We start from the raw sequence: 57,671 nt of genomic DNA on the forward strand, positions 1-57,671 counted from the left end.
TCGGCATGTTCATCCTCGGATGGCTGGCCGAGCGTTGCCGTCGAGGCCTGTACGACGCCGCAAACCACAACGGCTTTGAATGTGGCGTGCTGTATTGGCACATGGTCGATCTGGTCTGGGTGGTGCTGTTTCCGCTGGTCTACGTGCTCAATTGACGGGAGGATATATGTCCGCGTCCAGGTTATTGCTCCTCTGCTGGGCCGCGTTGGCCACGTTAAGCCTGTGTACGGTGGCGCTGGCACAGGTCGGCGCGTCGGGGTGGTTGTCGATGGCCATCCTGCTGGTAGCGGTCGGCAAGGCCTGGCTGATCACTGACGGCTTCATGGAGCTGCGCCACGCCCCGCGCCTGTGGCGTCGGTTGATGCTGAGCTGGGCGCTGGTGTTGGCGGCCGTTGTCGGGCTGACGCTCGTATTGTTCCGCTGAAGGAGCCTACTGATGTGCATGGGTATCCGCACTCGGTAAAAGTGTGGGAGGGGGCTTGCCCCCGATGGCGGCCCCAAGGCCAACCAGGATGTTGGATCAGACCGAGTACATATCCGTTGCTGCGGTAACGGCCACTTAGGGTTACGCCCTTACGGCGTGTCACTTTTGTAAAGGCACAAAAGTAACCAAAAGGCCTTCGCCCCAACACTCGGCACCTCGCTTAGGCTCGGTGTGCCCGAACGCAGGCTTGAAGCCGTGGGTAACCCGGCAGGACGCCGGGTTAGCCGCCCCGCGCCATGGATGGCGCGTGGCGGCGGCCCACGGATTCAAGCCTGCGTTCGGCCAGCGTGTTTGACGGGGCGCCTGAGATCAAGATCAAAAGCGACTCGCTACGCATCGTAGATACGTTGGCGGCGCTTCTGCTTTTCTGTGGGAGCGGGCTTGCCCGCGAAAAACTGGAGGGCGCCGCGTTCATCCTGATTTCCTGCGTCATCGTTAACGACCATCGCGGGCAAGCCCGCTCCCACAGGAGGTACGGGCACGCCTCGACGATCAGGTCGGCTCTAAGGCCGCCTCGCTGTGCTTTTGATTTTGATCTTAGGCGCCCCGTTAAACCACGCTGGCCGGAATTCGACAGGGATTTGGGGGGTAAACCGGCAGGGATGCCGGTTTAGCCGCCCCGCGCCATGGATGGCGCGTGGCGGCGGCCCCCCAAAACCATGGCGGATTACGGGCACACCGAGCCTGGGCGAGGTGCCGAGTGGTGGGGCATGAGCGTTTTGGTTACTTTTGCGCTTTTCAAAAGTGACCCGCTGTAAAGGCGGAACCCTAAGTGGCCGTTACCGCAGGAATGGATATGTACTCGGTCTGATCCAACATCCTGGTGGGCTGCCAGGCCGCCATCGGGAGCAAGCCCCCTCCCACAGGGTCCTGCGGTGTGTAGATACCCTACGGGTTGTCATTAATACCCGACCAAAACCATCTGGCTTTCTTGATCGCCATCAAGCAGGTTTCAAGCCCTCGCTTCCTATCATGGACGGGCCAAGCAACGAGGAAGCGACCATGTCAGAGACCTTCACAAAAGGCATGGCCAGGAATATCTATTTCGGAGGAAGCATCTTCTTCTTCCTGATATTCCTGGCCTTGACCTATCACACGGAACAAACCTTTCCCAAGCGCAGCAATGAAGCGCAATTAACTCAATCAGTGATACGCGGCAAAACAGTCTGGGAGCAGAACAACTGCATCGGCTGCCACACATTGCTGGGGGAGGGTGCCTACTTTGCGCCTGAGCTGGGCAACGTGTTCCAGCGCCGGGGCGGGGAGGACGGCTTCAAACCCTTCCTGCAGGCCTGGATGAAAATGCAGCCGCTGGGCGTACCGGGCCGACGAGCGATGCCCCAGTTCAAGTTGAGTGACCAGGAAGTGGATGACATCGCCGAGTTCCTCAAATGGAGCTCGAAAATCAATACCAACGGCTGGCCGCCCAACAAGGAGGGCTGAGAGATGAGCATGGCAAATCCGCATCTGAAATTCGCCTCACAAGCCGTGGCCAAACCTTACTTCGTGTTCGCCCTGATCCTGTTTCTCGGTCAGGTGCTGTTCGGTTTGATCATGGGCCTGCAATACGTGATCGGGGATTTTCTGTTCCCGATCATTCCCTTCAACGTGGCGCGAATGGTCCACACCAACCTGCTCATCGTCTGGTTGCTGTTCGGCTTCATGGGCGCCGCTTACTACCTGATTCCGGAAGAGGCCGATCGTGAGTTGCACAGCCCCAGGCTGGCGATCATTCTGTTTTGGGTGTTTGCCGCTGCCGGTGTGCTGACGATCCTCGGCTACCTGCTGGTGCCCTACGCGGGCTTGGCGAGGTTGACCCACAATGAGCTGCTGCCGACCATGGGCCGGGAATTTCTGGAGCAACCGACCATCACCAAGATGGGGATTGTGCTGGTGTGCCTGGGCTTTCTCTACAACATTGGCATGACCCTGCTCAAAGGGCGCAAGACCACGGTGAGCATGGTCATGATGACCGGGTTGATCGGGCTCGCGGTGTTCTTCCTGTTCTCCTTCTACAACCCCGGCAACCTGGCCCGCGACAAGTTCTATTGGTGGTGGGTGGTGCATCTTTGGGTGGAAGGCGTGTGGGAATTGATCATGGGCGCGATGCTGGCTTTCGTGCTGATCAAGATCACCGGTGTAGACCGGGAGGTCGTAGAGAAATGGCTGTATGTGATTATCGCCATGGCGCTGATTACCGGGATCATCGGTACTGGGCATCACTTTTTCTGGATTGGCGCGTCCGAGGTCTGGTTGTGGGTCGGATCAATCTTCTCTGCGATGGAGCCGCTGCCCTTCCTGGCGATGGTGATATTCGCCTTCAGCACGGTGAAGAACCGCCGTCGACAACACCCCAACCGCGCCGCGACGCTGTGGGCGAAGGGCACCACGGTGACGGCCTTCTTCGGCGCGGGCGTCTGGGGCTTTCTACACACCCTGGCCCCGGTCAACTTCTATACCCACGGTTCGCAACTGACCGCGGCTCACGGCCACCTGGCTTTCTACGGCGCCTACGCGATGATCGTGATGACCTTGATCAGCTACGCCATGCCGCGTCTGCGCGGGCTCGGTGAAGCCGCTGACGAACGCTCGCAGACCCTGGAGATCTGGGGCTTCTGGATGATGACCCTGTCGATGGTGATGATCACGCTGTTCTTGACCGCTGCCGGTGTCGTGCAGGTCTACCTGCAACGTTGGCAGCCCGACGGGATCGCATTGCCGTTCATGGCCACGGTCGAACATTTGCAGGTCATGTTCTGGGCGCGCCTGGGCGCAGGGGTCGGTTTCTTCGCGGGGCTGCTCTGCTATTTGTTCAGCTTCAAGCAGCGGGGGCGCGCAGCCTTGCGTGCACCAGCGGCGGTGGTGCCTTCATGAATCGGCATAACGGCTAGAAAAGGTCGGCCCGGCTGATCCAGCGGGCCGTTTGTTTGCTTTCCAACAAGGGCAAGTACCATGGCCTTTACCGTCGAACTGGAAGAGTGGGTAGGCAGCGTCTGGCATCGCTTCATCACCCGGCGCGCCAGCCCGGATTTTCCCGAAGCCCGGGTTGCACTGATCAGCCAGCAACGCCCGCTGGCGCTGTTGTTTCGTGCCATGGGCGGTGCCAATGGCATGGGCGTGGAAGCGGCCAGTGACCGCGACCTGTTACTGCGGCGCAATGTGCTGCAGCAGATCGCCGGCACCTGCAAACAAGTGCCGTTGGCCTGGTGCGACGAAAGTACCCTGCGGCTGCCGGCGAGCCTCGCGGTCTTCCCTCAAGTCGCGCTGAACGAGGAACTCTATCGTTGGCTCGCATTGCTGGCCGCGCAGGCCGGACCGATGCGGCATTGGGGGCGGGACAACCAGCGCTGGACGCAACAGCTGTTGCGGCGTTATCCAGCGCTGCGCCCGCGCTACCAGCGACTGGTCGAAGCCCACCTGCGATTGCGCCCGGATCCGGCTTCATTGAGCCGTGCTGAAGCGGCGCTGGAGCGCGCGTTATGTCAGGCATTGCGCCAGCCGGGCAGTGTTGAGGATTTTCCGCGCAGCGAGCGTGCGGTATGGCCGCTGCCGCTGTGGCTGTACCCGCCGCAACAGCTGGCCAGTCCGCTGACGGCCGATCTGGGCGATGAATCCGAAGACACCTTGGCGACAACGCCCGACGAGCAGAAAGGCGGGCGCAAACGCGCCAAACGTATCGATGACAATCCGCGAGACGGTGGACTGTTGGTGGTGCGCCTGGAGAACCTGTTCAGTTGGACCGAGCACGTGGACCTGGACCGCTGGTCGGACGACAGCGAAGACCCGGATGCTGCCAGGGTCGCCGACGATCTGGACGAGCTGACCCTGTCGCGCACGCGACTGCGCAAGGGCGGTGGCTTGAAGCTGCACCTGGATTTGCCGCCCGCGGATGTCGACGATATCCCCTTGGGCGAGGGCATCAAGTTGCCCGAGTGGGACTATCGCAAGCAGCGGATGCAGGACGCTTTCGTCAATCTGCAAATGATGGTGCCCCGTGACAGTCAAGTGCAGCCGCTGCCGCCACGGTTGAAGGGGTCGGCGCAGCGTCTGCGGCGTCAATTCGAGCATTTGCGCACTGATCGTCAGTGGCTGCGCCAGCAAACCCAGGGCTCGGAGCTGGACATGCAGGCCTGGCTGGATTTTCACGTTGAGCGCGAGCATGGCCAGTGCGCCGAGCGCGGTCTGTTCATGGAGCAACGCCAGACGCGCCGTGACCTGGCGTGCCTGTTGCTGGCGGATGTCTCGATGTCCACCGACGCGCACCTGAACGATGAGCATCGGGTCATCGATGTCATCCGTGACACGCTGTTGCTGTTTGGCGAAACCCTGTCGGGGCTGGGGGATGATTTCGCCCTGTACGGGTTTTCCTCGCTGCGCCGTCAGCACGTGCGTATGCAGGCACTCAAGACCTTCGCCCAGCGTTATGACGACCACACCCGGGGCCGTATTCAAGGGCTCAAGCCTGGGTATTACACGCGCATGGGCGCGGCTATTCGCCAGGCCACGTGCCTGTTGGGCAGCAGCAAGCGGCGCAGCAAGCTATTGCTGCTGCTGACCGATGGCAAACCCAATGACCTGGATCTGTACGAGGGACGCTACGGTGTCGAAGACACCCGCGAGGCGGTGCTCCAGGCCCGGCGTCAAGGGCTGACGCCGTTCTGTATCACTATTGATCGCGAGGCCGGGGATTATCTGCCCTACATGTTCGGTGCCAATGGCTACACCTTGATCCGTCAACCTGAGCAATTACCCCTGCGCTTGCCGCAACTGTATCGCCAACTGACCCGGCTTTGAGTCCAGGTCTGAATCTGCGGCCTCAATTGATGCTGCGCGGCAACACGAAAAACATCGTAATGCAAAAGATCGTCAGGCCAACGCAGAACCATTTGAACCGGCGCAAACGACCTGCCTCGACGCGTTCGGCCATCACCGGCAAGGGCATGCCGCATTGCAGGCATTCAGATTGCCTGGACGGGTTGGTAGTGTGGCAATACAGGCAGACGGGCAGGGTGCTCATTCGAACTGTTCCAGGCGCAGACGATCAAGAATGGCGATCTGGCGGCCGTCCTGGGTGATGATTTTTTCATCGATCAGGCGGCGAATGATCCGTGAAAAGGTTTCCGGCTGGATCGACAGATGCCCGGCGATCAATTGCTTGGCCATCGGCAGCTCGAATTGGCTGTTGACCGGCCGCAGGCGCACCAGTTGCGTCAGCAAATAACGCACGACCCGGTGGGTGGCATTTTTCAGCGACAGGGTTTCGATTTCATTGACCCGCTGGTGCAAGCGAACGCAGAGCTTGCCGAGTAACGCAAAGGTCAGCCGGCTGTTGCTCTGAAGCAGGCGCATGTAGGTGGCGTTGGACAACCGGTAGAGTTGAGTGGGGCAGACCGCCTCGGCCGAGGCCACGTAATTGGGGGTATCCATCAACATCATCGCCTCGGCGCAGGTTTGTCGATCGCCGATGACTTCAAACACTTTTTCCTGCCCATCGGGCGTCAGTCGGTAGATTTTCACTGCCCCGGCAATCACGAAATAGAACGAATCGGCGGGCTCGTCTTGCCGGAACAAGGGTTCGCCTTTGTCGATGCTCAGCAAGTGGCTGGTACTCATCAATTCATCCAGCTGTTCTTCGTTCAACGGCTCGAACAAATGATGACTGCGCAAAATCTGGTGGTGAACGCGATGAAGCACCATGGGAATTCGTCCTGAAGGTAAAGAAAAGGGGCGGCCAACGAGTCAGACGAGGCCCAGGGAAAGGCCACTGGCCAGGGCCAGGACTGAGGCCAGCAGCACAAACCAGGTCAGGGGTTGGATGACTTTTTTCATGACGACTCCCGCGGATCGAGGCTTTCATTGAGTACCCGATGCTTGAGCAAGACGCGGGCCATGCCTGGAGGCCTTGATTCATGGGGATGGGAAGGCTCGAGGGTAAAAATAACCCTGGCCGACAGGGTCTAAATGACCGTATCGGGGTTGTTTTCACCCTGGTCCGTTCACCGTTGCAGCCGCGCGGGCCCGCACCGGCAATAAGTCGCCGCAGGGCACGGCCCTTGCACTCTTGATCTGCGACAACGGCGACTGATCGCCTATACCCGATGATGCATCCGGATTTACCTCGGCACTCGCGACTAAGTGTCAGGTCGCCAACACGTTAGAGGAGTGGCGTTATGCAAGTGCTTGAGCGGCGTAAAGCGATGGCGATCCCGCCGCTGTTACGGCTGGCCTTCCGGCCATTTTTCCTTGCCGGCTGCCTGTTTGCGGTGTTGGCCATTGCGCTGTGGCTGGCAGCCTTCGGCGGTTCGATTTCCCACTGGACTCCCGCAGGCGGTTGGCTGGGCTGGCATCGGCATGAACTGCTGTTCGGCTTCGGGCTGGCGATCATCGCAGGTTTTTTGCTGACGGCGGTGCAGACCTGGACCAGTCGCCCCGGGCTCAGCGGCAAGCCGCTGGCTGCCCTGGCGCTGTTGTGGCTGTGCGCACGGGCGGCGTGGTTGCTCAATGCGCCATGGTCGCTGCTCATGGTGCTGGAATTGGCGTTCCCACTGGCGGTCGCATTTTTCATGGGGTTGAGCCTGTGGAAGGTACGACAGAAACGTAACTATCCGATTGTGATGGTGTTGCTGCTGTTAGCCGTGGCCGATGGGTTGGCGCTTTATGGCGTACGCGAAGGCCATGAAGGCTGGCAGCGCCAAGGCGTACTGGCCGGCATCTGGCTGGTGGCAGCGATGATGGGGTTGGTCGGCGGGCGGGTCATTCCGTTTTTCACCCAGCGTGGTCTCGGTCGGGTCGAGGGAGTTGCTCCCTGGCCGTGGCTGGACGGGGTGTTGTTGATCGGTGCGCCGCTGGTTGCGTTGCTGTATGCAGCGGGGCCGGCCCTCATCCCTAATGCCTGGGTGGGGCTGCTGTTCGCGGTGTTGGCGGCGGGGCATCTGGTGCGCCTGGTTCGCTGGCATGATCGGGCACTTTGGCGCGTGCCGTTGTTGTGGTCGCTGCACCTGGCCTATGGCTGGTTGGCAGTGGCGTGCCTGGGTATGGCGCTGTGGCATTTCGGCGTGCCGGTCAACCCGAGCCTGGCGGTGCATTGCCTGACAATCGGTGCCATGGGGGGGTTGGTGCTGGCGATGATTGCACGGGTCAGCCTGGGGCATACCGGTCGGCCACTTGAGCCGCCCTCGGGCATGACCCTGGCGTTTATCTTGCTCAATCTGGCGTGTCTCAGCCGGGTTGTGTTGATTGTGTTCCTGCCCTTGCCGGCGCTGTGGCTGGCCGGCCTGTGCTGGGCGCTGGCGTTTGCGTTGTACGCCTGGCGTTACGGGCCGATGCTGCTGCGCACTCGGGTTGACGGTCATCCGGGTTGAGCCGGCGAATCAATGGAGGTGGACAGTGATATACCCCTTTTTACTGGTGACCCACTTGCTTGCGGCAATCGCCTTCATTGGTACGTTGTTTTTCGAAGTGGTGATCTGGCATCACGCCCGCCAGCAGTTGCCGGATGCGCCACAGTCGACGGCCGATCAGGCCATTGCCCTGCGCTCGCGCAAGGTCCTGCATGGCGTGGTGGTGCTGTTGTATGGCGCCGGCATCAGTTTGGCGTGGCAGTACCGGGGCGCCTTGAGCCAGCCGCTGGCCAGCAGTCTTGGCACGTTGCTGAGCCTGAAGATCCTGTTGGCCCTGAGCATCATCGGGCATTATTTGCTGTTGGCCTATTGGCTGAAAAACGCTCGGCTGAGCGCTCAGCGGGCAAGCTGGATTCGCCGCAGCATCCTCGGGCACATGGTATCGATCGTGATCCTTGCCAAGGCCATGTTTTATTGGCATGGCTGATCGATAAAAGTGCCCGGCAGACGAAACCCGCGGCAACCGGTGGGCTGGCGCGGGTGGGTTGTAAGCGGCGATCGATCAGTGTCTGGGGTTCAGGGCGTTTACGAACAGCACATTGTTTTCCAGGTGGATGTGGTGCATCAGGTCGTCGCGAAACTCCAGCAGCCCGCGATACAAGGCACGCCAGGTGTTACAGGCATCCGCTGGCGGGGTGATGTTGTTGGTCAGGGCCAGCAGTGCCTCCAGCGCCTGGCCATGCTGGTCATGTTCGAAACGCAGCACCTGGATCGGCGGGGCGGCCTGGAGGCCGATGCCCTGTTGCAGCATCGGGAAGAGCACTTGTTCTTCCTTGAGCATGTGGCCTTCGAGTTCTTGTTGAATGTCGGTCAGCAGGTCGGCCAAGCCGTTGGGACAACTGCTGCGTGCGCCGTGGACCTGCTCGACCCGACGGGCCAGGCGGATCAGTTCGGGCAGTTGCTCGCGGTGGCGAGCGTGGTAACGCGTAAGGAGGTGAGCGATCAACACAGGCAACGGCTCGTTGCGCCAGTCAATTTGGGTTTCACCGGCGTCTTGCAGACTGTGCAGGGCTTCGGCAATCAGTGTCGGGTCGAGGTCCTTGCCCAGTGCCGCTTCACGCAGGCTTTTATGACCACCACAACAGAAGTCCAGCTTGAAGGTGTGAAAGATCCGGGTGGCACCGGGAATGTCGCAGGCCAGTTGGCCGAGGCTTTGTTCCAGCAGGGTCTGGCTCATCAGGGTTCCTTGATTGGATTTCAACGGTTCCCCAGCCTTGTTGCATCCGGCATGCCATATTTAACTGATTGATAAATAACGATTAATTATTAGGTGTGGTGATAGTTACCCTGACGCTCTAGGGTGAATGCCACCATAGAGGGTGATGATTACCATGCTGCGAGAAAGCCTGGCCGCCGACTTGATCGTCGAGTTGCCCAATGCCGTACGGTTCCAGCGCCTGGTCCAGACCCTGCGCGAATATTTCAACAGCGGTGCCGTGGGCTTGCTGCGCCTGGATGAAGACAGCCTCAGGCCTGTCGCGACAGTGGGGTTGGTCCACGAAGCGTTGGGGCGCCGATTTGTCATCGCTCAGCATCCTCGACTGGCTGCGATCATGGCGTCGCGCGAGCCGACGTGGTTCGAGCCTGACAGCCGCCTGCCGGACCCCTACGACGGCTTGCTCGACAATCACGTGGGTGAACCCTTGCCGGTGCATGACTGCATGGGTGTGAGCCTTTACGTGGAGGGACGCATCTGGGGCGCCATTACCCTCGATGCGTTGCATGCCGGCACCTTCGACAGCCAGGCGCGGGAGGAACTCAAGCGTTGCACCTTGCAGATCGAAGCCGCCGTGCGCGTCACCCGCCTCGAACAGGAAAACCGCAGCTTGCGTTTGTCCCGCAGCGGCCTTCAAGACGTGCGCTTGCCCGCCGATGAAGGCGAAATCCTCGGCCAGAGCGAGGCGTTGCACCAGTTGCTCAATGAGCTGGATGTACTGGCCGATTCCGACCTGCCGGTGTTGCTGTTGGGCGAGACCGGTGTCGGCAAAGAGTTGTTCGCCCGGCGCCTGCATCGTTTGTCGGGGCGCAGCCACAAGCCGCTGATACAGGTCAACTGCGCCGCCTTGCCGGAATCCTTGGCAGAAAGCGAGTTGTTCGGGCACGTCAAGGGCGCCTTTTCCGGCGCCACCAGTGACCGCGCCGGACGTTTCGATGCGGCCAATGGCGGCACACTGTTTCTTGATGAAGTCGGTGAGTTGCCGCCAAGCGTGCAGGCCAAGCTGTTGCGCACATTGCAAAACGGCGAGATCCAGCGGCTGGGGGCGGACAAGCCGTTGCACGTAGATGTACGGATCATCGCCGCGACCAACCGGCACCTGCCCGACAGCATCCGCGATGGCCTGTTCAGGGCTGACCTGTATCACCGGCTCTCGGTGTACCCGGTGCCGATTCCGCCTCTGCGCGAGCGCGGTAACGATGTGCTGATGCTCGCCGGGCATTTCCTCGAACTCAATCGGGCACGGCTCGGCTTGCGCGGTTTGCGCTTGTCGCCCGCGGCCGAGCGGGCCTTGCTGGCCTATTCCTGGCCGGGCAATGTGCGCGAACTGGAACATGTGATCAGTCGCGCCGCGTTGAAGCAACTCAGCCGCGGCACCAGTCGCGCGCTGATCATGACGCTGGAGGCGCAAATCCTCGATCTTGACAGTGCAATGGGGGCGTCGGGAATGCTCGTCGAGCGGCCGTTGGAGCTGATGTCTGATGCGCCATTCCAGGCCCTGGGCGCTGCGGTGGATGACTGCCAGCGAGAAAAAATCCTTCAGGCCCTGAGTCTTTCGGCCCAGAACTGGGCCGGCGCCGCCCGGCTGCTGGAGATCGACCCCAGCAACCTGCACAAACTGGCCCGGCGTCTGGGGTTGAAATAAGCCGTGGCGGCGCCGCCTGTTGATGGCGATCAAGGTGAGGCCAGCCAGTGGCTTGCACACTGGGCCAAACCCCACGGAGATCACCGTTATGCCACTTTCCCTGGCCCAGATGCGCCGTAACTACACCCTCAACGGTCTGCTGGATGAGGCAGCGCCGGACGATCCACTGGCCATGTTCCGCCAATGGCTGCAGCAAGCGCGTGACACCGAATGCGCGCCTGTCGAAGCCAACAGCATGATGTTGGCAACGGTCGATGGTGACGGGCAACCGCACTGCCGGGTCCTGCTGCTCAAGGGCTTGAGCGACGATGGCTTCACGTTTTTCGGCAATTACCAGAGCGACAAAGGCCTGCAACTGGCCGCTAACCCGAATGCCGCCATGACGTTTTTCTGGCCAGGCCTGGAGCGTCAGGTGCGCATTGAAGGTCAGGTATCCAGGCTCGATTCGCAAATCTCGGACGCGTACTTCGACTCCCGCTCAGTGGCCAGCCGCCTGGGCGCCTGGGCTTCACCACAAAGCCAGCCGCTGGCCAGCCGGGCAGCGCTGGACCTGCGTTTGGCCGAAACCATCAAGCGTTTCGTTGGCCAGGCCGTGCCGCGACCGCAGCACTGGGGTGGTTACTGCCTGCGCCCGGCACGCCTGGAGTTCTGGCAGGGGCGTGCCGATCGCCTGCATGACCGACTCGACTACCGTCTACAGAACGGCGAATGGTGTCGCCGCCGCCTGGCGCCTTGAGTCTGTATTCGCCCTGTGGAGGTACCTCGTTGGAGGAATAGGCCGGGCGGCGATTCCGGTTCAGGCTTGGCCAAACCCTCATCTACGGGAAGGCTTTTATATGGCCCATTTGGCGCAACGCACCTTTGTTCCCCTGCACATCGCCGTGCTGACCATCAGCGATACGCGCACCTTTGACACCGATACTTCGGGGCAGACCCTGGCAGGCCTGCTGCAGACCGCCGGCCATGTGCTGATCGACCGGGCGCTGGTCAAGGACGACATTTATCAGATTCGCGCCATTGTTTCCCGGTGGATCGCCGACCCCCAGGTGCAAGTGGTATTGATGACCGGCGGCACCGGTTTCACCGCGCGCGACAACACGCCGCAAGCGGTGCTGCCATTGCTCGACAAACAGGTTGAAGGCTTTGGCGAACTGTTCCGCCAGGTCTCCCTGGCGGAAGTCGGCATGTCCAGCTTGCAGTCGCGGGCCCTGGCTGGAATGAGCAATGGGGTCTTGGTGTGTTGCGTCCCGGGTTCGCCAGGGGCATGCCGGACAGCCTGGAACATGATCCTGCTGGAACAGCTGGACAGCCGCACCGGCCCCTGCAATTTCGCCCCGCATTTGAAACTGCAGCCGCAACAAGGCAATGAAGCCTGCGAGACGCGCTCATGACCGGTGGAGTGTGCGACCTCGGTCAGCTGATGCCGGTGGACGAGGCCATCCAGCGTTTGTTGGATCAGGCCCCGACACCCCCGTTGGCGCAAATGATCGGCCTGGATCAAGCCTTGGGACGAGTGCTGGCAACCGACATTCATTCCCTGGTGAACCTGCCGGCCTGGGACAACAGCGCCATGGACGGCTATGCGCTCCGGGCAGCCGACCTGCCATCCCAGGGCGGTTACCTGCCCATTGGTGGGCGAATTGCTGCCGGGGATCAAGCCGGCTTGCCGTTGCTCGCCCAGCAGGCGGTGCAGATTTTTACCGGCGCGCCATTGCCTGCGGGCGCCGATACAGTGGTGCCGCAAGAGTGCTGCCGGATCGACGGCGAGCGCGTCTGGTTCCCGTCCGTCAGTGCGGGCGATCACGTGCGCAAGGAGGGTGAAGAGGTTCGCCGTGGGGACCTGTTGCTCAAGGCCGGCAAGCGCCTGCGTGCACAAGAATTGGGCTTGCTGGCTGGCGCAGGCGTGGCGCGGGTCGCGGTTCATCGACCGTTGCAAGTGTGCTTGCTCAGCAGCGGCAATGAGCTGCGCGAACCGGGCGATGCCTTGGCGCGGGGGCAGATCTACAACAGCAACCGCTATTGCCTGTCTGCGTTGCTGCGCGGCTGGGGCGTCGAGGTGCACGACTATGGCGTCATGGCAGATGAGTTGGCGGCCAGCCGCGATGCCTTGAGCCTGGCGTCGTCGGAGTGCGATTTGCTGCTCAGCTCCGGTGGTGTCTCGGTCGGCGAGGAGGACCATCTCAAACGGGCGATCGAGGAACTGGGTAGCCTGGATTTCTGGCGGCTGGCCATTCAGCCGGGTAAACCCCTGGCCTTTGGTGAAGTCGCCGGCAAACCCTGGATCGGCATGCCGGGCAATCCTTCGGCGGCACTGATTACCGCGTTGGTGGTCGTGCGGCCGTTCCTGCTCCGGGCGCAGGGCGTCACGGACGTGATGCCTGTGCCATTGGCCGTACCAGCCGGGTTCGACTGGTTGCAACGCAACAAACGCCGTCAGTACCTGCGGGCCAGGCTGACGCCTAGTGCCGACGGCCAATTGAGCGTGGCGCTGCACCCTCAGCAAAGCTCGGCGATGTTGACGGCTGCGTGCTGGGCCGACGGGTTGGCCGTGATCGAGTGCGAGCAGCAAGTGCTCAAGCGCGACACCGTGATGTTCCTGTCCTTCGCCGACCTGATGCATTGATCGCAATTGATTGTCGTCAAGGCCATGGCTGCTGGTCTGGCTAGACTGGCAGCGCCTTTCTGATCGGTGCACTACCGATCCCGGGCGAGCGTCAAGACGCGTTTTTCATGAGGATTACCCATGCAACTGGTTTGTCCGGCAGGGAATCTGCCTGCGCTTAAGGCGGCGGTGCGCGAAGGCGCGGATGCCGTCTATGTCGGTTTTCGCGATGACACCAACGCCCGGCATTTTGCGGGCCTGAATATGGATGACAAGCAGTTCGACGCTGCGGTCGCCCACATCCGCCAGCATCAACGCAAACTCTACGTCGCGGTGAATACCTATCCGCAACCCAAGGGCTGGGAACGCTGGCAGCGGGCAGTCGACCGGGCTGCCGATTTCGGCGTGGACGCGCTGATCGCCGCCGATCCCGGGGTGCTCAACTATGCCAGCCAGCGGCACCCGCAACTGGCGTTGCACCTGTCGGTCCAGGGCTCGGCCACCCACGCTGCGGCGCTGCAGTTTTACGCCCAGCGCTATGGTATCCGGCGTGCGGTGCTGCCACGGGTGCTGTCGTTGGCGCAGGTGCGCCAGGTCGCCGCCACCAGCCCGGTGCCGATCGAAGTGTTTGGCTTTGGCAGCTTGTGCATCATGGCCGAGGGGCGTTGCCACCTGTCCTCCTACATCACCGGCGAGTCGCCGAACCTGTGCGGTGTCTGTTCGCCGGCCAAGGCTGTGCGCTGGAGCGAAGACGCCCAAGGCTTGAGTGCGCGGCTCAGCGAAGTACTGATTGATCGTTATACCCCTGACGAGCCGGCCGGTTACCCAACGTTGTGCAAGGGCCGCTTCCTGGTCGACGGCAAACGCTTTCATGCACTGGAAGAGCCCACCAGCCTCGACACCCTCGACCTGCTCCCTGAGCTGAGCGCCATCGGCGTCGAGGCGGTAAAAATCGAAGGCCGCCAACGCAGCCCGGCCTATGTCGAGCAAGTCACCCGCGTCTGGCGGGCGGCACTCGATGCCCATCGCGGCTCACCGGGCAGTTTCCAGGTCAAGGCGCAATGGCGCCAGGTGCTGGCTGGTTTGTCCGAAGGCAGCCAGACCACCCTGGGTGCTTATCATCGATCGTGGCAATGAGGGACGAAACATGCAGCTCAGCCTTGGACCGGTCCTGTTTTATTGGGACAAAGAGCAACTCAGCAACTTTTACGCCGAGATGTCGGCCTTGCCCCTGGACGTGATTTATCTGGGGGAAACCGTGTGTTCGAAACGTCGGGCTTTTTCACTGGATCAATGGCTGGGGCTGGGGCGCGAGTTGCAGGCCTGCAGCCAGGCGCAATTGGTGATCTCCAGCCTGACGCTGATCGAAGCCGCGTCCGAACTTTCCAGCCTGCGGCGGCTCTGCGACAACGGTCAGTTGCTGGTGGAAGCCAATGACATGGGCGCGGTGCAGTTTCTGGCTGAACGCAAGTTGCCGTTCGTGGGCGGCCCGGCGCTCAACCTGTACAACGGGCATGCGCTGGCGCAATTGCTCGACTGCGGCATGACCCGTTGGGTACCGCCGGTGGAATGTTCGGCGGCGTTGATCGGCGATGTGATCGAGCAGGTTCGCGAGCTCGGCCGTGACGTGCCGCAAGTGGAGATCTTCGCCTATGGGCATTTGCCGTTGGCCTATTCCGCCCGCTGTTTTACCGCCCGCGCGGAAAATCGGCCGAAGGACGACTGCCAGTTCTGTTGCATCAACTACCCCGATGGTCTGGCGCTGGCCAGCCAGGAAGGGCAGCCGTTGTTCACCCTTAACGGCATTCAAACGATGTCGGCGCAGGTGACCAATCTGCTGGCCGATTATTCCGGGTTGGTGGCCTGCGGGGCCGATCTGCTGCGCCTGAGTCCGCGAGCCCAGGGCATGAACGAGGTGATCGAGGCGTACCAGCGGGTTCGTCTGGGCCAGGCACCGCCGCTGTTCGTCGACGGTTGCAATGGCTACTGGCATGGCCAGGCCGGCATGCTGCATGTTGAGGAGGTCGGCCTGTGTTGAACCGCAAAGCGTGGCTATTGAAAGGCGCTGATCGCTTACTGCCGCTGGTACGCCGGGTGCCCTTTGCGGTGCAGCGCCTGGCGCTGCAGCAGGCGCTGAATCGCTGCCTGGCCGAGCCATTGCGCGACGGTGAATTCGAAGTGCTGCGCGGGCGTTGGCTGTGCCTGCAAATTGCCGATCTGGGGTTGTCCTGGTACCTGACCCTGGGCCGCGAGGGCTTGCAAATTGGCCGTCAGGCCCAGGCTCACGTGACCATCAGCGGCAATTGGCGAGAGTTCCTGCTCCTGGCCAGTCGCCAGGAAGATCCGGACACGCTGTTTTTTCGTCGGCGCCTGGTGATTCAGGGCGATACCGAGTTGGGGTTGGCGCTGAAAAACCTGATCGACAGCCTGGACCCCGACGTCTTGCCGGTCTGGTTGTGGCGTAATCTTGAGCGGGCGGGCAAGGGGCTGGCGGTGCAGTAGTTGAATAGGTATCTACACAACGTTGGTACGCCGCTGCTCCCTGGCAGCTTATAGCTATCTAACTGATGCATCCAAATGTGGGAGGGGGCTTGCCCCCGAAGGCGGCCTGACAGCCGACCAGGGTCTTGGATCAGACCGAGTACATATCCATTATTTAGGTAACGGCCACTATTGGTTCCGCTTTTACAGCGGGTCACTTTGAAAAGCGCAAAGTAACCAAACGCTCTTGCCCCACCACTCGGCACCTCGCTCAGGCTCGGTGTGCCCGTAATCCGACAGGGATTTGGGGGGCCGCCGCCACGCGCCATCCATGGCGCGGGGCGGCTAAACCGGCATCCCTGCCGGTTTACCCCCCAAATCCCTGTCGAATTCCGGCCAGCGTGGTTTAACGGGGCGCCTAAGATCAAGATCAACAGCAGATCAAGATCAAGAGCGGCTCGCTGCGCATCGTGGTTACCGTCGCTGCCACACAGTGTGCGGGTATTGCGCATTCATCGCAGCCAATTGCGCCTATTGGAACGCAGCCAGATCCTTTTCGGCGAGGATGCTGATGTTGCGTCGTTGCATCTGGATCAATCCGCACTCGACCAGGCGATGCAAAATCCGCGAAAAGGTTTCCGGTTGAATCCCCAGCTTCGACGCCACCAGGCGTTTGGATACCTGCAAGACAATCTGCCCGGTAACCGGGTGGCGTTCCTGGAGCAGAAAACTGATCACCCGACGGCTCGCGCTCGCCATGGTCAAGGTGTCGATGTCCCGCAGGCGCAGGTGCAGATGGACGCTCATGCTCGCCAGGATAGCCAGGCAGACTTTCGGCTGGTCTTCCAGTGCCTTGCGATAATGGTGGCCCTCGATACTGACCAACACGCTGTCCTTGAGGGCGGTGCCGCTGACCGGGTAAAGCCGGGCCTGGCTGAAGAGCAGGGCTTCGGCGAAGGTCTGGCCGGGCTGAATGATTTCCACCAGGTTTTCCTGGCCTTCACCGTTGAGGCGGTAGAGTTTGATCTGGCCGCTGACCAGCAGGAAAAAGCGCTTGGCCGGATCGCCCTGGTGCATCAGCGTGGCGTGGCACGGCAGGCGCTTGAGCATGGCCAGGCCGCAGACTTGCTCGAAAACGTTCTCCGGCAATTGGCTGAACAGATGATGACGACGCAGCGTCAAGACGATGGAAGGGTGGGTCAGCATGGCGTACCTCCGCTGACGGTCATTGTAGAGCGCGCAGGGGGGTTGACCTATGCCTCTGCCGGCCTACCTCCAAGGAGGCATGCCTCAGCCCGTAATGCGCAGATGCTCCATGGCCCACACCGCCGCTTCGACCCGTGAACGCAAGCCGAGTTTGTGCAGCAGGTTCTTGACGTGGACCTTGACCGTTCCTTCGGTGATGCCCAGCTTGTGTCCGATAACCTTGTTGCTGTAGCCGCTGGCGATGGTCTTCAACACCTGGCGTTCACGCTCGGTCAGTTCTACCACCGCTTGACGCGGCGGTGAGCGCAACGCCTGGGCCATGACCTGCGTCAGGCCAGGGCTGATGACCAATGCACCTTCGAGGGCATCGCGGATGTACTGGATCAGCAGCTCGGGTTCCATGTCCTTGAGCAGATAACCGTCGGCATCCAGGCGCAGCGCATCGCGAATGTCGTCTTCGGCATCCGACACGGTAAACAGCAGTACCTTGCCGGTGTAATGCATGGCCCGTAATCGGCGCAGGGTTTCAATGCCATTCATCTGCGGCATGTTGTTGTCGAGTAGTACCAGGTCCGGTTGGAGTGGCTCGATCAGGGTGAGTGCTTCTTCGCCATGGTTGGCTTCGCCGACGATCAGGAAATCATCTTCGAGTTCAAGCATCTGGCGAATGCCGCGACGCATCATGGGATGATCGTCTACCAGCAGGATTCTATGGTGGGGGGACGGGGTCATGCGACGCTACCTTCTGTTTGCCGTTCGAGAAACTCGGGATGAAACTCCAGTTGGACGCGAGTCCCTTGCGGCGTCCTGGAAAATATCTGCAACTGGCCGCGCAGGCTGCGCGCACGTTCATCCATGATGTTCAGGCCGTGGTGTTCGCGTTGGTCGACAGTGCCGCTGAAGCCGCGCCCGTCATCTTCGACCGAGAGCCTGACGGTTTCGCCGTCCTGGCGCAGTTGCAGCCAGACGTTTTGCGCGTGGGCATGGCGCAGACAGTTGGAAAGCGCCTCGCGGGTGATCTGCAGGATGTGGATTTGCTCGCTGGCGCAGAGCTGGAAGGCCAGCGCATCGACGTGCAGGTGGACCTTGAACTCGCCGCGACGGGAGAACTCCTCGGCGGTGTCCTTGAGCTCCTGCACCAGCCCCGCATCATTGATCTGCAAGCGAAAAGTGGTCAGCAGTTCGCGGAGCTGGCGGTAGGCATTGTTCAGGCCCTCGCGCAACTCAGCGGTGACGGTTTCCAGGGTTTCGACCGGCTCGCCGCGGCGCATCAGGGTCTGCATGCGGCTGACTTGCAGCTTCATGTAGGACAGGGCCTGCGCCAGTGAATCGTGCAATTCGCGGGCGATGATCGTGCGCTCTTCAAGTAGCAGCAGGCGATGGTCCTGTTCCCGTTGGCGTTTGAGCGAAAGAGAGGTGCCAATCAGGTTGGCGAGGGCCTGGATCAGTTGGGTTTCCCAGGCTTGCGCGGGGTGGCCGTCGACAAAGTGGGCCTTGAGCTCACCCAGTTCGCTGCCCTGGTTGCTGATGCTGAAGGTTTGCGGGCTGGTTTTGTGGTGTTTCTGGCACGTGGCGCAATCGCTGCTGGCGCAGACATCCCGACTGTTGGCGCCGTGCAGGGCGAGTAATTGCTGGGCCGGTGCCTGCAAGTGACCTTGCAGGCACAGCGACAGGCGCAAGCCGGGCAGGCGTTGCTGGAAGCGCCGGATCAACTCATCCAGCCCCTCGGCATTGGCCAGGCGCGTGGCCAGGCTTCGGCTGCTTTGATAGAGCAGTTCCAGCGCCGCGTTGGCTTGCTGCAGGTTCAAGGTCTTTTGCTGGACCTGGCTTTCGAGCGTGCGATGCGACTCCTCGATCGTCTCGGCCATGGCGTTGAAACTGGTGGCCAACTGGCCCAGTTCGTCATGGGACTGATGGTTGACCCGCACCTGGAACTCGCCGCGACGAAAGCGCTGGGTGGCGGCCACCAACTCTTGCAGCGGCGAGACGACGCCATGCTGCAGTTCGTAGAGCCCGAGCAGCAAGACGATCAGCGTGGTGAACAAGGCCAGGCCTTGAATGACCTGTTGCCAACCTTGCTTTTGCTCGCTCTGGCGTTGCAGCAGGCTGACGAACTGGTTCAGTTGTTCAACGAAGGGCAGGGCCATTGCCTGAAAAGCACTTGCATCGCCACGTTGAAGTGCCGGGTGCAAATCATCCTTCCAGCGTTGCTGGATCTGCCCATAGCTGATTTGCAAATCGGTGGTCGGGCCATCTTCCAGCACCGCTTTGAGGGAATGGCTATTGAGGCGGGTTTGCAGGCTGTCGGTGATAGCAGCGATTTCTTCGCGGGGAGCGCCAGCGGCCAGTTTCCAGCTCAGGTGGTAAGTCTCCATGCGCACCGAGCCAGCGGTATTGATGGCGGCGGCATCGCCTTGGCTGAACCAGGCGATCAACCCGGCACTCAACGAACTGGCCAGGGCGAGGATGGCGATGAGGATCACCGCCAGCCCGGCGCGAGCGGGCAGGGAGCTGCGCAACCAGCGCATCATCAACGCTGATCCTGGGCACAGACACGAAAACTGAGCATACGGCGTCCCGGAACACGGTTTTGCATCCCGTCCCGGGTGCGCTACCTCTAAAGAGTTGCCGACCGCTCCCTGTCAGTAAAGGTGGGGCTGTAAAACCTTAAGAAGCTGATAAATAAAGGCTTTCCAGGTGTCCATGGACTACCTCCTTAGAGGTAGACAGGCTAAGCATAGGCCTATGCCCCGTTGGGCTTCGTTGACATGGGTCAAGTTTTTGCAGGGTTGGCGTCTCTAGTCTGCCGGCATGGCTAGCTGACTGGAGAACATTGTGACCCAACCCCGTGTACGACAAGGCTTGGTGCTTGGCATGAGCACACTGGCCTTCACCGTGTGTTTTATGGTCTGGATGATGTTCGCCGTGCTCGGCGTGCCGATCAAGGAACTGCTCCAGCTCAACGAAACGCAATTTGGCCTGCTGGCCGCCACCCCGGTGTTGACCGGCTCACTGGCGCGTCTGCCCCTGGGCCTGCTGACCGACCGCTTTGGTGGGCGCAGCGTGTTCCTGGTGCTGATGCTGACCTGCGTCGCACCGTTGTACCTGATCAGCCACGCCACTGCTTACTGGCAGTTCCTGGTGCTGGGCTTGTTCGTCGGCCTGGCCGGCGGCTCGTTTTCGGTGGGGATTGCCTACGTCGCCAAATGGTTCGACAAAGAGAACCAGGGCTTTGCGATGGGCATCTTCGGCGCCGGCAACGCGGGGGCTGCGGTGACCAAGTTCCTCGCGCCGGCCCTGATCGCCGCGGGTAGCTGGCAACTGGTGCCGAAAGTCTTTAGCGCCATCCTCTTTGTCACGGCGTTGCTGTTCTGGTTTCTCAGTGCAGAAAACAAGGACCATCGCAGTGCGACCGGCGCCAGTTTGCGTGAGCAATTGAGCGCCCTGAAGGACCCTGCGGTGTGGCGCTACTGCCAGTACTACTCGATCGTCTTCGGCGGCTATGTGGCCCTCGCATTATGGATGACCCAATACTACGTGCGCGAATACGGTTTCAGCCTGCAAAGCGCCGCGTTGCTGGCCGCCTGTTTCTCCCTGCCCGGCGGTGTATTGCGTGCCGTCGGCGGCTGGATGTCGGATCGCTGGGGCGCGCAAAGCGTGACCTGGTGGGTGTTGTGGGTCAGCTGGATCTGCCTGTTCCTGCTCTCGTACCCACAGACCCAGCTGCAAGTGCAGTCGATCAACGGCCCGGTCAGTTTCCACATCGGCCTCAACCCCACGCTGTTCACCGTGCTGCTGTTCGTCATGGGCATCGCCTTCGCGTTCGGCAAGGCCTCGGTCTTCAAATACATCGCCAATGACTACCCGCACAACATGGGCGCGGTGTCCGGCATCGTCGGCCTCGCGGGCGGCCTGGGCGGCTTTGTGTTGCCGATCCTGTTCGGCGCCCTGGTGGACCTCACCGGCGTGCGCTCTTCCTGCTTCATGTTGATGTACGGCGTGGTCTGGGTCTCCCTCACCTGGATGTACTTCAGCGAAATACGCAAGCGCCCGCTGCTGGGCAAACAGCCGCCAGCGACGTCGTCCCCGTTTTCCAGCATTGCCCAAGGAGAAGAACATGTCCGTTCTGCAAAAGCCTGACAAAGGCCCGGTCATCCATGACTGGCGCCCCGAAGACCCTGCGTTCTGGGGAAGCAGCGGCAAACAGACCGCCACCCGCAACCTGTGGATCTCCATTCCTGCACTGCTGCTGGCCTTTGCGGTGTGGATGGTCTGGAGCACGGTGATCGTGCGGTTGAACGCCATCGGCTTCAGCTTCACCACCGACCAGTTGTTCTGGCTGGCGGCATTGCCGGGGTTGTCCGGGGCGACCCTGCGCGTCTTCTATTCGTTCATGGTGCCGATCTTCGGGGGCCGGCGCTGGACCGCCGTGAGCACCGCGTCACTGCTGTTGCCGTCGATCTGGATGGGCTTGGCGGTGCAAGACCCAAGCACCTCGTACAGCGTGTTCGTGTTGATCGCCTTGCTCTGCGGTTTTGGTGGCGGCAACTTTGCCTCGAGCATGTCCAACATCAGCTTCTTCTATCCCAAGTCTCAGCAGGGTACAGCCCTTGGTCTCAACGCCGGGCTCGGCAACCTGGGCGTTTCGGTGATGCAGTTCTGCGTGCCGCTGGTGATTACTTTTGGCGTGTTCGGCTTCCTGGGCGGCCAGCCGCAAGTGCTGCAGGACGGTGCTCAGTTGTGGTTGCAGAACGCCGGGTTCATTTGGGTGCCGTTCATTGTATTGGTGACGGTGTTGGCCTGGTTTGGCATGAATGATCTGTCCAGTGCCCGCGCCTCGTTCAGCGAACAGGCGGTGATCTTCAAGCGCAAGCACAACTGGTTGATGTGCTGGTTGTACTTGGCGACCTTCGGTTCGTTCATCGGCTTCTCCGCGGCGTTTCCGCTGCTGATCAAGACCTCCTTTCCGGACGTCATCGCCTTGAAATTCGCGTTCCTCGGCCCGCTGGTCGGCGCATTGGTTCGTCCCCTGGGCGGCTGGCTGGCGGACAAGCTCGGCGGCGCGAAAGTGACCCTGTGGAACTTCGTGCTGATGATCGTGATGGTCTTCGGTGTGCTGCACTTTTTGCCCCAGGACGGATCGGGCGGCAACTTCTACGGCTTCCTCGGCATGTTCATGCTGCTGTTCATTACCACCGGCGTGGGCAACGGCTCCACCTTCCGGATGATCCCGGTGATCTTCCGCACCCTGCATGAAAAATCCGCTGCGGGTAAACCTGCCGCCGTGCGCGAACAAGCGCTCAAGGACGCCGGCAAGGAATCGGCCGCCGTCCTGGGTTTCAGTTCGGCCATGGGCGCCTTTGGTGCGTTCTTCATTCCCAAATCCTTCGGCACTTCGATGGCCCAGACCGGCGGCCCGGAGATGGCCTTCTACATGTTCGTCGGCTTTTACCTGAGCTGCATCGTGGTGACCTGGTGGTGGTACGCGCGCAAAGGCGCCGCGACACCCTGCTGAGTCGAACCCGAATCCAACCATTGCGTGGGCGGGGCACAGAACCCCGCAGCAAGCCTGAGAGGTGTACACCGTGAGTCATTTACTGGACCAATTGCGGTTTTTCAATCGCAAGCAAAACGAGTTTTCCGACGGTCATGGAGAGACCCGCAAAGAGTCTCGCGACTGGGAAAACGTCTACCGTTCCCGCTGGCAGTACGACAAGATCGTGCGTTCCACCCACGGGGTGAACTGCACCGGGTCCTGCTCGTGGAAAATCTACGTCAAGAACGGCTTGATCACCTGGGAAACCCAGCAGACCGACTACCCGCGCACCCGCAACGATCTGCCCAACCATGAACCCCGTGGTTGCCCGCGTGGCGCCAGTTATAGCTGGTACATCTACAGCGCGAACCGGCTCAAGTACCCGAAAATCCGCAAGCCGTTGCTGAAACTGTGGCGCGATGCGCGCCAGACCCTGGCGCCGGTCGAAGCCTGGGCGAGCATCGTCGAGGACAAGGCCAAGGCCGACTCCTATAAAAGCAAGCGTGGCATGGGTGGCTTCATTCGTTCCAACTGGGAAGAAGTCAACGAGATCATCGCGGCGGCCAACGTCTACACCATCAAGCAATATGGGCCCGACCGCATTGTCGGCTTCTCGCCGATCCCTGCCATGTCGATGGTCAGCTATGCCGCCGGCTCGCGTTACCTGTCGCTGATCGGCGGCGCATGCCTGAGTTTCTATGACTGGTACTGCGACTTGCCACCGGCCTCGCCGATGGTCTGGGGCGAGCAGACCGACGTGCCGGAATCGGCCGACTGGTACAACTCCAACTACATCATTGCCTGGGGTTCCAACGTCCCTCAGACCCGGACCCCGGACGCGCACTTCTTTACCGAAGTGCGTTACAAGGGCACCAAGACGGTCGCCATTACCCCCGACTATTCGGAAGTCGCCAAGCTCACCGACCTGTGGCTGAACCCCAAACAAGGCACCGATGCGGCACTGGCGCAGGCGTTCAACCATGTCATCTTCAAAGAATTCCACCTGGACAAACCGAGCGCCTATTTCACCGAATACGCCAAGCGTTTCACCGATTTGCCGGTGCTGGTGCTGCTCAAGCAAATGGTCGACAAGGCACCGGGTGCAGGCTATCAGCCGGACCGTTTCCTGCGCGCCAGTGACCTGACCGACAACCTCGGCCAGGAAAACAACCCGGAATGGAAAACCATCGCCCTCGACGTCAACGGTGAGTTGGTGTCCCCTCAGGGGTCCATCGGTTATCGCTGGGGAGAGAAGGGCAAGTGGAACATTCTTGCCCGTGAAGGTGGCGAAGGTCGCGAGATCGATCTGAAACTGAGCCTGATGGGCGATGACGTCGCCGAAGTGGCGTTCCCGTATTTTGCCGGTGAGTCCCACGAACACTTCCAGCACGTCGCCGGCGATGCCGTGCAATACCGCCGGGTGCCGGTGCATAACGTGGTGCTGGCCGATGGTAGCGTCGCTAAAGTGGCCACGGTGTTCGACCTGTCGGCGGCCAACCTGGCGATTGATCGTGGCCTGGGCGGTGAAAACGTCGCCAAGGATTACGACGACGCCTCGGTGCCCGGCACCCCGGCCTGGCAGGAGAAAATCACCGGCGTGAGCCGCGAAAAAGCCATCCAGATCGCCCGTGAGTTTGCCGACAACGCCGACAAGACCAAGGGCCGCTCGATGATCATCGTCGGCGCGGCGATGAATCACTGGTACCACATGGACATGAACTACCGCGGGCTGATCAACATGCTCATGCTCTGCGGGTGTGTCGGCCAGACCGGTGGCGGTTGGGCGCACTACGTCGGCCAGGAAAAACTGCGCCCACAATGCGGTTGGCTGCCCCTGGCGTTCGGCCTGGACTGGAACCGTCCACCGCGGCAAATGAACGGCACCAGCTTTTTCTACGCCCACAGCTCGCAATGGCGCCACGAGAAGATGAGCATGCACGACGTGCTCTCGCCGTTGGCCGATAAATCGCAATTTCCCGAACACGCCCTGGACTACAACATCCGCGCCGAACGGGCCGGCTGGCTGCCCAGCGCACCGCAACTCAATACCAATCCGCTGCACATCTGCCGCGATGCCGCCGCCGCCGGCATGGACCCGAAAGACTATGTGGTCAAGTCGTTGCAGGACGGTTCGCTGCGCTTCTCCTGCGAGCAGCCGGACAGCCCGGTGAACTTCCCGCGCAACATGTTCATCTGGCGTTCCAACCTGCTGGGCTCCTCGGGCAAGGGGCACGAGTACATGCTCAAGTACCTGCTCGGCACCAAGAACGGCGTGATGAACGAAGACATCGGCCAGGTCGGCGACTGCAAGCCCGAAGAAGCCGAATGGGTCGACGAGGGCGCCATCGGTAAGCTCGACCTGGTGACCACGCTGGACTTTCGCATGTCCTCGACCTGTGTGTATTCCGACATCGTCTTGCCGACCGCGACCTGGTACGAAAAAGACGACATGAACACCTCGGACATGCACCCGTTCATTCACCCCTTGTCGGCCGCCATCGACCCCGCTTGGGAGTCGCGTTCCGACTGGGAAATCTACAAAGGCATTGCCAAGGCGTTTTCCAGCATGTCCGAAGGGCACCTGGGCGTTGAACAGGACCTGGTGACCCTTCCACTGATGCACGACAGCGTCGGCGAACTGGCTCAGCCGTTTGGCGGCACCGACTGGAAAAGTGAAGGAGTGGCGCCAGTGCCGGGGAAAAACGCACCGAACCTGCATGTGGTCGAGCGTGATTATCCGAACATCTACAAGCAGTTCTCGTCCCTGGGGCCTTTGCTGGAAAAACACGGCAACGGCGGCAAGGGCATCAACTGGAACACCGAAGACGAAGTGAAATTCCTCGGTGAGCTGAACCACCACGAAGGCGATGCCGGCATCAGCCACGGTCGGCCGAAAATCGACACGGCCATCGACGCCGCTGAGGTGATCCTGTCCCTGGCGCCGGAAACCAACGGCCAGGTCGCCGTGAAAGCCTGGGCCGCGCTGTCGGAATTCACCGGCATCGATCACAGCCACCTGGCGCTGTCCAAGGCCCACGAGGCAATTCGTTTCCGCGACATCCAGGCCCAGCCGCGCAAGATCATTTCCAGCCCGACCTGGTCGGGTCTCGAAGACGATCACGTCAGCTACAACGCCGGCTACACCAACGTGCACGAGGCGATCCCATGGCGCACCATCACCGGCCGCCAGCAGTTCTACCAGGATCACCCGTGGATGCAGGCGTTCGGCGAACAACTGATGAGTTATCGCCCACCGGTCAACACCCGCACCATTGAAGGGGTGAAGGGCAAGCGCAGCAATGGCGAGATCGAGATCGTCCTGAACTGGATCACCCCGCACCAGAAATGGGGTATCCACAGCACCTACAGCGACAACCTGCTGATGCTGACCCTCAGCCGTGGCGGGCCGATTGTCTGGCTCTCGGAGAACGATGCAAAAAGCGCCGGTATTGAAGACAACGACTGGATCGAGTGTTTCAACGTCAACGGTGCGCTGACCGCCCGTGCGGTGGTCAGCCAGCGGGTCAAGGACGGCATGGTGATGATGTACCACGCCCAGGAACGAATCGTGAACGTGCCCGGTTCCGAAACCACCAAGACCCGTGGCGGCCACCACAACTCGGTGACCCGCGTCGTGCTCAAGCCGACCCACATGATCGGTGGCTACGCCCAGCAAGCTTACGGTTTCAACTATTACGGCACCGTCGGCTGCAATCGCGATGAGTTTGTCGTGGTGCGCAAAATGTCCAAAGTCGACTGGCTCGATGGTTCGTCCGGTGATGACCTGCCGCGTCCGCTGCCGACCGATATCGAGGAGAACTGAGATGAAGATTCGCTCACAAATCGGCATGGTTCTGAACCTGGACAAATGCATCGGTTGCCACACGTGTTCGATCACCTGCAAAAACGTCTGGACCAGCCGCGAAGGCATGGAATACGCCTGGTTCAACAACGTTGAATCGAAACCGGGCATCGGCTATCCGAAGGAATGGGAAAATCAGGACAAGTGGAAGGGCGGCTGGATTCGCAACGCCAACGGCACGATCAACCCACGCATCGGCGGAAAATTTCGCGTGTTGGCGAATATTTTTGCCAACCCGGACCTGCCGAGCCTCGACGACTACTACGAGCCGTTCGACTTCGACTACCAGCACCTGCACACCGCACCGCTGGGCGAGCACCAGCCCACCGCGCGTCCGCGTTCGCTGATCTCTGGCAAACGCATGGAAAAAATCGAATGGGGCCCGAACTGGGAGGAAATCCTCGGCACCGAATTCGCCAAGCGTCGCAAGGACAAGAACTTTGACAAGATCCAGGCGGACATCTACGGCGAGTACGAAAACACCTTCATGATGTATCTGCCGCGCCTGTGCGAGCACTGCCTCAACCCGACCTGCGCGGCGTCGTGCCCCAGCGGGGCGATCTACAAGCGCGAAGAGGACGGTATCGTCCTGATCGACCAGGAAAAATGCCGTGGCTGGCGGATGTGCATCAGTGGCTGCCCGTACAAGAAGATCTACTTCAACTGGAAAAGCGGCAAATCCGAGAAATGCATCTTCTGCTACCCGCGTATCGAAGCCGGGATGCCGACTGTTTGCGCCGAAACCTGTGTCGGCCGTATCCGCTACCTCGGGGTGCTGCTGTATGACGCCGACCGTATCAGCGAAGTCGCCAGCACCGCCAACGAGCAGGACCTGTACGAAAAACAACTGGAGATCTTCCTCGACCCGAACGATCCGGCGGTCATCCGCCAGGCCTTGGCCGATGGTGTTCCGCAGTCGGTGATCGACTCGGCGCAACGCTCGCCGGTCTACAAGATGGCCGTGGACTGGAAGCTCGCGCTGCCGCTGCACCCGGAATACCGCACCTTGCCGATGGTTTGGTATGTGCCGCCGCTCTCGCCGATCCAGAACGCCGCCACTGCCGGCACCGTGGGCATGAACGGGGTGATCCCGGATGTGGACAGCCTGCGCATTCCACTCAAGTACCTGGCCAACCTGCTGACGGCGGGCGATGAAAAACCGGTCAAGCGTGCGCTCAAACGCTTGTTGGCGATGCGCGCCTACAAGCGTTCCGAGCAAGTCGATGGCGTGCAGGACTTGCAAGTGCTGGCGGATGTCGGCTTGAGCGTGGCCCAGGTCGAAGAGATGTATCGCTACCTGGCGATTGCCAACTATGAAGACCGCTTCGTGGTACCGAGTGCCCACCGTGAAGATGCCATGAGCGACGCCTTCGCCGAGCGCTCCGGTTGCGGCTTCAGTTTCGGCAGCGGTTGCAGCGGCAGCTCCGACACCAACCTGTTTGGGGCGAAGAAAGCCAACCGCCGCGACATCCTCAAAACCGTGCAGGTGTGGGAGCAATGAGCATGCAAATTCTCAAAGTGATTTCGCTGCTGCTCGACTACCCGACGGAGGCACTGACGGGCGGTCGCGACGAGCTGGAGCAAGCGATTGTCCAGTCCCGGGAAATCAGCCCGACGCAACGCGGCGCATTGTTCGAGTTGCTGGAACTGATCTGCGCCAATGACCTGATGGACGGGCAGGAGCACTACGGTGCGCTGTTCGGCCGCGGGCGCTCGCTGTCGCTGCTGTTGTTTGAGCACGTACATGGCGAGTCCCGTGACCGTGGCCAGGCGATGGTCGACATGATGGCCCAGTACGAAGCCGCCGGTTTTGCCATCGGCGTCAAGGAGCTGCCGGACTATATCCCGCTGTACCTGGAATTCCTCTCGACCCGCGAAGACATCGAGGCCCGCGAAGGCCTGGCGGATGTGGCGCATTTGCTGGCCTTGCTTGCGGCGCGCCTGGAGGAGCGTGAAAGCGCTTACGCCAGTTGTTTCCGGGCGTTGCTGCAGATCGCCGGGGCCGAGCCCCATCAAGCGGTGGCTGACCTGCGCGAACAGGTCGCCGCAGAACCGCGCGATGACTCCCTCGAGGCCCTCGACAAGATCTGGGAAGAAGAGGCCGTGGACTTTCTGCAGGCGGAACAGCAGGACCGTTGCAGTTCGCTGCCAAGCGCGCCGGGCAAGGCCCGGGAAGAAAGCGCGGTGCCTCTGCACTGGGTCGATTTTCAGCATGAAGGGCTGGCCGCTGTGCCAGCCGAGGAGGTGGGCAATGTCTAAATGGAATCTTTTGCTGTTCGGGGTTTACCCTTATGTGGCCCTGGCGATTTGCCTGATTGGCAGTTGGGCACGCTTCGATCTGTCGCAGTACACGTGGAAGGCCGGCTCCAGCCAGATGCTCAACCAGCGCGGCATGCGCGTGGCGAGTAACTTTTTCCATATCGGCGTGTTGTTCGTGCTGGCCGGGCACTTCGTCGGCCTGCTGACGCCGGCATCGGTCTACCACCATGTGATCAGCACGCAGAGCAAGCAGTTACTGGCGATGGTTTCCGGTGGGGTGTTCGGCCTGTTATGCCTGGTGGGGTTGCTGATGCTGATCAAGCGGCGGCTGACCGACCCACGGGTTCGCGCCACTTCCAGCCCGTCGGACATCTTGGTCCTGCTGGTGCTGCTCGCGCAATTGCTGCTCGGCCTGCTGACGATCGTCGCGTCCACCGACCACATGGACGGCTCGGTGATGGTGATGCTCGCCGATTGGGCGCAGAACACTGTGCTGCTGAGGCCAATGGAAGCGGCGGCGTCTATCGCGCCCGTCGGGCTGACCTACAAGCTGCATGTGTTTCTCGGCTTGACCTTGTTCGTGCTGTTTCCCTTCACCCGTCTCGTACACATGATCAGCGCACCGGTCTGGTACTTGGGGCGTCGCTATCAAATCGTTCGGCAGAAATTCTGAGGAGACAATCATGTCAGGTGGATGTGGATGTGGCGGCGGTAACGGGGGCAGCGGTGGCTGCGGTTCTTCAAAAAAAGGCGAGGCCGATGTGGTGGATATCGCGCCGACCGGTGTGGTGCAGGTTGACGAGCTGCCGGTTGCGCCAGCGGCCGATGACGCCCCGGCGCAGTTGATCGCCAGCAGCGAGCAGGAGTGGCCGATCATCAGCGTCAATGAGGTATCGATCACCCCACAGGCGCTGGCCCAGGAGTTGCAATATCACCCGGCGCCAACCCGCGAGGAGGCGGTCTATCAGGCCGCTCGAGCGCTGGTGATCCGCGAGTTGTTGCAGCAACGCATTGCCGAACTCGGTGTGTCGCTGCAGATCGGCGCCGGTGAGAATGAAGAAGAAGCAGCCACGCGCTTGTTGCTTGAGCGTGAGGTGCATGTGCCGCAGTGCGACGAAGAAACCAGCCTTCGTTATTACGCAAACAACCGCGGGCGCTTTCACAGCGCGCCGTTGCTGGCCGTGCGGCACATCCTGCTTGAATGTGCGCCGGACGATGCCGAGGCCCGTGCACTTGCGCATGCCCAGGCTGAAATCCTGCTGCAACGGCTGGCGGACCTCCCCGGCAGTTTTGCCGAGTTGGCGGTGAAGTATTCGGCCTGCCCGTCGAAGGCTCAGGGCGGTTCCTTGGGGCAGATCAGCAAGGGCCAGACCGTGCCCGAACTGGAACGCCAGCTGTTCACCCTGGCACCGGGGCTGGCCAGTAAACCTTTGGAAAGCCGTTACGGCTGGCACGTGGTCAGTGTCGATCAGCGGATCGAAGGCATGCCGTTGCCCTATGAAGTGGTGTCGACGGCGATCCGCACGCAGTTGCAGCAAGGCGTCTGGCAAAAAGCCCTGGTGCAATACCTGCAAACCCTGATCGGCGCGGCGGATATTCGCGGCATCCATTTACAGGGTGCCGACTCACCACTGGTGCAGTGAGCCTTTGGGGGCAACGGGAGAAGTGATGAACGCGGTCATGCAGGATGGTTTTGGACGGCAGATTGACTATCTGCGGATGTCGGTGACGGACCGTTGTGATTTTCGCTGTGTGTATTGCATGGCGAAAAACATGACGTTCCTGCCGCGCCAGCAGGTCCTGACGCTGGAGGAGTTGCAGCGCCTGGCGAGGCTGTTCGTCGGCCTCGGCGTACGCAAGATTCGCCTGACCGGCGGTGAGCCGCTGATCCGTCCCGGCATTGTCGATTTATGCCGCAATATCGCCGCCTTGCCGGGTTTGCGCGAACTGGTGATGACCAGCAACGGCTCGCAACTGGGCCGTTTGGCCCGGCCGTTGGCGGAGGCGGGCGTCAAGCGCATGAACATCAGCCTCGATAGCCTGGACGCGCAGAAATTTCGCGCGATCACCCGCAACGGCGATCTCGACCAAGTGCTGGGCGGCATTGAAGCGGCGCGCGGCGCGGGGTTTGAGCGGATCAAGCTCAACTGCGTGGTGATGAAGGGGCGCAACTTCGATGAAGTGCTGGGGTTGGTGCAGTACGCCATCCGGCAACGCATCGACATCAGTTTCATCGAAGAAATGCCCCTGGGCGACGTTGGGCGCTCGCGGGGCGAAGCGTTTTGCTCCAGCGATGAGGTGCGAACGCTGATCGCCAGTCGGCACCGGCTGCTCGACAGCGCCGAAAACAGCGGGGGGCCGGCGCGCTACGTGCGCCTGGAACGCCATCCCGATACCCGCATCGGCTTCATCTCACCCAACAGTCACAACTTTTGTGGCAGTTGCAACCGGGTACGGATGACCGTTGAGGGCAAGCTGTTGCTGTGCCTGGGGCAGGACGACGCGCTGGATTTGCGTGGCTTGCTGCGCCGCTATCCGCTGGACGATCAACCGCTGATCGACGCCGTGCACAAAGCCCTGCACGGCAAGCCATTGCGCCACGACTTCAACCCTGGCGGCGAGGTGCAGGTAGTGCGCTTCATGAACATGAGTGGCGGCTGAACGGGATACGCCGAGCCACCGTGAACCCTCGTTGGCCATGTATTCGTCACCGGTCCTGAGGGCGGTTTTTTGCCTCACAATCTTGATATTGATCAATTGCAAAACCGCCTATTGCCCGTAGTCTTCACTGCATATTGTGTTTTTTGTTTATTAAATACCTATATGTAGTGTTTGGAGGCTTAATGCAGAGCACGCTGGTTTCAGTGGGATGTACCCGTTTGCACAAGCGCGACGGCACCCTGGTCGCCTTCGATGCGGACAAAATCCGTCAGGCATTGATCGCGGCGGGCAAGGCCACCGGGGAATATACCGAGGTCGAGGCCGAAGGACTGCTGCAGGCGGTACTGGCGCGGCTGGAAGGCTTGTCCAGGCTGCATGTCGAACAAATCCAGGACCGCGTTGAAAGGGTGCTGATGGACGCCGGTTATTTCCTTTCCATGCGGGCCTACATCGTCTATCGCGAACAACACGGGCGTTTGCGCCGTGACCGGCGGACCCTGGTCGAAGTGGCGACGTCGATGAACGAATACCTGGACCGTGAAGACTGGCGGGTCCAGGCCAACGCCAATCAGGGCTACTCCCTGGGCGGGCTGGTGCTGAATGTGTCGGGCAAGGTCACTGCCAACTACTGGCTGGACGAGGTGTACAGCGAAGCCATCGGCCAGGCCCATCGCGAGGCTGACCTGCATGTGCACGACCTGGACATGCTGGCCGGTTATTGCGCCGGCTGGTCGCTGCGGACCTTGTTGCACGAGGGGCTCAATGGCGTGCCGGGGCGTGTCGAAGCAGGGCCGCCGAAGCACTTGAGCAGTGCCCTGGGGCAGATGGTGAATTTTCTCGGCACGCTGCAAAACGAATGGGCCGGTGCCCAGGCTTTCAGCTCGTTCGATACCTACCTGGCGCCGTACCTGCGTAAGGATCAATTGAGCTATGCGCAGGTTCGCCAGGCGATCCAGGAATTCATCTACAACCTCAACGTACCGTCGCGCTGGGGCACCCAGACCCCGTTCACCAACCTGACCTTCGACTGGGTGTGCCCGCAGGATCTACGCGAGCAGATCCCTGTCATCGGTGGTGAGGAAATGCCGTTTGCCTACGGCGACCTGCAAGTTGAAATGGATATGCTCAACCGCGCCTACATCGAGGTGATGCAGGCCGGTGATGCAAAAGGGCGGGTATTTACCTTCCCGATCCCGACCTACAACATTACCCATGACTTTCCGTGGGACAGCGAGAACGCTGACCGCCTGTTCGAAATGACGGCCCGTTATGGCCTGCCGTACTTCCAGAACTTCCTCAATTCCGATCTGCAACCCAATCAGGTGCGGTCCATGTGCTGCCGGTTGCAGCTGGATGTACGCGAATTGCTCAAGCGCGGCGGCGGTTTGTTTGGCTCGGCGGAACAGACAGGATCGCTGGGCGTGGTGACTATCAACTGCGCGCGCCTGGGTTATGTGTTCAAGGGCGACACCAGCGGTCTGCTCAAGCGGCTGGACTCGCTGATGGAGTTGGCGATGGAGAGCCTGGAAGTCAAACGCAAGGTCATCCAGCACCATATGGATGCCGGTTTGTACCCTTACACCAAGCGCTACCTGGGTACCTTGCGCAACCATTTCTCCACCATCGGCCTCAATGGCCTGCATGAAATGCTGCGCAACTTCACCGCTGACAAAGAGGGCACGCACACCGAACAGGGCCGCCAGTTCGCCCTGAAGCTGCTGGACCATGTGCGCGCCACATTGCTGCGTTTCCAGGAAGAAACCGGGCACCTCTACAACCTGGAAGCGACCCCGGCGGAAGGCACCACCTATCGCTTCGCCAAGGAAGACCTCAAACGGTACCCCGACATCCTCCAGGCCGGCACGCTGCAAGCGCCGTATTACACCAACTCCTCGCAACTGCCGGTGGGCTACACCGACGACCCCTTCGAAGCCCTGCAACTGCAAGACGAACTGCAATGCAAATACACCGGGGGCACGGTCTTGCATCTGTACATGGCCGAGCGGATTTCCTCGACCCAAGCCTGCAAGCAACTGGTGCGCAAAGCCCTCGGACGCTTCCGCCTGCCGTACCTGACCGTGACCCCGACGTTCTCCATCTGCCCGGTGCACGGTTACCTCGATGGCGAGCACGAGTTCTGTCCCAAATGTGACGAGGTCCTGCTGTTGAAAGAACAGCAACCCGGCACCGTTCATTGATTTCGATCCACTCAATCGTAAGGAGCTTCACCATGACAGCATCGCAAACACTGCCCCAGGCTCAACGTCAACGCTGCGAAGTCTGGACTCGGGTAATGGGTTATCACCGTCCGGTATCGGCATTCAATCCGGGCAAACAGTCCGAGCACCGTGAGCGGGTGCACTTCACTGAAAGCGCGGCGCTGGCCGCTCGCCAATGAGTCGAGCGCTGCGGGTTGGGGGCATGGTGCCCCTGACCACCATCGACTATCCGGGGCAGCTCGCCTGTGTGTTGTTTTGCCAGGGGTGTGCCTGGCGTTGTCGTTACTGCCATAACCCGCAGTTGATCCCGCCTCGCGGCACTGACGAAGTCGATTGGCGGCGGGTATTGGCGTTTCTGCAACGCCGGCAGGACCTGCTCGATGCGGTGGTGTTCAGCGGCGGTGAGCCGACCTTGCAAGAGGGTTTACTGGGCGCCATGGACGAAGTGCGGGCGATGGGCTTTCGCATCGGTCTTCACAGTGCCGGCATCAAGCCAACAGCCTTTGCCAAAGCGCTGACCGGTGCCGATTGGGTCGGTTTCGATGTCAAGGCGTTGCCCGAGGATTGCCAGGCAATCACTCGGGTCGAAGGCAGTGGAGCAGCGAACTGGCGCAGCCTTGAGCATCTTCTGGCCAGTGGGGTGGACTACGAATGCCGTACCACCGTGCATTGGCATCTGTTCAAGCCGGCAGGTCTGTTGACCCTGGCGCAGCGCTTGAGTGAACTGGGGGTCAAACGCTTTGCCGTGCAACTGGTACGCACCGAGCAGATGTTTGATCCTCAGCTGCCGAGTGTGCTGGCACCTGCCTTGCTTGCGGATCTTTGGGCGGCCATGCGCGAGTTGTTTCCAGCGTTCGTGTTGCGGAGGTAATCGAGGCGACGGATAAAACCTTTATTCGAGGTTGAAAGCTTGATATCCGTCAAGGATGGCTTCGCACGCAAGCTGTAGGTTGTACAAACGCCTCTCAATGATCGGAGATCGGCATGGCCAAGCACTTCCCCGTCAACCCCAGCCACCCCGAACGAATCTGTTGGGGGTGCGACCGCTATTGCCCGGCCAAGTCATTGGCGTGCGGCAATGGCTCCGAGCGTACGATGCACCCAGCCGAACTGTTTGGCGAAGATTGGTGCGTGCCCGGTGACTGGGGAATCGAGCGACCTATCGTCACCGACAAGGCGGCGGATGAACGCCAGTCGTAGGTCAAACCCGGCGGCAGTCGTTCACCGCAGCTTTCGCCCACCAGCATCGCTCTCGGCATCCCTCGGACCGCAGGCTTTTTTACGATGGTCTCAGCTTGCTTTTCATCTGCAGGGAAAGTATGCCGATGGCCACCAACGCAGCACCTACGCCGGCAATCGGTATAAAGGCGAGCCCGAAATGGGTAATGATCCAGCCTGCGCCGATGCCACCCAATGCGGTTCCGAGGTTGAACGCAGCAATATTAAGTCCTGAAGCCACGCTACTGGATTGCGCAACATAGTGGTGTGCCAGGCGCAGCAGGCGCAGGGTCGACATGGTCACGATGGCAAAGAACACCACACCCAATAACCCCACCAGCATTAACGTGGCAATCATCGAGTCGCCCCACACGTACAAGCTCAACAGGTTAAGCATCAACGCCGTCAACCCACCGAGCAAACATCGATCGGCGTCGAATGCATCTACGAGATAGCCGCCAAGCAAATTGCCGAGAATGGAGCAGACACCAAACACCAGCATCGCCAGGCTCAGGATCTGCGGCTGCACACGGGTGATATCCAGCAGGAACGGCGAAACGAAGGTAAAGAATGAAAAAGTCGCCACGCTCACCAGCATCGCGATCGTAGCCGCCACCAACAGTTCGCGGTGCAAGAGGGCCGCGAAGCTTTGTTTCAGGTCTGTGGCTTGGTGAGTCGAGCAAAGGCGGCGCCGGCGCATCAGAAGCGCCAGGCCTGCGGTGCTGATGAGGCCCAGGCCACCGATGGCCAGGAACACGATGCGCCATGACCAGTAGCTGCCGAGGAAGGTGCCGATAGGCACGCCAAAGGCGACCGAAAGGGTCAGCCCCATCCACACCAGCGATAGCGCTCGCCCTGCGCGTATCGGGTCGACCAGTTTGACCGCGGCGTTGGAGGCTACGGCCATGAATACCCCATGGGCCAGGCCGATAATGAAACGTACGCCATGCAGGGTCAGAATATCAGGCGCCAGGCTGATGACCACGCTGCCAGCAGCAAGCACGCCGAGGGTCAGCAGCAATACGGTTTTGTCGCGCCAGTTGGCCAACAGGGCCGTAATGATCGGGGCGCCAATGGCGGCGCCCAAAGCATAGGCCGCGATGGCTGAGCCGACGTGCGAGATGGACTCATGCAGATCCACCGAGATGGCCGACACCAGGCCGGCCACGACGAACTCGGACAAGCCAAATGTAAAAGTACAGAGCGAAAAAATGTAGATGACGGCTGGCATTCAGCGTCTCCTTGTCGGTGCATGAATCGGGGATCCAGCCGGTGCAAGTGCACTAAGTTGGCGTCGTCATGAACCGACTGCCGTGGTGATGCCTGGAACTCGTTCTTGCAAAAGTGGCGGTGATAGTGCGGTGCTGACAGAGAGATGAGAAATACTATAAAAGTCTCTGTTTAAGACTATTGGCGGGCATTAGTCACGTGTTGATGACAGGAGTATCAATCCCGGGTGAACGGTTTGGTTAGTTGTAATACGTAGCAGGGTGGTATATCGCGGGGAGGGGGGCACGAATATAACTAACTAAGATCCTCCCCCTCAACCTGGGAAACGGCATTGAAATCGAGCATGGAAATGAAACTGTCCATCAACGGTGATTCGTTGTGGGTGTTCCAGCTCATGTACAGGCCGATTGCCGGGTTGGGGGAGGCGGTCACGGGGTTGATCCGGCGGAACAGGACCTTGTCGCGCATGATTGAGTTGGCAATCGACTCAGGTACCAGTGCGACGCCGAAACCACAGGCCACCAGGCCGATCAGGGTATGGATCTGCGCGGCCTCCTGCGCCACCTTGGGGTAAAAACCAGCGGCTTCACACAAGGCGATAAGCTGACTGTGATAGCCGGTACCCAGGGCTTGCGGGGTGAAGACGAAGTCTTCCCCGGCGAAATCCCTCAAGTCGATCTGGCCTTCCTTGGCCTTGGGGTGATGGGCGGGCAGCGCCATCACGATCTCTTCATCCAGTAACAGGCGTGACTCGACGTTTTCTGCCGAGATCGGCAACTTGCGCATGAAGGCAATATCCGCTTCTCCCGACAGAATGGCCTTGGCCTGGCTGGAAGAGGGCATCTCCTTGATGATCAACTGGACTTTGGGGTAGGTCTCGCGGAACTGGCGCAGGGTACTGAGCAGTGACTCGTAGTAGGCGATCGATACCGCAGTCACCGTGAGTTTGCCGGCAATCCCCTCGGACACTTGGCGGGCATGTTCTATGCCCAGCTCCAACTCCTTCAAGGTGCTGTAGGCCGCGCTCAGGAATGCGCCGCCGGCCGGGGTCAGCTTGACCCCGCGTTTATTGCGGGTGAACAGACTGAACCCCAGTTTGTCTTCCAGGCGCTGGATCGCCTGGCTCAATGGCGGCTGGGCCATGTGCAGGCGCATGGCGGCCTTGTGGAAATGCAACTCTTCAGCCACGGCGATAAATTGGCGCAGCAGGCGGGTTTCGATCATTTCTTCTGTTCCTTCATTTGAACTGATCAGTGGACTGGGGCTGCAATGGTACCTCATCAAGGATTACGCGGATTTAACATCAACTTGATATGCGCCGAGTATCAACTTGCGCCGCCGTTAGTATTAAACAGCGTAGATAGACCTTGTTAAGGTGAGGGGGCACTCAAGAGGAAACAGCAATGAACTTTACAGGCAAGACTGCCGTTGTAACCGGCGCTGGCCGGGGGTTGGGTTTTAGTTACGCGCAAGCGTTAGCCTCGCTGGGCGCCAATGTGGTGATCAGTGATATCGGCGCGGACAAGCTGGGCGCGGGGGGCGATGGCTCCATCGCCATGCAGGCTGCTCGAACCCTCAGTGACCAGGGTTTCAACGTGATAGGACACCATGGCGACCTGTCCAGCGAACAAGGTTGCGAGCAACTGGTGGCAACGGCCATCGAGGCGTATGGCCAACTCGATATCTTGATTCACAACGCCGGTTGGGTCGGTTATCAAGCTATTGAGGAGGCCGATGCCACTTTCATAGGCCGTGCGGTGGATATCAATATCTATACCCCCGTGTGGCTATGCAAACATGCCTGGAAATACCTCAAGCAGTCTAGTGCCGCGCGGGTCGTGCTGACGTCATCCGACCGTGCGATGTACCAGCAATATGCCCAACCGGGCCTGGTGGCGTATGCCGCCGGCAAGATGGCACAACTGGGCATCATGAATGCGCTGAGCATGGAGGGCGCCCAAGCAGGCATCCTGGTCAATGCGGTATCCCCAGTGGCCAAGACCCGCATGTGGGGCGTGACGGGCGAACCGGAGAACCTCAAGCCTGAATGGGTGACGCCTGGCGTGGTGTTCCTGGCGTCGCAGCACTGTCAGGACTGCGCTTATGTGTTGCGCGCCAGCAATGGTCAGTTTACGGCGACGCGGTTTGTTGAAAACCCAGGCGTCGACTACCCCTTCGACCTGGCCCGAGTGAAGGCCACCAGCGCCGAACAAGTTGCCCAGCTTTGGGATCAAATCAAGGAGTGTTGAATATGTCTGCTCAGGAAGAGCTCCATCTGATCCAAGAGCCCGGTCTGCCCAAGGCCTATATCGGGAGCAAGTCGAATCGTCGCACCGCCCCTCCCACATTTGCCCGAGGCGTGTCACGTAGATGCCTGTCGATTATGAGGCCACAACGCCTGTTCCTGTATGAAGCGCACAGTGTAGCCAATACAATCGGTGGCTTTCTGACCTGAAGACTTTAAAGCACAGAATCACCAGGGATACGACTGTTGGATAATGAATTGGATATCGCTAAACGTTATGGATTGTTCTGGGCATTAAGCCTAGTGACGCACGACGACGGGACGCCAATAGCAGATGGAACTTATATTCACCAGCCTGAGCGATTTTCCGAGACCTTCTGGGTTCTCTTCGAAAAGCTTCAGCAGCTTAATGACTACTGCTTCCTGCAGCTCGTGACGGTCGATCAGCACCACTCAACACTCGTCGATCAACGCGAGTTGTACATGGCGGACTCGGGAACCGGCGCTGAAGCGCTGGACTGGCTCGATGACCAGATTCCACGCTGGGAAGACAATCTGACCGTAGTCACTCAGGCGACCTCCATTGTGTTGCTATGCAGCTTTGTGGAGTGGGGTTTGAAGCGTGTGGTGAAGGATCTGTATGGAGCTATTGCGCGCAAACCTTCCGGGTCTCGCGTGAGCGATATCCAGTTCCTCTTGGAGCACCTTGAAGCCTCAGGACTGGCTTATGTGGTAGATCCGCAAGTCCTGCATACCGTTCACAGCTTTCGAGACATTAGAAATGCTTTTGCTCATGGTGAGTGGGCCGCTATTGAAGAGCAGCTATCCAGTGTTTCGCTACGCGACTGTTTCGAAAACGTTTCACAGTTGTTTGCGTGTTTAGAGGCAGCCTCGTGGGACGGTCCCTGGAGGAGCGACGTCTTGTCGTTATCGAAGCCTGTTGCTTCGTAGCCAGGTGCTTATGGCTTCGACCAGGTCTAAGATCATGCTACGTCGACTGATAAACTCGAAGCGACAGCACTATAAATGAACCTTATGCTTCATGTTTCGTTCCCATTTAGTCTTCCAGTGCCTTTAGCTCCCAGGCAATGTCTTGCGTGTAAATGACATTTATCCAACGTGCAATCCCGTTTCACGACATACACTCAGGGAAGAGCTGAAGGCGGCAAGAGCAGGCGCGTTTTCAACACAGGTGCATTGAGGATGAAGTATGTTGAATGTTGACCAGTCCCCCAGAGACACACGTGAACCCAGTGAATACGAGAGCCTGGTCGCGATGGGGGCTCACTCGCTCGATGTCATTCCGGGGGCGATCTACCTGTGTGACCGCGACGGGTGGCTCGTCAGGTTCAACAGCGAAGCGGTTAATCTGTGGGGACGAACGCCTGCCCTGGGTAAGCATGGGGACCGCTATTGCGGCTCATATCGACTTTATACGACAGACGGCGCGCCATTGGCGGTCGACGAATGTCCGATGGCGTCGACGCTCAACGCGGGCTTATGCGCGCGTAATCAGGAAGTCATGATTGAGCGCCCGGACGGGGCGCGATTCTTCGCGCTCATGAATATCCGCACCCTCAGAGACCGGCGTGGAGAAATCCAAGGCGCGATCAATTGCTTTCAAGACGTCTCGATGCACCACGCAATGGCCGAGGAATTGCGGCGCAAAAGCTCCGATCTCGAAGACTTTTTCGAAAACAGCGCCGTGGGCCTGCATATTGTCAGCGGCGAGGGCATGATCCTGCGCGCCAATAAAGCCGAGTTGTCGCTGCTGGGCTATAGCGCGGACGAATACATCGGCCGTCATATCACTGAATTTCATGTGGATGAACCGGTGATCGGCGACATCCTCCATAAACTCGGCAGCGGTGATTGCCTGAACAGTTACCCGGCGCGCCTGCGCGCCAAGGACGGCACCATCAGGCACGTCGCGATTACCTCGAATGGGCGATTCGAAGACGGTAAATTCTTCAACACGCGTTGCTTCACCATTGACGTGACCCGCGTACACGATGCCGAAACCGGGCGTCAGGAGAGCGATGACCGGCTGGCGGCAACCTACGAGGCGGCGACCATCGGCATTGCCGAGGCGGGCGAGGACGGCCGTCTGCTGCGGGTCAACGATGCCCTTTGCACCATGCTCGGGCGGTCTCGTGAGCAATTGCTGGCGATGACCTTCCTGGACTACACCCACCCAGACAGTGTCGAGCAGGACGCGACGTTATACGCTCGGCAGGTGGCGGGTGAACTGGATAACTACGTGCTGCGCAAACGGGCGGTGAAGCTCGATGGCCAGGCGCTTTACCTGGATGTGCATAGCTCGTCGGTCAGGGCGCGTGATGGCCGCTTCCGCTATGGTGTGCGGGTCATCCAGGACGTCACGCTGGCCCGAGAGATGGAAAACCGGGTGCGTGAAAGCGAGCGGCACATGCGCGATCTGCTCGAGGCGCTGCCGGCGGCGGTCTACACCACCGACGCCGAGGGGCGTATTACCTTCTTTAACCGCGCTGCCGTCGAGTTGTCGGGACGCACGCCGCAACTGGGCGACCTCTGGTGTGTCACCTGGAAACTGTTTAACACCGACGGCTCTTTTCTGCCTCACGACCAATGCCCGATGGCCGTGGCGCTCAAGGAAAACCGCGCCATACGCGGCGTCGAAGCCGTCGCCGAGCGCCCGGATGGCACCCGCGTGCCTTTCACGCCTTATCCGACCCCGCTGCACGACGCCGATGGCAACCTGATCGGCGCGATCAACATGCTCGTGGATATTACCGAGCGAAAGCAGGCCGAAGACCGACAAAAGAACTTGATCGACGAACTCAATCATCGGGTCAAGAACACCCTGGCCACGGTCCAGTCCCTGGCGTCCCAGACCGCGCGCAATGCGCAGGATGCCAAGGACGGCTACACCCGGTTCGAAGCCCGGCTGCTGGCCTTGTCGCGTGCCCACGACCTGCTGACGAAGCGTCATTGGGGCCTTACGCCGCTGGAGGTGCTGGCCCGGGAAGTGTTGTTGCCGGTATTTGGCCATGACCCCGGCCGCGTGGTGATCGCCGGTGATGCCATCGAGGTCGACACCCGTGTCGCCCTGAACCTGACCATGACGCTCAACGAACTGGCGATCAATGCCCTTAAATACGGAGCGATGTCCACCGACACCGGGACACTCTCGGTGGGCTGGAGCGTGCGGCCCCAGCCGAGCGGCGCGCTGCTGACCGTGGATTGGCGCGAACAAGGCGGGCCAGCGGTGTCCACGCCGGAGCGCGAAGGCTTGGGTTCGCGGTTGATGAAGCGTTGTATCGAGCGTGATCTGGGCGGTTCGTTCGAACTCGACTTCGCCCGTGAGGGCGTTCACTGCCGCTTCTCGTTTATGCTCGCTGAGAACCAGACATGACCACGTTCCCAGGCACCAAAGTGCTCCTGGTTGAAGACGAGGGCACCATTGCCATGTTGATCGAGGAAATGCTCGAAGACCTCGAGTGCACCGTAGTCGCCTCCGTGGCCCAACTCGCCAAGGCGATGCAAGTGGCAGATGTGGTGGATGTCGACTTGGCGATCCTGGATGTGAACCTGGCGGGAGAGCGCGTCTTCCCTGTGGCGCGGATTCTGCGGGCCCGCCATATTCCGTTTTTGTTCAGTACGGGCTACGGCGGCAGCGGCGTGCCGGAGGAGTTTAGTGACTGTCCGGTGCTGCATAAGCCGTTTGCGGAAAAAGACCTTCGGTTGAAAATTGCGTTGACGCTGGAGTCTTAGGTAAAACCCGCGATCCTGTCACCTGGGCGTCGAGCTGTTCACCCGCAACGTCGCCCTTACCGCGGCCGGCCGGGCGTTTTTCATCGAGGCGCAGAACCTGCTCGAGCGCGCCCAGCAGGCCGCAGTGACCGCCCGGCGTTTTGCCTCAGGGCCGCCATCGGGGCATAGGTATCTACACAACTTTGGGGCGACGCTGGACCTGTGGCGAGGGAGCTTGCTCCCGTGACGGACTGACAGCCGACGCTGATCGAGCTGACGCACCGCGATCCAAATGTGGGAGCTGGCTTGCCTGCGAAGGCGGCCTTAAAGCCGACCAGGATCTCGGGTCAGACCGCGTACATATCCGTTTCTGCGGTAATGGCTGCTATTGGCTCCGCTTTTACAGCGGGTCACTTTTGAAAAGAGCCCAAAAGTAACCAAAAGGCTATTGCCCCACCACTCGGCACCTCGCTCAGGCTCGGTGTGCCCGTAATTCGCCAGTGATTTGGGGGGTCGCCGCCACGCGCCATCCATGGCGCGGGGCGGCTAAACCGGCATCCCTGCCGGTTTACCCCCCAAACCCCTGTCGAATTCCGGCCAGCGTGGTTTAACGGGGCGCCTAAGATCAAAAGCAGATCAAGATCAAGAGCGACTCGCTTCGCATCGTGGTTACCGTCGGCTGCTACAGCCTACAAAGTTGTGTAGATACCTATGCTTATCGGGGGCAAGCCCCCTCCCACATTTGCACCGCTCGGCATCAGTTGGATCCCTGTCGTCCACCAGGCCGTCACGGGAGCCCACGCCAAAGTTGTGTAGATACCCATGCCCCCTGGGGGCCAGCCACCCGGGTCCGTCACCTGATGGTCATAAAACAGACGGAAGGCACATCAGAATCCTAAAGTTGCGAGGTACCGGGCAGATACCCCCTATATCCGCAACACTGTTCAAGGATCGAACTCATGACCCAGCGTCAATCCGGCCGCATTTCCCCTCCTGGTTATCCGCGTTTTTGCTGGTTTGCCCTTATACCGGTCGTGCCTGCCATTGGGTGGCTGCTGGTGCAATCAGCCTCCTCGGCCAATCTGCTGGCCTGCGCGGTACTGGTGCTGACGGGCTTGGGCGCTTGTGCCTGGAACACACATTCGCAACGCAACGCTGTACTGCTTGCGACGGCGCGGGCGCAGGAAGATCAGTCGGCTGTGGACGCAGCGCACCACGGCATGGCTTCCCGCGCACAGCTCGATGAAGTACTGCTCGGCGCCATGCCGATCTGGGCCAAGCAGGTGGAAAGCTCGCGGCACCAAACCGAAGAAGCGATTGTGAGCCTGGCCAACCGTTTCACCGGGATCGCCGCACGATTGCAGGAAACGGTACAGGCCTCGCAGCAGGCTGCCGGCGAACTGGACGGGCAGTCGGCCGACGGCGCGCTCGAGGTGCTGGCGCGCAGCGACAGCGAGCTGAGCCAGGTGATCAATTCGCTCAAGGCCACACAGACCAGCCGTGACCAGACCCTGGTCCAGGTCCGCAGCCTCACTGCCTATACCAAGGAACTGCGCGCCATGGCCGCCGACGTGGCGGCGATCGCCGCGCAAACCAACCTGCTGGCGCTCAACGCCGCCATCGAGGCGGCGCGTGCCGGTGAGGCCGGGCGCGGCTTTGCGGTGGTGGCCGATGCGGTGCGCAGCCTGTCGAACAAATCCAGTGAAACCGGCCAGCAGATGTCGGCCAAGGTCGACATCATCAATAACGCCATCACGCAATTGGTGCAGGCCGCGTCCAGCAGTGCCGACGAGGACAGCCACTCGGTGGCCGAGTCCGAAAACAGTATTCAAAAGGTGCTCGAGCGCTTCCAGAACATCACCGGGCGCCTGGCCGAATCTGCCGACCTGCTCAAGCAGGAAAGCTACGGCATCCGCGATGAGATGACCGAAGTGCTGGTCAGCCTGCAATTCCAGGACCGCGTCAGCCAGATCCTCAGCCACGTGCGCGACAACATGCACGCCTTGCACGACCACCTCCTGCAGGCCAGCCAGGCACCGGACCAGGCGGTGGGCGTCGACGCCCGGCAGTGGCTGGCGCGCATGGAAGCCACCTATGCCACCGACGAACAGCGGCGCCTGCACCACGGAGTGGCAGCCGCGCAGCCGAATTCCCAAGACATCACCTTTTTTTAGGAGTACACCATGGCGAAGAATGTATTAGTGGTCGACGACTCCAGCAGCGTGCGACAAGTGGTTGGCATTGCCTTGAAAAGCGCCGGCTACGACGTGATCGAGGCCAGCGACGGCAAGGATGCCCTGAGCAAGCTCACCGGGCAGAAAGTCCACCTGATCATCAGCGACGTGAACATGCCCAACATGGACGGCATCACCTTCGTCAAGGAGGTCAAGAAGCTGGCCAATTACAAGTTCACGCCTATCATCATGCTGACCACCGAGTCCCAGGAATCGAAGAAGGCCGAGGGCCAGGCCGCCGGCGCCAAGGCTTGGGTGGTCAAGCCGTTCCAGCCGGCGCAAATGCTCGCAGCCGTTTCCAAGCTGATCCTGCCTTGATCCTCTGGCGCCAGGGAGGCTGCCATGCCAATCAGTACTGAAACACTCGACAGCACCACCTGCGTGCGCATTGACGGCGAGCTGACGATCTACACCGTGGCCGAACTGGCGGCTGCGCTGCTGCCGCAGATGGGCGCCACGCCCCGCCTGGAGCTGGACCTGTCACAGGTCACGGAAATGGATGGCGCCGGTTTGCAGTTGCTCGCGGTCCTGCAGCGTGAGGCGGGCGTTGCCGGTACAGCCTTGAGTGTGACCGGCCAGAGCCAGGCGGTCATGCACGCACTGCAACTGTGTCGTAGCGCGGCCTCGTAGTCAGCACTTCCCATGTTTTTTGATCGACAAGGACAGTCCAGGTGAGCATCAATCTCGATCAGGCACAGCAGACATTCATCGTTGAGGCACGCGAACTGTTGCAGGCCATGGAGCAATCCCTGCTGCAATTGGAAAGCGAGCCCGGCGACCAGGACGCCATCGGCGCGATTTTCCGCGCCGCGCACACCATCAAGGGTTCGGCGGGCCTTTTCGGTCTGGCGTCGATCGTGGGGTTCACGCATATCGTCGAAGACGTGCTTGACCGCCTGCGCGAAGGCAATGTGGCGGTGGACGCCGCATTGATCGCCCTGCTGCTCAAATGCGGCGACCACATGCTCGAACTGGTCGAAGTGGTCGCTAACCGTGGTGAGGTGCCGACACCTGCCGCTCTGGAGCGCGGTGAGGCATTGCGCGAGGCGCTGAGTGCCTATCAGCCGATGCGAACCGTCACTGCCAGCGTCGAAACCGCTGAGGTGGCCGACGACACGGCGGTCGAAGTGCTCTGGCACATCTCCCTGCGCTTCGGCGTGGACGTGTTCCGTAATGGCATGGACCCGCTGTCTTTTTTGCGCTACCTCGAGACCCTGGGGCAGGTGCTGCAGGTCACCACCCTGACCGACAGCATCCCGCCCATAGACCGCTGGGACCCGGAAAGCTGCTACCTGGGGTTCGAGATCGGCCTGCGTTCGACGGCCAGTCACGCCACCCTCAACGAAGTGTTCGACTTTGTGCGTGACGACTGCGAGGTGCACATCAGTGCCGTCGACGAAGCGCCTGGGAGCACTGCGGTCGTTGCCGACGACCGGGTCACCCAGGCAGAACAGGGCGTCGTGGCGGCGACACCGCAGCGTTCTGCGCCAGCCACCGAGGCGAAACCCCGCGACGGCAATTACGTGCGGGTCAACGCCGACAAGCTCGACGAGCTGATCAACCTGGTCGGCGAACTGGTGATCGCCAGTGCCGGCTCAAGCCTGTTGGCCCGTTCCTGTGACAACGACCCCTTGCAAGAGGCGACCTCGACGGTATCGGCGCTGGTGGAAGAAATCCTCGATGGCGCCCTGCACCTGCGCATGATCCCCATTGGCGACACGTTCAACCGCTTCCGCCGTGTGGTGCGCGATATCAGCCAGGAACTGGGCAAGGACATCGAACTGATCATCAGTGGCGCGGAAACCGAACTGGACAAGACCGTGGTCGAGAAAATCGGCGACCCACTGATGCACCTGCTGCGCAACGCCATGGACCACGGTATCGAAAGCGCCGATGCGCGGCAGGCGGCTGGCAAGCCGGGCAAGGGCCACCTGAGCCTCAATGCCTACCATGACTCGGGGAGTATCGTCATTGAAATTGCCGATGACGGCGCCGGGCTCAACCGCGAGCGCATCCTGCAAAAAGCCCAGGAACGCGGATTGGTGGCCAGCGGTGCGGTGTTGACCGACCAGGAGATCTACAACCTGATCTTCGAAGCGGGTTTCTCCACTGCCGAGGCGGTGACCAACCTGTCCGGGCGCGGCGTCGGCATGGACGTGGTCAAGCGCAATATCACCTTGTTGCGCGGCACCGTCGACCTGGACAGTCGCCCCGGCGAAGGCACCGTGGTGCGCATTCGCTTGCCGCTGACCCTGGCGATCATCAATGGGTTCCTGGTCGCCATTGACCAGTCCACCTATGTGATCCCCCTGGACATGGTCCAGGAATGCATCGAACTGGATGAACGCCAGCGCCAGTCCAGCCGCGACGACGGCTATCTGGACTTGCGTGGCGAGGTGTTGCCGCTGGTGGACCTGCGCGAACACTTCAGCCACGAAGGGCCCGCTGCTCGGCGCCAGAACGTGGTGGTGGTGCGCTATGCCGAACACAAGGCCGGACTGGTGGTGGATGACCTGCTCGGCGAGTTCCAGACCGTGATCAAACCGCTGGGCAAGCTGTTCGGCGCACTGCGCGGCATCAGTGGCTCGACCATATTGGGCAGCGGCGCGGTGGCCCTGATCCTGGATGTACCGGCACTGCTCAACCAAATCGTACAACTGGAAGCCCGCACGCCCCAGGCGCCTCAATCGCCGCCGGTCGTCGCTCGCTGATGTCTTTGCAATTCCATGGAGGTTCCCCGATGAAATGGTTCTACGATCTCAAGATTTCCACCAAGTTGATCAGCTCGTTCCTGGTGGTCTTGGCGCTCACTGCGGCCATGGGCGGCTTCGCCATCCTCCAGCTCGGCGCTGTCAACCATGCAGCCCAGGACATCAAGGGCAACTGGATGCCTTCCATGCGCGCAGCGGCAGGCATGCGTTTTTTTGCCGCCAACTATCGCTTGAAAGAAAACCGTCACCTCGCGACCGAGATCGCCGAGGAAAAGGCCCAGGCCGAACGTGAAGCCGCCGACGCGCGCCAACAGTTCGAAACCCGCATGGGCACCTATGAACAGTTGCTGTCGACTGATGAAGATCGTCAGCTGCTGGCCAGCGTAAAAAGCGCATGGGATGCCTACCTGGCGAGCAGCAAGCAATTGCTCGAGTTTTCCCGGCAGAACCAGGAAGTCCAGGCACGCGGTTTGCTCAGGGGAGAGTCCAAGGGGCATTTCGATGAGGTGACCAGTCGCCTGCAGAAAATGGTCGAACTCAATGACGCCGGCGCGACGGTCGCGGGTGACAAAGGTTTGGCGCTGTACGAAAACGCACGCCTGTCGATCATCGCGGTACTGGTCGCGGCCTTGTTGATCGGCCTGGGCCTGGCGGTATTCATGGCCCGCATCATTTCCCGCCCACTGCGGCAAGCCGCAACCGCCGCCGAGCAATTGGCTGAAGGCAACCTCAACACCCACATCGAACCGGGTGCCAAAGATGAAACCGGCATGGTGCTCAACGCTATGCGCAATATGGTCGGCAAGCTGGCGCATATCATCGGCGAAGTGCGCAACGCCGCCGATAACCTCGCCAGCGCCTCCGAGCAGGTCAGTGCCACCGCACAATCGATGAGCCAGGCCACCAGTGAACAGGCCGCCAGCGTCGAGGAAACCAGCGCCTCGGTGGAGCAGATGAGCGCCAGCATCAACCAGAACACCGAAAACGCCAAGGTCACCGATGGCATGGCCAGCAAGGCCGCCAAGGAAGCCACCGAAGGCGGCGAGTCGGTACAGCAGACCGTGGTGGCGATGAAGAAAATCGCCCAGCGCATCAGCATCATCGATGACATCGCCTACCAGACCAATCTGCTTGCCCTCAATGCCGCCATCGAGGCCGCCCGGGCCGGCGAGCATGGCAAGGGCTTCGCCGTGGTGGCCGCCGAAGTGCGCAAGCTGGCCGAACGCAGCCAGGTCGCCGCCCAGGAAATCGGCGAGCTGTCCTCCAGCAGCGTGGACATGGCTGAGAAGGCCGGCAAGCTGCTCGACGAAATGGTGCCCTCCATCAACAAAACCTCCGACCTTGTGCAGGAAATCAGCGCTGCCTCCGAAGAACAGGCCGCGGGTGTCGGGCAGATCAACACGGCCATGACCCAGCTCAACCAGGTGACCCAGCAAAATGCCTCGAGCAGTGAGGAACTGGCGGCCACGGCCGAAGAAATGAGCAGCCAGGCCGAGCAACTGCAACAGGCCATGAGCTTCTTCGTGCTGGATTCAACCCCCAGGGCCGCAGTTCAAGGCAGCAGCGTCGACAGCCCCGGCAGCAAGCCAAACCGTCAAACGCCACGGCCGAAACCACAGGCATCGCGCAAGGCGTTCGCCTACAACCTGGGCAGCGCGCCGGACGAATCGGAATTCACCCGCTTCTGATCCCACGATCGATGCGGGCCTACAAGGAGAGTGACATGGGCGCAGTGATGACGACTCGGCATACCGCGGTTGCGGTGGATGAGGATGCGCAATACCTGACCTTCATGCTTGGCGGCGAAATGTTCGCCATCGGCATCCTGGGGATCAAGGAGATTATTGAATACGGCAGCCTGACCGTGGTGCCGATGATGCCGACGTTCGTGCGTGGGGTGATCAACCTGCGTGGCGCGGTGGTGCCGGTGGTGGACTTGTCGGCGCGCTTTGGGCGGGCCAATTCGGCGATCACCCGGCGCTCCTGCGTGATCATCATCGAGGCGAGTAGCGAAGATGGCCAGCCACAGGATATCGGCTTGCTGGTCGATACCGTGTCGGCGGTGCAGGAGATCCCGGCCGCGCAGATCGAGCCACCGCCCAGCTTCGGGGCGCGGGTTCGCGCCGATTTCATTGGTGGCATGGCCAAGGTCGACGGCAAGTTCGTGATCGTGCTGGAGGTGGACAAGGTGCTGTCCATCGATGAGATGTCCAGCCTTGCCGAGGGCGGCCAAGCGCCGGTCCTCGACCTCGATCCGCGTTGAGTGCCGACCATGCCAGATACTGCCTCCATCGATGATCGTGAATTCGGCCAGTTCCAGAGCTGGCTGTACCGTGCGGCCGGCATCAACCTGTCACCGGCCAAGAAGGCCCTGGTGGCCGGGCGCCTGTTCAAGCGCCTCAAGCATTATGAGCTGCACAGCTATGGTGAATACTTCAAGCTGATCATGAACGACCAGCGCAAGGGCGAGCTGCAGGTTGCGCTGGATTTGCTCACCACCAACGAAACCTATTTTTTCCGCGAGCCCAAGCACTTCGACTTCCTGCGCCAGCAGGTGCTGCCCAAGGCGGCGCCGGGCAAGGTCTTTCGCGTGTGGAGCGCGGCCAGCTCCTCGGGCGAAGAGCCCTACAGCCTGGCGATGACCCTGGCCGAGAGCCTGGGCACCACCCCCTGGGAAGTGATCGGCTCGGACATCAGCACCCAGGTGCTGGCCAAGGCGCGCAACGGCCATTACGCCATGGAGCGCGTCGGGACGCTGCCCCAGCCGCTGCTGACCAAGTACTGCCTCAAGGGCACTGGCCGCCAGGAGGGGACGTTCCTGATCGACAAGGCCTTGCGTAGCCGGGTCAATTTTGTCCAGGTCAACCTTAACCAAGCGCTGCCGGCACTGGGCGAGTTCGAGGTGATCTTCCTGCGCAACGTGATGATCTATTTCGACCAGCAGACCAAGAGCCAGGTGGTCGCGCGTCTGCTGCCGCTGCTCAAGCCCGGCGGCTATTTCATTATCAGCCACTCGGAAAGCCTCAACGGTGTAAATGACACCTTGAAGCTGGTGGCGCCGTCGATTTACCGCAAGCCATGAAAAAACCAGACGATGCGAGCGAAGTGGTGTTAGCGCCTGGCCAGGTCAGCTTTGCGACGCGGCCGACGCGCCTGCGCACCTTGCTCGGTTCCTGCGTGGCGATCACCTTTTGGCACCCGCAACGGCGGATCGGTGGCATGTGTCACTTCATGCTGCCGGGGCGCCTGCGCGATCATCAGCCCCTGGATGGCCGCTATGGCGACGAAGCCATGGAACTGCTGCTGCGCCACGCCCAGGCCAATGACACACAGGCACGGGATTACCAGGTCAAGTTGTTCGGCGGCGGCAAGATGTTCCCCGATCAGCCGCGCCGCTTGCCGACCCAGGACGTGGCCAGCCTGAATATTCGCGCAGCGCTGGCCCTCGCCGAGCGCTATCACCTGCACCTGATGGCCCAGGACATGGGCAGTACCGGTTATCGCACGGTCATGTTCGACCTGTGGAACGGCAACGTCTGGGTCCGGCACCAACCAATGGGAACACTTCAACAAGATGCCTACCAAAAAAATCAGTGTGCTGCTGGTCGATGACTCGGCCGTGGTGCGCCAGGTACTGCTGGCGATTCTCGCCGACACGCCGGACATCCACGTCATGGGCGCCGCCTCCGACCCGATTTTCGCCATGGACAAACTCACCCGGGAATGGCCGGATGTGATCGTGCTGGACGTCGAGATGCCGCGCATGGACGGCATCACCTTTCTCAAGAAAATCATGAGCGAACGGCCGACGCCGGTGGTGATCTGCTCGTCGCTGACCCAGAAAGGCGCGGAAACCTCCCTGCAGGCGTTGGCAGCGGGCGCCGTGGAAATCATCACCAAGCCGACCACCGGCTTGAAGAACTTCCTGATCGAATCGGCGGCCGAATTGGTGACAGCGATCCGTGCCGCGGCGAACTCCAACGTCAGGAACCTGGGCAAGCGCAGCGTCAGCCCGGCGCCATTGGCCCCGGCCAGCAAGCTCAGCGCGGATGCGATCCTGCCCGCCGCCAACGGCCATGCCATGGCGCAGACCACCGAACGTATCGTCGCCATCGGCACCTCCACCGGCGGCACCCAAGCGTTGGAGGCGGTGCTGACGGCGCTGCCGCGGGTGTGCCCGGGCATGGTGATCGTGCAGCACATGCCGGAAAAATTTACCGCCTCGTTTGCCGAGCGTCTCAATAGCGTGTGCGAGATCGAGGTGCGCGAAGCACGCAACAATGACCGCATCCTGCCTGGCCTGGCCCTGATCGCCCCTGGCGGCAAACACTTGATGGTCACCCGCAGCGGTGCCTATTACCACGCCCAGGTTATCGACGGCCCGCTGGTCAACCGGCACCGGCCGTCAGTGGACGTGCTGTTTCGTTCGGTGGCCAAGTTCGCCGGCAAGAACGCCACGGGCATCATCATGACCGGCATGGGCGACGACGGCGCGCGCGGGCTCAAGGAGATGCTCGAGGCCGGTGCCGCCACGGTGGCCCAGGACGAGGCCAGTTGCGTGGTGTTCGGCATGCCCAAGGAAGCGATCAAGCTCAACGCCGCCCAGCGGGTCATGGCGCTGGAGGATATTCATCGGGCGATTTTGCATAAGTAATAAGGCGTTTAGTTGTCTTAACACCCATCCTGCTATTGCCAGGTGTTTTGCACATCCGAGGTATTGGGAAACATGAATCGCCACGCACAGGTAATGGCTGAGGATGAAAAGTTACGTACCCTCGAGAGTGTGCTCGGCTGCCTTTCGGTTGCGGTTGCGGCGTTGGATCGAGCGGCGCGGGTGGTCACGGGCAACCCGGCGTTCTCAAATCTGTTGGTTCAAAACGGCGTTTCTGCTGGCATCGGCGGCGAGTTTGTCTCACTCCTGCGTGCCGAAGACCATTGGCTTTTTTACCTCGCCCTGGAAAAAGCCGGCGCAAATAATCGCGCAGTTTTCGCAGCGGTAGGCGAGGGGCTGGGCCTGCTGGATGTCTGCCTGACGCTGTGGCACGACGATTATTTTATCGTTGAAGTGATAGTGCGCCAGGCGTTATCGGCACCGCCACCCGCGATCGAAAGTTATGCGCAGATCCCGCTCAGGTCGATTTTCGACGCCTCCGGCACCGGCTTGGCGCTGGTGTCACTCGAGGGCCGTTGGCTGCGCGCCAACGGTGTCATCTGCACCATGCTGGGCTACAGCGAAGCACAGTTGCAACGCACCACGTTCATGGCGCTGACCCACGCCGACGACATGCAGGTCGGCAAGCAACTGATCGAAGAGTTGAAATGCGGTGCGAGGGCGGGGGTGACCTTGCACAAGCGCTATATTCATCGCGACGGACGGGTGGTGTGGGCGCGCTTGACCGTGGGCCTGGTACGTGACGACCAAGGGCAACCGGCCTGTTTCGTTTCTCAACTGGAAGACATCACCGAGAATTGGCAGCTGCGCGAAACGTTGATGGGCAGCGAGCTCAAGTTCCTCACCCTGGCAGAGAACTCCCCCAATATCATTGTCCGTTACGACCGCAACCTGTTGCGCACCTACGTCAATCCGGCCTATCTGCGCTTGACCGGCAAGACTTGTGACGCGGCGATAGGCGTCAGCCCGGATGAGGAAGCCAGTGATTACCTCAACCAATTGCGTCGTGTGGTGGCAACGGGCGAGACCGCGCAGTTTGTCGACAGCTGGAGCGTCGCCAACGGTCTCGGTTACATAAGTTGTGCGGTCAGCCTGATGGCCGAACGCAGCAACACCGGCGAGGTGATCGGTGTGCTCTCGTTGGCCCACGACATTACCGAGCTGCGCAGGCAACAGCTGCTGGAAGATGCGCGTTTGGGCATCTTCGAAAAAATGGCGACGGGTGCCTCCCTCGAGGAAACGCTGGCACTGCTCGTGGGGTATCTGCAATTGGCCTTGCCCCAATGGTCCTGCCGCGTACAGCTGGTGGAACCGTTCGACACTGGCCTGGCGACGTACCGGGTTTGTGCATCTGAACTTGCAGACGACTCATGCTGGTGCGAACCGATCATGGACAAACAAGGGCAACGCCTGGGAGCTTTCGAATTATCCCGGTTGCCTGGTTCCGCGACGCACGAGAGCGATATTCAGCCTGTACGGCAAACCTGTCACATTGCCGCGATCGCAATTGAACGTTGGCAATCGGAGTCGTTACTGCGCGAGCGTGAGCGCCGTTACCGGGATATTTTCGACCATAACCTGGACATGCTCCTGTTGTTGGAGGTGACACCGGCCGGCGATTTGTCTTGTGTCGAAGCCAACCCGGCGTTGTCACGCGCGCTGGGCAAAGCCCATGAGGTGCTGATCGGCGCGACGCTGGTGTCGATATTCGGCCGGTTGGGCGCGCAGAAGCTCCAGGGGCTTTGCGAGCAGTGCAGGGTTGCCGGTCGCACGGTTGAGTCAGATGAGAGCATGCTTCTGCTCAACGAAGTTCGTAACCTGCATTTCACCCTGGTACCGGTGGCCGATCCCGGGCGCACGGGCTCGCGCATACTGGTGATCGGTCGCGATACCACCCTGCTGACCCGCGCCCGGCACAAAGAGCTGGAGCGCCAGCACGACATCAACACACTGGTAGAAAACAGTCCGGACGCTGTCGCCCGGTTGAGTGCCCAAGGTGACGTGCTCTACGTCAATGCGCGGTTAAAGACCTGGGTAGGCGACGCCTGGCCGAAGCTGATCGGCATGCCTATGGATGCGTTGGCCCCCCTGAATCACCAGTCCCAGCTGTTTCGTGAATTGGTTGCCCAGGTGATTCGTGAAAACAAGGCAACCGAGCAGGAGTTTCGACTCTCAATCTTGAAGACGGCCCCCAAAGTGGTGCTGATCCACTTTGTTCCGGAGGTGGATGGTGAGCGAGTGGTCAGCGTACTGGCGGTAGGGCGCGATATTTCCACGCTGCGAGCGGCGGAGCGGCGCCTGGCCAATTCCAACGCGCAGTTGCGCGATCTGTCGACCCGCCGCGAAACCGCCCGGGAAGAGGAGCGCAAACTGATCGCCAGGGAGGTCCACGACGAATTGGGCCAGCACCTTACCGCATTGCGCATGGGGATCTCGTTATTGCGGTTTCAGTTCGGCGCCACCACGCCGGAGCTCGCGCCTCAGGTGGAACGCTTGCTGGCGCTGACCGACAAGACGATTCAGGTGGTGCGCAATGTTTCCACCAGCCTGCGACCGTCCGCCTTGAACCTGGGGCTGGTCTCGGGCCTGGAATGGCTGACCACCGAGTTCTCCACCTTGACCCTGGTTCCGTGTGTGCTGCACTTGCCTTCGATTCCCCTGGTCCTCCCTGATACGCACATTACCGCCGCGTTTCGCATCGTTCAGGAATCGCTGACCAACATTGCGCGATACGCCGAAGCGACACAGGTCAGCGTCACCCTGACCCCGCAGGAAACCCATTGGCTGCTGGAGGTGCAGGACAACGGCAAGGGTTTCGAGCCGGAGGCGCTCACGCGCCAGACCCTGGGCCTGGCGGGCATGCGTGAGCGCGGCCTGATGTTGGGCGGCAAAGTCATTATTTTCAGTCATCCCGGGCAGGGCACCACGGTCCAGGCATTTATTCCGATGCACAAGGATACGTATTGATGATTCGCATGCTGATCGCCGATGACCACACCATCATGCGCGAAGGGCTCAAGCAACTGTTTAGCCTGGTGGCCGATGTGCAAGTAGTGGCCGAAGCCGAGAGTGGAACACAGCTGATCGAACTGTTGCGCCAGGTCGAGATCGACCTGCTGCTGCTGGACATGAACATGCCGGGTATCAGCGGCGAGATCCTGATCGCCCGTTTGCACGCCCAGTACCCGAGCCTGCCGATCCTGGTGTTGAGCATGCATAACGAAATCCACATTGCCCAACGCGCATTACGGGCTGGAGCGCTCGGGTACCTGACCAAGGACCGCGACCCCGAGACTTTGCTGGCTGCCATGCGGCGGGTGGTCAGTGGGCAACGTTACCTGGACCCGGGCCTGGCTGAGCAGATTGCGCTGCAAAGCAGCGGTTTGAAGCAGCAGACCTACGTCGAAAGCTTGTCTGATCGCGAGTTCCAGATTCTGCGCCTGCTGGCGCACGGCCTGAGCGTCAACCAGATTGCCGAACAGTTGGTCATCAGCAACAAGACCGTCAGTACCCACAAGACGCGCTTGATGGAAAAGATGGGGTTCGGCTCAACGGCAGACATCGTGCGCTTTGCCATGACCTTGGGTATCTCGTGATGCGCGCGTTCGTGTAGGGATTTTCCTAGCCGGTTTCCCGGTATCCCTACCCCAGAATAGGGATGGTCCGATGGTTGCGTTGCTGTCATTGAGCCATTATTGCTCCCAGGCCGTCGAACTGCCGATTCACCGGCGACGACAGGCTTCGACTGGGAGACACACCGTGAGTGAACAGGCCCCAACCCCTTCAGCTGCCCTGACCCTGGTTCCGGTGATGTTTGCCGGCCTGCTCGGCGGCAGTGCGCTTGCCTACAGCGGCGGTTTCAGTGCCTGGGCCTTAATAGCGGGAGTTGCGCTGTTGGCGCTGTGCACAGGCCTGGGTTGCCTGGCGCATCGGCGTTACCAGGCACACTGCAAACACCTGTGCCAGCAGCTTGACCATCCAGCAATTGCTGCGACGGTGGTGGCTGTCGATAACGGCCTGGCAGACGTCTGCGTCCACGTCTTGCCCATCTGGACCAGGCAGATCGAAGCAGCGCGTGAGATCAGCGAAACCTCGATCCTCAAGCTCAGCGAACGCTTCAGTACGCTGTCATCCGACATCAGCCACAGTGTGTCCAGCCAGGGGGCGCAAGACGCTTCCAAGCAATTGGTCGACTTGCTGGAAGTTGGCCAGCGTGACCTCAACTCCATCGTGGTAGCGCTGCGTGCTGCGCTGTCCAATAAAGAGAACGAACTTAAGGAAGTCCTGCAACTGTCCGGGTTCACTGAGCAACTCCAGCAGATGGCCAAGTTTGTTGGGGACATTGCCAGTCAAACCAACCTGCTGGCGCTCAACGCTGCCATCGAAGCGGCGCGTGCCGGCGAGGCCGGGCGAGGTTTCGCGGTGGTGGCCGATGAAGTGCGCAAACTCTCAAGCATGTCCGGCGAAACCGGGCGCAAGATCAGTGAAACCGTCAATACCGTCAACGCGGCCATCGCCCGTACGGTGCAAATGTCCCGTCACCACGCCGAACAGGACACCCTGACCCTCGCGGATTCGGAGCGTGTGGTGTCGCAGGTCATCGAACATTTTCGCGGTACCGCCCAAAGCATCGTGGGCAACAGCCATGACCTGCAGCAACAGAACGCCAATGTGGCCGGCGAAATTGCCCAGGTGCTGGTCGCCCTGCAGTTCCAGGATCGCGTCAGCCAGATGTTGACGCTGATTACCGGCGACTTGGGCAAGCTGCAGCAACAGTTAGGCGAGCGCCAGGAAGCGAGCCTGAGCGGTGGCGCCCTGATGCCGATGCGCGGAGACCAGTGGCTGCAGGCGCTTGCAACGGGCTACACCATGCCGGAGCAGCACGCCATTCATGGCGGCAAAGTGCACGCCAAGGTGCAAGCCAGCGAAATCACCTTTTTCTAGAGGAGTTTTTCCGATGAGCAAAACCATTCTGATCGTCGACGACTCGGCCTCCATCCGGCAGGTGGTGAGCATCACCCTCAAGGGGGCGGGTTACGACGTGATCGAAGGCTGTGATGGACGTGATGCGTTGAGCAAGCTGGACGGTCGCAAAATCCACTTGATCGTCAGCGACGTGAACATGCCCAACATGGACGGCTTGAGCTTCGTCAAGGCCGCCAAGCTGTTGCCGGCCTACAAGTTCACCCCGGTCATCATGCTGACCACCGAGGCCAGTGATGCGATGAAGCAGCAAGGCCAGGCCAGCGGTGCCAAGGCGTGGATGGTCAAGCCTTTCCAGCCTGCGCAAATGCTCACCGCCGTCTCCAAGTTGATCCTGCCATAGCGATGACCAGCGAGCGCTGGCCAGGAGGTTTGCATGAAAAACACCGTCCCGATGCTGCGTCGAATCCAGGTCATGGAAGGCCCTCTGACGATCTACACGGCCAGCGAACAAAAAGACGTGTTGTTGTCGTTGTTTCCCCTGGCCCATGAGGTTGAGCTGGACCTGTCCAATGTCGACGAACTGGACAGCGCCGGTTTGCAATTGTTGATTCTGATCAAGCGCGAATCGTTCAAGGACGGCACGCAGCTGGTGCTGAGCAACCCCAGTGCGACGGTACTCGAAGCCCTGCGGCTCAGTGGCCTTGACGACTACTTCGCCAATCCCTCTTTCACTGTATCGGCTGGAGCATGACCCTATGGCCCAGCCCATGAACATGGATGACGTGCTGCAAACGTTCATTGCCGAGAGTCGCGAGCTTCTATTGCAAATGGAAGATGCGCTGCTGCAGATCGAGCAGTCCCCGCAGGACCTGGACACCATCAACGGCCTGTTCCGCGTGGCCCACACCATCAAAGGGTCGGCCGGCCTCTTTGGCCTGATGCCGATCGTTGAGTTCACCCATGTCGCCGAGAGCGTCCTGGATCGTGTACGCAGCCTGGAAGTGAGGGTGGACGAGGCCTTGAGCGCGCTGTTTCTTGACGCCCGTGACCATATCGGCCAACTGATCGACCTGCTGGCCGAGGATGGCGACCTTGACCGCCTGGGTGAACCGTTGCGGGTTCAGGGCCAGCG

At 60.7% G+C, this 57,671-nt stretch carries 53 protein-coding genes and 1 pseudogene (2 of these 54 running past the window's edge); 46 read left to right on the forward strand and 8 right to left on the reverse strand.

The annotated features are described in order from the left end of the window. From TU73_RS11715 to TU73_RS11740, 5 genes are all read left to right on the forward strand, one after another. Positions 1 to 155 carry the 3' portion of a cytochrome c oxidase subunit 3 gene (locus TU73_RS11715; RefSeq protein WP_057012320.1) on the forward strand. The gene continues 433 nt to the left of window position 1, outside the view, so 155 of the gene's 588 nt are visible here — the last part of the coding sequence; its start codon lies beyond the left edge, outside the window; its stop codon occupies positions 153 to 155. 11 nt (positions 156 to 166) lie between these two features. Next, positions 167 to 424, forward strand: a complete 258-nt coding sequence (locus tag TU73_RS11720) for a cytochrome C oxidase subunit IV family protein (RefSeq protein ID WP_057012321.1) — start codon at positions 167 to 169, stop codon at positions 422 to 424. A 1,062-nt stretch (positions 425 to 1,486) separates the two neighbouring features. Beyond that, positions 1,487 to 1,927, forward strand: a complete 441-nt coding sequence (locus TU73_RS11730) for a c-type cytochrome (RefSeq protein ID WP_043051390.1) — start codon at positions 1,487 to 1,489, stop codon at positions 1,925 to 1,927. 3 nt (positions 1,928 to 1,930) lie between these two features. Then, positions 1,931 to 3,358: a cbb3-type cytochrome c oxidase subunit I gene (locus TU73_RS11735; RefSeq protein ID WP_057012323.1), complete on the forward strand. Its 1,428-nt coding sequence runs from the start codon at positions 1,931 to 1,933 to the stop codon at positions 3,356 to 3,358. Positions 3,359 to 3,436: 78 nt separating this feature from the next. After that, positions 3,437 to 5,278 (forward strand): nitric oxide reductase activation protein NorD, encoded by a 1,842-nt coding sequence (locus tag TU73_RS11740; RefSeq protein ID WP_057012324.1) that lies wholly within the window; start codon positions 3,437 to 3,439, stop codon positions 5,276 to 5,278. Positions 5,279 to 5,300: 22 nt separating this feature from the next. Here the strand turns inward: TU73_RS11740 and TU73_RS11745 are convergent, their stop codons facing one another. Together TU73_RS11745 and TU73_RS11750 are read right to left on the reverse strand one after the other, a co-directional pair. Further along, positions 5,301 to 5,501, reverse strand: coding sequence for a hypothetical protein (locus TU73_RS11745; RefSeq protein WP_057012325.1), 201 nt, complete (start codon positions 5,499 to 5,501; stop codon positions 5,301 to 5,303). After that, a complete protein-coding gene (locus TU73_RS11750; RefSeq protein ID WP_057012326.1) occupies positions 5,498 to 6,181 on the reverse strand; it encodes a Crp/Fnr family transcriptional regulator in 684 nt (227 codons plus the stop codon). The genes TU73_RS11745 and TU73_RS11750 overlap by 4 nt, the downstream gene beginning before the upstream one ends. 473 nt (positions 6,182 to 6,654) lie before the next feature. Between TU73_RS11750 and TU73_RS11755 the strand changes: the two genes are divergently transcribed. Both TU73_RS11755 and TU73_RS11760 read left to right on the forward strand, forming a co-directional pair. Next, positions 6,655 to 7,845 carry an NnrS family protein gene (locus TU73_RS11755; RefSeq protein ID WP_057012327.1) on the forward strand — a complete coding sequence of 397 codons (1,191 nt, stop codon included), beginning with the start codon at positions 6,655 to 6,657 and terminating at the stop codon, positions 7,843 to 7,845. Positions 7,846 to 7,873: 28 nt separating this feature from the next. Further along, on the forward strand, positions 7,874 to 8,311 hold the full coding sequence (locus tag TU73_RS11760; protein ID WP_082642593.1) for a hypothetical protein: 438 nt from the start codon (positions 7,874 to 7,876) through the stop codon (positions 8,309 to 8,311). A 75-nt stretch (positions 8,312 to 8,386) separates the two neighbouring features. Here TU73_RS11760 and ytfE read toward each other — a convergent pair whose 3' ends face one another. Further along, positions 8,387 to 9,061 (reverse strand): iron-sulfur cluster repair protein YtfE, encoded by a 675-nt coding sequence (gene ytfE / locus TU73_RS11765; RefSeq protein WP_057012329.1) that lies wholly within the window; start codon positions 9,059 to 9,061, stop codon positions 8,387 to 8,389. 154 nt (positions 9,062 to 9,215) lie between these two features. On the opposite strand from ytfE, the gene norR reads away from it, so the two are divergent. The 7 genes from norR to ubiT all read left to right on the forward strand — a co-directional run bounded on the left by norR (position 9,216) and on the right by ubiT (position 15,849). Beyond that, complete coding sequence (gene norR, locus TU73_RS11770; RefSeq protein WP_057012457.1) at positions 9,216 to 10,745, forward strand: nitric oxide reductase transcriptional regulator NorR; 1,530 nt, start codon at positions 9,216 to 9,218, stop codon at positions 10,743 to 10,745. 88 nt (positions 10,746 to 10,833) lie between these two features. Then, a complete protein-coding gene (gene pdxH, locus TU73_RS11775) occupies positions 10,834 to 11,481 on the forward strand; it encodes a pyridoxamine 5'-phosphate oxidase (protein ID WP_057012330.1) in 648 nt (215 codons plus the stop codon). A 100-nt stretch (positions 11,482 to 11,581) separates the two neighbouring features. Further along, the gene (moaB, locus tag TU73_RS11780; protein ID WP_057012331.1) at positions 11,582 to 12,136 is read left to right on the forward strand and encodes a molybdenum cofactor biosynthesis protein B; all 555 of its coding nucleotides are present in this window, start codon (positions 11,582 to 11,584) and stop codon (positions 12,134 to 12,136) included. Further along, entirely contained in the window at positions 12,133 to 13,368 is a 1,236-nt protein-coding gene (locus tag TU73_RS11785) for a molybdopterin molybdotransferase MoeA (RefSeq protein ID WP_057012332.1), read from the forward strand. The genes moaB and TU73_RS11785 overlap by 4 nt, the downstream gene beginning before the upstream one ends. 120 nt (positions 13,369 to 13,488) lie before the next feature. Next, positions 13,489 to 14,484 (forward strand): ubiquinone anaerobic biosynthesis protein UbiU, encoded by a 996-nt coding sequence (gene ubiU / locus TU73_RS11790; protein ID WP_057012333.1) that lies wholly within the window; start codon positions 13,489 to 13,491, stop codon positions 14,482 to 14,484. A 10-nt stretch (positions 14,485 to 14,494) separates the two neighbouring features. After that, positions 14,495 to 15,385, forward strand: a complete 891-nt coding sequence (locus TU73_RS11795) for a U32 family peptidase (RefSeq protein ID WP_057012334.1) — start codon at positions 14,495 to 14,497, stop codon at positions 15,383 to 15,385. After that, positions 15,379 to 15,849, forward strand: coding sequence for a ubiquinone anaerobic biosynthesis accessory factor UbiT (ubiT, locus tag TU73_RS11800; protein ID WP_057012335.1), 471 nt, complete (start codon positions 15,379 to 15,381; stop codon positions 15,847 to 15,849). Before TU73_RS11795 ends, ubiT begins: the two co-directional genes overlap by 7 nt. A 510-nt stretch (positions 15,850 to 16,359) precedes the next feature. Here the strand turns inward: ubiT and TU73_RS11805 are convergent. From TU73_RS11805 to TU73_RS11815, 3 genes are all read right to left on the reverse strand, one after another. Next, a complete protein-coding gene (locus TU73_RS11805; protein WP_057012336.1) occupies positions 16,360 to 17,034 on the reverse strand; it encodes a Crp/Fnr family transcriptional regulator in 675 nt (224 codons plus the stop codon). Between the two features lie 84 nt (positions 17,035 to 17,118). Beyond that, complete coding sequence (gene narL, locus TU73_RS11810; protein ID WP_057012337.1) at positions 17,119 to 17,766, reverse strand: two-component system response regulator NarL; 648 nt, start codon at positions 17,764 to 17,766, stop codon at positions 17,119 to 17,121. Continuing rightward, entirely contained in the window at positions 17,763 to 19,565 is a 1,803-nt protein-coding gene (locus TU73_RS11815) for a histidine kinase (RefSeq protein ID WP_057012338.1), read from the reverse strand. The genes narL and TU73_RS11815 overlap by 4 nt, the downstream gene beginning before the upstream one ends. A gap of 304 nt (positions 19,566 to 19,869) precedes the next feature. Between TU73_RS11815 and TU73_RS11820 the strand changes: the two genes are divergently transcribed. From TU73_RS11820 to TU73_RS11875, 12 genes are all read left to right on the forward strand, one after another. Next, on the forward strand, positions 19,870 to 21,174 hold the full coding sequence (locus TU73_RS11820) for an MFS transporter (RefSeq protein ID WP_057012339.1): 1,305 nt from the start codon (positions 19,870 to 19,872) through the stop codon (positions 21,172 to 21,174). Further along, positions 21,152 to 22,549, forward strand: a complete 1,398-nt coding sequence (locus TU73_RS11825; RefSeq protein ID WP_057012340.1) for a NarK family nitrate/nitrite MFS transporter — start codon at positions 21,152 to 21,154, stop codon at positions 22,547 to 22,549. The genes TU73_RS11820 and TU73_RS11825 overlap by 23 nt, the downstream gene beginning before the upstream one ends. Before the next feature lie 70 nt (positions 22,550 to 22,619). Continuing rightward, positions 22,620 to 26,393, forward strand: a complete 3,774-nt coding sequence (locus TU73_RS11830; RefSeq protein ID WP_057012341.1) for a nitrate reductase subunit alpha — start codon at positions 22,620 to 22,622, stop codon at positions 26,391 to 26,393. 1 nt (position 26,394) lies between these two features. Then, the gene (gene narH, locus TU73_RS11835) at positions 26,395 to 27,933 is read left to right on the forward strand and encodes a nitrate reductase subunit beta (RefSeq protein ID WP_043051186.1); all 1,539 of its coding nucleotides are present in this window, start codon (positions 26,395 to 26,397) and stop codon (positions 27,931 to 27,933) included. 2 nt (positions 27,934 to 27,935) lie between these two features. Continuing rightward, entirely contained in the window at positions 27,936 to 28,691 is a 756-nt protein-coding gene (gene narJ, locus TU73_RS11840) for a nitrate reductase molybdenum cofactor assembly chaperone (protein WP_057012458.1), read from the forward strand. Next, positions 28,684 to 29,364: a respiratory nitrate reductase subunit gamma gene (narI, locus tag TU73_RS11845; protein ID WP_057012342.1), complete on the forward strand. Its 681-nt coding sequence runs from the start codon at positions 28,684 to 28,686 to the stop codon at positions 29,362 to 29,364. Before narJ ends, narI begins: the two co-directional genes overlap by 8 nt. 10 nt (positions 29,365 to 29,374) lie before the next feature. Beyond that, the gene (locus TU73_RS11850; protein WP_057012343.1) at positions 29,375 to 30,334 is read left to right on the forward strand and encodes a peptidylprolyl isomerase; all 960 of its coding nucleotides are present in this window, start codon (positions 29,375 to 29,377) and stop codon (positions 30,332 to 30,334) included. A 25-nt stretch (positions 30,335 to 30,359) separates the two neighbouring features. Continuing rightward, positions 30,360 to 31,352, forward strand: coding sequence for a GTP 3',8-cyclase MoaA (gene moaA / locus TU73_RS11855; RefSeq protein WP_057012344.1), 993 nt, complete (start codon positions 30,360 to 30,362; stop codon positions 31,350 to 31,352). A 182-nt stretch (positions 31,353 to 31,534) separates the two neighbouring features. Beyond that, entirely contained in the window at positions 31,535 to 33,550 is a 2,016-nt protein-coding gene (locus TU73_RS11860) for a ribonucleoside triphosphate reductase (protein WP_057012345.1), read from the forward strand. A gap of 32 nt (positions 33,551 to 33,582) precedes the next feature. After that, positions 33,583 to 33,750, forward strand: a complete 168-nt coding sequence (gene nrdD / locus TU73_RS29485; RefSeq protein WP_043051191.1) for an anaerobic ribonucleoside-triphosphate reductase — start codon at positions 33,583 to 33,585, stop codon at positions 33,748 to 33,750. Beyond that, positions 33,747 to 34,442 carry an anaerobic ribonucleoside-triphosphate reductase activating protein gene (locus TU73_RS11870; protein WP_057012346.1) on the forward strand — a complete coding sequence of 232 codons (696 nt, stop codon included), beginning with the start codon at positions 33,747 to 33,749 and terminating at the stop codon, positions 34,440 to 34,442. Before nrdD ends, TU73_RS11870 begins: the two co-directional genes overlap by 4 nt. Before the next feature lie 113 nt (positions 34,443 to 34,555). Beyond that, positions 34,556 to 34,771 (forward strand): DUF3079 domain-containing protein, encoded by a 216-nt coding sequence (locus TU73_RS11875; RefSeq protein WP_046072064.1) that lies wholly within the window; start codon positions 34,556 to 34,558, stop codon positions 34,769 to 34,771. Positions 34,772 to 34,850: 79 nt separating this feature from the next. Here the strand turns inward: TU73_RS11875 and TU73_RS11880 are convergent, their stop codons facing one another. Continuing rightward, complete coding sequence (locus tag TU73_RS11880; protein WP_057012347.1) at positions 34,851 to 36,020, reverse strand: MFS transporter; 1,170 nt, start codon at positions 36,018 to 36,020, stop codon at positions 34,851 to 34,853. Positions 36,021 to 36,313: 293 nt separating this feature from the next. After that, the gene (locus tag TU73_RS11885) at positions 36,314 to 37,243 is read right to left on the reverse strand and encodes a LysR family transcriptional regulator (protein WP_057012348.1); all 930 of its coding nucleotides are present in this window, start codon (positions 37,241 to 37,243) and stop codon (positions 36,314 to 36,316) included. 179 nt (positions 37,244 to 37,422) lie between these two features. Between TU73_RS11885 and TU73_RS11890 the strand changes: the two genes are divergently transcribed. The 20 genes and pseudogenes from TU73_RS11890 to TU73_RS11985 form a co-directional block, all read left to right on the forward strand. Beyond that, a complete protein-coding gene (locus TU73_RS11890; RefSeq protein ID WP_057012349.1) occupies positions 37,423 to 38,268 on the forward strand; it encodes an SDR family NAD(P)-dependent oxidoreductase in 846 nt (281 codons plus the stop codon). A gap of 242 nt (positions 38,269 to 38,510) precedes the next feature. Next, positions 38,511 to 39,215, forward strand: a complete 705-nt coding sequence (locus TU73_RS11900; RefSeq protein ID WP_057012351.1) for a hypothetical protein — start codon at positions 38,511 to 38,513, stop codon at positions 39,213 to 39,215. Between the two features lie 259 nt (positions 39,216 to 39,474). Beyond that, a complete protein-coding gene (locus tag TU73_RS11905; RefSeq protein WP_057012352.1) occupies positions 39,475 to 41,658 on the forward strand; it encodes a PAS domain-containing sensor histidine kinase in 2,184 nt (727 codons plus the stop codon). Then, positions 41,655 to 42,017: a response regulator gene (locus tag TU73_RS11910; RefSeq protein WP_057012353.1), complete on the forward strand. Its 363-nt coding sequence runs from the start codon at positions 41,655 to 41,657 to the stop codon at positions 42,015 to 42,017. The genes TU73_RS11905 and TU73_RS11910 overlap by 4 nt, the downstream gene beginning before the upstream one ends. Positions 42,018 to 42,036: 19 nt before the next feature. Then, positions 42,037 to 42,168: pseudogene (locus TU73_RS28955) on the forward strand (LysR family transcriptional regulator); the annotation flags it as partial. A 1,090-nt stretch (positions 42,169 to 43,258) separates the two neighbouring features. After that, entirely contained in the window at positions 43,259 to 44,170 is a 912-nt protein-coding gene (locus TU73_RS11915) for a methyl-accepting chemotaxis protein (RefSeq protein WP_411741031.1), read from the forward strand. Between the two features lie 9 nt (positions 44,171 to 44,179). Further along, positions 44,180 to 44,548, forward strand: a complete 369-nt coding sequence (locus TU73_RS11920; protein ID WP_010446480.1) for a response regulator — start codon at positions 44,180 to 44,182, stop codon at positions 44,546 to 44,548. A gap of 24 nt (positions 44,549 to 44,572) precedes the next feature. Continuing rightward, complete coding sequence (locus TU73_RS11925; RefSeq protein ID WP_057012354.1) at positions 44,573 to 44,860, forward strand: STAS domain-containing protein; 288 nt, start codon at positions 44,573 to 44,575, stop codon at positions 44,858 to 44,860. Positions 44,861 to 44,901: 41 nt separating this feature from the next. Then, positions 44,902 to 46,941: a chemotaxis protein CheA gene (locus TU73_RS11930; protein WP_057012355.1), complete on the forward strand. Its 2,040-nt coding sequence runs from the start codon at positions 44,902 to 44,904 to the stop codon at positions 46,939 to 46,941. Positions 46,942 to 46,970: 29 nt separating this feature from the next. Beyond that, the gene (locus tag TU73_RS11935) at positions 46,971 to 48,629 is read left to right on the forward strand and encodes a methyl-accepting chemotaxis protein (protein ID WP_057012356.1); all 1,659 of its coding nucleotides are present in this window, start codon (positions 46,971 to 46,973) and stop codon (positions 48,627 to 48,629) included. 35 nt (positions 48,630 to 48,664) lie between these two features. Beyond that, positions 48,665 to 49,204, forward strand: a complete 540-nt coding sequence (locus tag TU73_RS11940; protein ID WP_057012357.1) for a chemotaxis protein CheW — start codon at positions 48,665 to 48,667, stop codon at positions 49,202 to 49,204. Positions 49,205 to 49,213: 9 nt separating this feature from the next. After that, on the forward strand, positions 49,214 to 50,023 hold the full coding sequence (locus TU73_RS11945) for a CheR family methyltransferase (protein WP_057012358.1): 810 nt from the start codon (positions 49,214 to 49,216) through the stop codon (positions 50,021 to 50,023). Then, complete coding sequence (cheD, locus tag TU73_RS11950) at positions 50,020 to 50,553, forward strand: chemoreceptor glutamine deamidase CheD (RefSeq protein ID WP_057012359.1); 534 nt, start codon at positions 50,020 to 50,022, stop codon at positions 50,551 to 50,553. Before TU73_RS11945 ends, cheD begins: the two co-directional genes overlap by 4 nt. Further along, positions 50,516 to 51,595 carry a protein-glutamate methylesterase/protein-glutamine glutaminase gene (locus TU73_RS11955; RefSeq protein ID WP_057012360.1) on the forward strand — a complete coding sequence of 360 codons (1,080 nt, stop codon included), beginning with the start codon at positions 50,516 to 50,518 and terminating at the stop codon, positions 51,593 to 51,595. Before cheD ends, TU73_RS11955 begins: the two co-directional genes overlap by 38 nt. A 72-nt stretch (positions 51,596 to 51,667) precedes the next feature. Next, on the forward strand, positions 51,668 to 54,580 hold the full coding sequence (locus tag TU73_RS11960) for a PAS domain-containing sensor histidine kinase (protein ID WP_057012361.1): 2,913 nt from the start codon (positions 51,668 to 51,670) through the stop codon (positions 54,578 to 54,580). Further along, positions 54,580 to 55,209 (forward strand): response regulator, encoded by a 630-nt coding sequence (locus TU73_RS11965; RefSeq protein WP_057012362.1) that lies wholly within the window; start codon positions 54,580 to 54,582, stop codon positions 55,207 to 55,209. Before TU73_RS11960 ends, TU73_RS11965 begins: the two co-directional genes overlap by 1 nt. Positions 55,210 to 55,423: 214 nt before the next feature. Next, on the forward strand, positions 55,424 to 56,557 hold the full coding sequence (locus TU73_RS11970; RefSeq protein WP_057012460.1) for a methyl-accepting chemotaxis protein: 1,134 nt from the start codon (positions 55,424 to 55,426) through the stop codon (positions 56,555 to 56,557). Positions 56,558 to 56,570: 13 nt separating this feature from the next. Then, positions 56,571 to 56,939, forward strand: a complete 369-nt coding sequence (locus TU73_RS11975) for a response regulator (protein ID WP_010563050.1) — start codon at positions 56,571 to 56,573, stop codon at positions 56,937 to 56,939. Between the two features lie 33 nt (positions 56,940 to 56,972). Beyond that, positions 56,973 to 57,290 (forward strand): STAS domain-containing protein, encoded by a 318-nt coding sequence (locus TU73_RS11980; RefSeq protein WP_057012363.1) that lies wholly within the window; start codon positions 56,973 to 56,975, stop codon positions 57,288 to 57,290. A 4-nt stretch (positions 57,291 to 57,294) separates the two neighbouring features. Continuing rightward, positions 57,295 to 57,671: the 5' end (the start) of a chemotaxis protein CheA gene (locus TU73_RS11985; protein WP_082642588.1), read on the forward strand. It continues 1,744 nt past the right edge of the window; the window shows 377 of its 2,121 coding nt (coding positions 1-377); the start codon lies at positions 57,295 to 57,297; its stop codon lies beyond the right edge, outside the window.

The organism is Pseudomonas libanensis, from assembly GCF_001439685.1.
Taxonomy (GTDB): Bacteria; Pseudomonadota; Gammaproteobacteria; order Pseudomonadales; family Pseudomonadaceae; genus Aquipseudomonas; species Aquipseudomonas libanensis.

Bases quoted from the DNA above. Each gene is read 5' to 3' on its own strand.
- pdxH (WP_057012330.1), top strand. From the start codon at position 10,834: ATGCCACTTTCCCTGGCCCAGATGCGCCGTAACTACACCCTCAACGGT.
- TU73_RS11960 (WP_057012361.1), top strand. From the start codon at position 51,668: ATGAATCGCCACGCACAGGTAATGGCTGAGGATGAAAAGTTACGTACC.
- moaB (WP_057012331.1), top strand. From the start codon at position 11,582: ATGGCCCATTTGGCGCAACGCACCTTTGTTCCCCTGCACATCGCCGTG.
- TU73_RS11975 (WP_010563050.1), top strand. From the start codon at position 56,571: ATGAGCAAAACCATTCTGATCGTCGACGACTCGGCCTCCATCCGGCAG.
- TU73_RS11910 (WP_057012353.1), top strand. From the start codon at position 41,655: ATGACCACGTTCCCAGGCACCAAAGTGCTCCTGGTTGAAGACGAGGGC.
- TU73_RS11750 (WP_057012326.1), bottom strand. From the start codon at position 6,181: ATGGTGCTTCATCGCGTTCACCACCAGATTTTGCGCAGTCATCATTTG.
- TU73_RS11720 (WP_057012321.1), top strand. From the start codon at position 167: ATGTCCGCGTCCAGGTTATTGCTCCTCTGCTGGGCCGCGTTGGCCACG.
- TU73_RS11970 (WP_057012460.1), top strand. From the start codon at position 55,424: ATGTTTGCCGGCCTGCTCGGCGGCAGTGCGCTTGCCTACAGCGGCGGT.
- moaA (WP_057012344.1), top strand. From the start codon at position 30,360: ATGAACGCGGTCATGCAGGATGGTTTTGGACGGCAGATTGACTATCTG.
- TU73_RS11945 (WP_057012358.1), top strand. From the start codon at position 49,214: ATGCCAGATACTGCCTCCATCGATGATCGTGAATTCGGCCAGTTCCAG.
- norR (WP_057012457.1), top strand. From the start codon at position 9,216: ATGCTGCGAGAAAGCCTGGCCGCCGACTTGATCGTCGAGTTGCCCAAT.
- TU73_RS11905 (WP_057012352.1), top strand. From the start codon at position 39,475: ATGTTGAATGTTGACCAGTCCCCCAGAGACACACGTGAACCCAGTGAA.
- narJ (WP_057012458.1), top strand. From the start codon at position 27,936: ATGCAAATTCTCAAAGTGATTTCGCTGCTGCTCGACTACCCGACGGAG.
- TU73_RS11755 (WP_057012327.1), top strand. From the start codon at position 6,655: ATGCAAGTGCTTGAGCGGCGTAAAGCGATGGCGATCCCGCCGCTGTTA.
- TU73_RS11915 (WP_411741031.1), top strand. From the start codon at position 43,259: ATGCCGATCTGGGCCAAGCAGGTGGAAAGCTCGCGGCACCAAACCGAA.
- TU73_RS11860 (WP_057012345.1), top strand. From the start codon at position 31,535: ATGCAGAGCACGCTGGTTTCAGTGGGATGTACCCGTTTGCACAAGCGC.
- TU73_RS11815 (WP_057012338.1), bottom strand. From the start codon at position 19,565: ATGATGCGCTGGTTGCGCAGCTCCCTGCCCGCTCGCGCCGGGCTGGCG.
- narH (WP_043051186.1), top strand. From the start codon at position 26,395: ATGAAGATTCGCTCACAAATCGGCATGGTTCTGAACCTGGACAAATGC.
- TU73_RS11870 (WP_057012346.1), top strand. From the start codon at position 33,747: ATGAGTCGAGCGCTGCGGGTTGGGGGCATGGTGCCCCTGACCACCATC.
- TU73_RS11955 (WP_057012360.1), top strand. From the start codon at position 50,516: ATGCCTACCAAAAAAATCAGTGTGCTGCTGGTCGATGACTCGGCCGTG.
- TU73_RS11785 (WP_057012332.1), top strand. From the start codon at position 12,133: ATGACCGGTGGAGTGTGCGACCTCGGTCAGCTGATGCCGGTGGACGAG.
- TU73_RS11735 (WP_057012323.1), top strand. From the start codon at position 1,931: ATGAGCATGGCAAATCCGCATCTGAAATTCGCCTCACAAGCCGTGGCC.
- nrdD (WP_043051191.1), top strand. From the start codon at position 33,583: ATGACAGCATCGCAAACACTGCCCCAGGCTCAACGTCAACGCTGCGAA.
- ytfE (WP_057012329.1), bottom strand. From the start codon at position 9,061: ATGAGCCAGACCCTGCTGGAACAAAGCCTCGGCCAACTGGCCTGCGAC.
- cheD (WP_057012359.1), top strand. From the start codon at position 50,020: ATGAAAAAACCAGACGATGCGAGCGAAGTGGTGTTAGCGCCTGGCCAG.
- narL (WP_057012337.1), bottom strand. From the start codon at position 17,766: ATGACCCCGTCCCCCCACCATAGAATCCTGCTGGTAGACGATCATCCC.
- narI (WP_057012342.1), top strand. From the start codon at position 28,684: ATGTCTAAATGGAATCTTTTGCTGTTCGGGGTTTACCCTTATGTGGCC.
- TU73_RS11885 (WP_057012348.1), bottom strand. From the start codon at position 37,243: ATGATCGAAACCCGCCTGCTGCGCCAATTTATCGCCGTGGCTGAAGAG.
- TU73_RS11795 (WP_057012334.1), top strand. From the start codon at position 14,495: ATGCAGCTCAGCCTTGGACCGGTCCTGTTTTATTGGGACAAAGAGCAA.
- TU73_RS11730 (WP_043051390.1), top strand. From the start codon at position 1,487: ATGTCAGAGACCTTCACAAAAGGCATGGCCAGGAATATCTATTTCGGA.
- TU73_RS11940 (WP_057012357.1), top strand. From the start codon at position 48,665: ATGGGCGCAGTGATGACGACTCGGCATACCGCGGTTGCGGTGGATGAG.
- TU73_RS11935 (WP_057012356.1), top strand. From the start codon at position 46,971: ATGAAATGGTTCTACGATCTCAAGATTTCCACCAAGTTGATCAGCTCG.
- TU73_RS11890 (WP_057012349.1), top strand. From the start codon at position 37,423: ATGAACTTTACAGGCAAGACTGCCGTTGTAACCGGCGCTGGCCGGGGG.
- TU73_RS11920 (WP_010446480.1), top strand. From the start codon at position 44,180: ATGGCGAAGAATGTATTAGTGGTCGACGACTCCAGCAGCGTGCGACAA.
- TU73_RS11745 (WP_057012325.1), bottom strand. From the start codon at position 5,501: ATGAGCACCCTGCCCGTCTGCCTGTATTGCCACACTACCAACCCGTCC.
- TU73_RS11740 (WP_057012324.1), top strand. From the start codon at position 3,437: ATGGCCTTTACCGTCGAACTGGAAGAGTGGGTAGGCAGCGTCTGGCAT.
- TU73_RS11805 (WP_057012336.1), bottom strand. From the start codon at position 17,034: ATGCTGACCCACCCTTCCATCGTCTTGACGCTGCGTCGTCATCATCTG.
- TU73_RS11980 (WP_057012363.1), top strand. From the start codon at position 56,973: ATGAAAAACACCGTCCCGATGCTGCGTCGAATCCAGGTCATGGAAGGC.
- ubiU (WP_057012333.1), top strand. From the start codon at position 13,489: ATGCAACTGGTTTGTCCGGCAGGGAATCTGCCTGCGCTTAAGGCGGCG.
- TU73_RS11850 (WP_057012343.1), top strand. From the start codon at position 29,375: ATGTCAGGTGGATGTGGATGTGGCGGCGGTAACGGGGGCAGCGGTGGC.
- TU73_RS11875 (WP_046072064.1), top strand. From the start codon at position 34,556: ATGGCCAAGCACTTCCCCGTCAACCCCAGCCACCCCGAACGAATCTGT.
- TU73_RS11880 (WP_057012347.1), bottom strand. From the start codon at position 36,020: ATGCCAGCCGTCATCTACATTTTTTCGCTCTGTACTTTTACATTTGGC.
- TU73_RS11925 (WP_057012354.1), top strand. From the start codon at position 44,573: ATGCCAATCAGTACTGAAACACTCGACAGCACCACCTGCGTGCGCATT.
- TU73_RS11825 (WP_057012340.1), top strand. From the start codon at position 21,152: ATGTCCGTTCTGCAAAAGCCTGACAAAGGCCCGGTCATCCATGACTGG.
- TU73_RS11965 (WP_057012362.1), top strand. From the start codon at position 54,580: ATGATTCGCATGCTGATCGCCGATGACCACACCATCATGCGCGAAGGG.